This is a genomic window from Achromobacter spanius (assembly GCF_039673305.1).
In the GTDB taxonomy this organism is placed as follows: Bacteria; Pseudomonadota; Gammaproteobacteria; order Burkholderiales; family Burkholderiaceae_B; genus Achromobacter; species Achromobacter spanius_F.
This window is the reverse complement of the sequence record NZ_JBDJLJ010000038.1, coordinates 1-49,897: the sequence shown is the minus strand read 5'-3', so window position 1 is coordinate 49,897 and position 49,897 is coordinate 1. Positions and strand designations below refer to the sequence as shown.

At 66.8% G+C, this 49,897-nt stretch carries 50 protein-coding genes; 28 read left to right on the top strand and 22 right to left on the bottom strand.

Annotation, left to right across the window (positions count from 1 at the left end):
• From ABE485_RS22770 to ABE485_RS22755, 4 genes are all read left to right on the top strand, one after another.
• Window positions 1–354 (top strand): YraN family protein (locus ABE485_RS22770; protein ID WP_346517521.1); only part of this gene is annotated, 354 nt, incomplete at its 5' end.
• 94 nt (window positions 355–448) lie between these two features.
• On the top strand, window positions 449–1,042 hold the full coding sequence (locus tag ABE485_RS22765) for a phosphoheptose isomerase (protein WP_054457773.1): 594 nt from the start codon (window positions 449–451) through the stop codon (window positions 1,040–1,042).
• The gene (locus ABE485_RS22760; protein WP_346517520.1) at window positions 1,039–1,776 is read left to right on the top strand and encodes a BON domain-containing protein; all 738 of its coding nucleotides are present in this window, start codon (window positions 1,039–1,041) and stop codon (window positions 1,774–1,776) included. The genes ABE485_RS22765 and ABE485_RS22760 overlap by 4 nt, the downstream gene beginning before the upstream one ends.
• Window positions 1,773–2,267, top strand: coding sequence for a peroxiredoxin family protein (locus ABE485_RS22755; protein WP_346517519.1), 495 nt, complete (start codon window positions 1,773–1,775; stop codon window positions 2,265–2,267). Before ABE485_RS22760 ends, ABE485_RS22755 begins: the two co-directional genes overlap by 4 nt.
• Window positions 2,268–2,433: 166 nt before the next feature.
• Here ABE485_RS22755 and ABE485_RS22750 read toward each other — a convergent pair whose 3' ends face one another.
• On the bottom strand, window positions 2,434–3,222 hold the full coding sequence (locus tag ABE485_RS22750) for a MetQ/NlpA family ABC transporter substrate-binding protein (protein ID WP_346517518.1): 789 nt from the start codon (window positions 3,220–3,222) through the stop codon (window positions 2,434–2,436).
• 273 nt (window positions 3,223–3,495) lie between these two features.
• Here ABE485_RS22750 and argB point away from each other — a divergent pair, with 273 nt between their 5' ends.
• The 5 genes from argB to ABE485_RS22725 all read left to right on the top strand — a co-directional run bounded on the left by argB (window position 3,496) and on the right by ABE485_RS22725 (window position 8,658).
• Window positions 3,496–4,398 (top strand): acetylglutamate kinase, encoded by a 903-nt coding sequence (gene argB / locus ABE485_RS22745; protein WP_346517517.1) that lies wholly within the window; start codon window positions 3,496–3,498, stop codon window positions 4,396–4,398.
• A 31-nt stretch (window positions 4,399–4,429) separates the two neighbouring features.
• Window positions 4,430–5,176, top strand: coding sequence for a pyrimidine 5'-nucleotidase (locus ABE485_RS22740; RefSeq protein WP_346517516.1), 747 nt, complete (start codon window positions 4,430–4,432; stop codon window positions 5,174–5,176).
• A 50-nt stretch (window positions 5,177–5,226) separates the two neighbouring features.
• Entirely contained in the window at window positions 5,227–5,802 is a 576-nt protein-coding gene (slmA, locus tag ABE485_RS22735; RefSeq protein ID WP_346517515.1) for a nucleoid occlusion factor SlmA, read from the top strand.
• Window positions 5,803–6,102: 300 nt separating this feature from the next.
• Window positions 6,103–7,596, top strand: coding sequence for a DASS family sodium-coupled anion symporter (locus tag ABE485_RS22730; protein WP_346517514.1), 1,494 nt, complete (start codon window positions 6,103–6,105; stop codon window positions 7,594–7,596).
• 12 nt (window positions 7,597–7,608) lie between these two features.
• On the top strand, window positions 7,609–8,658 hold the full coding sequence (locus ABE485_RS22725) for an Ldh family oxidoreductase (protein ID WP_346517513.1): 1,050 nt from the start codon (window positions 7,609–7,611) through the stop codon (window positions 8,656–8,658).
• Between the two features lie 312 nt (window positions 8,659–8,970).
• Here the strand turns inward: ABE485_RS22725 and rodA are convergent, their stop codons facing one another.
• The 5 genes from rodA to ABE485_RS22700 form a co-directional block, all read right to left on the bottom strand.
• Entirely contained in the window at window positions 8,971–10,107 is a 1,137-nt protein-coding gene (gene rodA, locus ABE485_RS22720; protein ID WP_346517512.1) for a rod shape-determining protein RodA, read from the bottom strand.
• Window positions 10,104–12,032, bottom strand: coding sequence for a penicillin-binding protein 2 (mrdA, locus tag ABE485_RS22715; protein ID WP_346517511.1), 1,929 nt, complete (start codon window positions 12,030–12,032; stop codon window positions 10,104–10,106). The genes rodA and mrdA overlap by 4 nt, the downstream gene beginning before the upstream one ends.
• Window positions 12,033–12,047: 15 nt before the next feature.
• On the bottom strand, window positions 12,048–12,614 hold the full coding sequence (mreD, locus tag ABE485_RS22710) for a rod shape-determining protein MreD (protein ID WP_346517510.1): 567 nt from the start codon (window positions 12,612–12,614) through the stop codon (window positions 12,048–12,050).
• The gene (gene mreC / locus ABE485_RS22705) at window positions 12,601–13,485 is read right to left on the bottom strand and encodes a rod shape-determining protein MreC (RefSeq protein ID WP_313623599.1); all 885 of its coding nucleotides are present in this window, start codon (window positions 13,483–13,485) and stop codon (window positions 12,601–12,603) included. Before mreC ends, mreD begins: the two co-directional genes overlap by 14 nt.
• Window positions 13,486–13,569: 84 nt before the next feature.
• The gene (locus ABE485_RS22700; protein WP_006216320.1) at window positions 13,570–14,613 is read right to left on the bottom strand and encodes a rod shape-determining protein; all 1,044 of its coding nucleotides are present in this window, start codon (window positions 14,611–14,613) and stop codon (window positions 13,570–13,572) included.
• A 229-nt stretch (window positions 14,614–14,842) separates the two neighbouring features.
• On the opposite strand from ABE485_RS22700, the gene gatC reads away from it, so the two are divergent.
• From gatC to ABE485_RS22675, 5 genes are all read left to right on the top strand, one after another.
• Window positions 14,843–15,151: an Asp-tRNA(Asn)/Glu-tRNA(Gln) amidotransferase subunit GatC gene (gene gatC, locus ABE485_RS22695; RefSeq protein WP_008159730.1), complete on the top strand. Its 309-nt coding sequence runs from the start codon at window positions 14,843–14,845 to the stop codon at window positions 15,149–15,151.
• A gap of 3 nt (window positions 15,152–15,154) precedes the next feature.
• On the top strand, window positions 15,155–16,693 hold the full coding sequence (gatA, locus tag ABE485_RS22690) for an Asp-tRNA(Asn)/Glu-tRNA(Gln) amidotransferase subunit GatA (RefSeq protein ID WP_346517509.1): 1,539 nt from the start codon (window positions 15,155–15,157) through the stop codon (window positions 16,691–16,693).
• A 1-nt stretch (window position 16,694) separates the two neighbouring features.
• Entirely contained in the window at window positions 16,695–18,152 is a 1,458-nt protein-coding gene (gene gatB / locus ABE485_RS22685) for an Asp-tRNA(Asn)/Glu-tRNA(Gln) amidotransferase subunit GatB (RefSeq protein WP_346517508.1), read from the top strand.
• Between the two features lie 127 nt (window positions 18,153–18,279).
• A complete protein-coding gene (locus ABE485_RS22680; RefSeq protein ID WP_346517507.1) occupies window positions 18,280–18,531 on the top strand; it encodes a hypothetical protein in 252 nt (83 codons plus the stop codon).
• On the top strand, window positions 18,528–19,106 hold the full coding sequence (locus ABE485_RS22675; protein ID WP_346517506.1) for a type II toxin-antitoxin system VapC family toxin: 579 nt from the start codon (window positions 18,528–18,530) through the stop codon (window positions 19,104–19,106). Before ABE485_RS22680 ends, ABE485_RS22675 begins: the two co-directional genes overlap by 4 nt.
• On the opposite strand, the gene pyrE is transcribed toward ABE485_RS22675, so the two are convergent.
• Window positions 19,024–19,740 (bottom strand): orotate phosphoribosyltransferase, encoded by a 717-nt coding sequence (gene pyrE / locus ABE485_RS22670; protein WP_430795458.1) that lies wholly within the window; start codon window positions 19,738–19,740, stop codon window positions 19,024–19,026. The two genes, ABE485_RS22675 and pyrE, sit on opposite strands and share 83 nt — an antisense overlap.
• A 97-nt stretch (window positions 19,741–19,837) precedes the next feature.
• Here pyrE and ABE485_RS22665 point away from each other — a divergent pair, with 97 nt between their 5' ends.
• The gene (locus ABE485_RS22665) at window positions 19,838–20,632 is read left to right on the top strand and encodes an exodeoxyribonuclease III (RefSeq protein ID WP_346517504.1); all 795 of its coding nucleotides are present in this window, start codon (window positions 19,838–19,840) and stop codon (window positions 20,630–20,632) included.
• A 410-nt stretch (window positions 20,633–21,042) separates the two neighbouring features.
• On the top strand, window positions 21,043–22,389 hold the full coding sequence (gdhA, locus tag ABE485_RS22660) for an NADP-specific glutamate dehydrogenase (protein ID WP_346517503.1): 1,347 nt from the start codon (window positions 21,043–21,045) through the stop codon (window positions 22,387–22,389).
• 111 nt (window positions 22,390–22,500) lie between these two features.
• Here gdhA and ABE485_RS22655 read toward each other — a convergent pair whose 3' ends face one another.
• Window positions 22,501–22,992 (bottom strand): copper chaperone PCu(A)C, encoded by a 492-nt coding sequence (locus ABE485_RS22655; protein WP_346517502.1) that lies wholly within the window; start codon window positions 22,990–22,992, stop codon window positions 22,501–22,503.
• A gap of 18 nt (window positions 22,993–23,010) precedes the next feature.
• Window positions 23,011–23,910 (bottom strand): LysR family transcriptional regulator ArgP, encoded by a 900-nt coding sequence (locus tag ABE485_RS22650; protein WP_346517501.1) that lies wholly within the window; start codon window positions 23,908–23,910, stop codon window positions 23,011–23,013.
• Between the two features lie 149 nt (window positions 23,911–24,059).
• On the opposite strand from ABE485_RS22650, the gene ABE485_RS22645 reads away from it, so the two are divergent.
• From ABE485_RS22645 to ABE485_RS22615, 7 genes are all read left to right on the top strand, one after another.
• Window positions 24,060–24,692: a LysE/ArgO family amino acid transporter gene (locus ABE485_RS22645; protein ID WP_346517500.1), complete on the top strand. Its 633-nt coding sequence runs from the start codon at window positions 24,060–24,062 to the stop codon at window positions 24,690–24,692.
• Window positions 24,693–24,715: 23 nt separating this feature from the next.
• Entirely contained in the window at window positions 24,716–25,030 is a 315-nt protein-coding gene (locus ABE485_RS22640; protein ID WP_346517523.1) for an antibiotic biosynthesis monooxygenase family protein, read from the top strand.
• A gap of 51 nt (window positions 25,031–25,081) precedes the next feature.
• The gene (locus ABE485_RS22635; protein ID WP_346517499.1) at window positions 25,082–26,023 is read left to right on the top strand and encodes a LysR substrate-binding domain-containing protein; all 942 of its coding nucleotides are present in this window, start codon (window positions 25,082–25,084) and stop codon (window positions 26,021–26,023) included.
• Between the two features lie 322 nt (window positions 26,024–26,345).
• Window positions 26,346–27,509, top strand: a complete 1,164-nt coding sequence (locus tag ABE485_RS22630; protein WP_346517498.1) for an ABC transporter substrate-binding protein — start codon at window positions 26,346–26,348, stop codon at window positions 27,507–27,509.
• A gap of 142 nt (window positions 27,510–27,651) precedes the next feature.
• A complete protein-coding gene (locus ABE485_RS22625) occupies window positions 27,652–28,524 on the top strand; it encodes a branched-chain amino acid ABC transporter permease (protein ID WP_006216335.1) in 873 nt (290 codons plus the stop codon).
• A 3-nt stretch (window positions 28,525–28,527) separates the two neighbouring features.
• Window positions 28,528–30,450, top strand: coding sequence for a branched-chain amino acid ABC transporter ATP-binding protein/permease (locus tag ABE485_RS22620; protein WP_346517497.1), 1,923 nt, complete (start codon window positions 28,528–28,530; stop codon window positions 30,448–30,450).
• Window positions 30,451–30,468: 18 nt separating this feature from the next.
• Entirely contained in the window at window positions 30,469–31,191 is a 723-nt protein-coding gene (locus tag ABE485_RS22615; RefSeq protein ID WP_054430713.1) for an ABC transporter ATP-binding protein, read from the top strand.
• Between the two features lie 1,271 nt (window positions 31,192–32,462).
• On the opposite strand, the gene ABE485_RS22610 is transcribed toward ABE485_RS22615, so the two are convergent.
• From ABE485_RS22610 to ABE485_RS22585, 6 genes are all read right to left on the bottom strand, one after another.
• Entirely contained in the window at window positions 32,463–33,203 is a 741-nt protein-coding gene (locus tag ABE485_RS22610; RefSeq protein WP_346517496.1) for a lysophospholipid acyltransferase family protein, read from the bottom strand.
• Entirely contained in the window at window positions 33,200–34,489 is a 1,290-nt protein-coding gene (locus ABE485_RS22605; RefSeq protein ID WP_346517495.1) for a dihydroorotase, read from the bottom strand. The genes ABE485_RS22610 and ABE485_RS22605 overlap by 4 nt, the downstream gene beginning before the upstream one ends.
• Window positions 34,486–35,406 carry an aspartate carbamoyltransferase gene (locus ABE485_RS22600; protein ID WP_346517494.1) on the bottom strand — a complete coding sequence of 307 codons (921 nt, stop codon included), beginning with the start codon at window positions 35,404–35,406 and terminating at the stop codon, window positions 34,486–34,488. The genes ABE485_RS22605 and ABE485_RS22600 overlap by 4 nt, the downstream gene beginning before the upstream one ends.
• A gap of 21 nt (window positions 35,407–35,427) precedes the next feature.
• Window positions 35,428–35,829 carry a Holliday junction resolvase RuvX gene (ruvX, locus tag ABE485_RS22595; protein WP_346517493.1) on the bottom strand — a complete coding sequence of 134 codons (402 nt, stop codon included), beginning with the start codon at window positions 35,827–35,829 and terminating at the stop codon, window positions 35,428–35,430.
• On the bottom strand, window positions 35,822–36,409 hold the full coding sequence (locus ABE485_RS22590; protein ID WP_346517492.1) for a YqgE/AlgH family protein: 588 nt from the start codon (window positions 36,407–36,409) through the stop codon (window positions 35,822–35,824). Before ABE485_RS22590 ends, ruvX begins: the two co-directional genes overlap by 8 nt.
• 144 nt (window positions 36,410–36,553) lie before the next feature.
• Window positions 36,554–36,718, bottom strand: coding sequence for a rubredoxin (locus ABE485_RS22585; RefSeq protein ID WP_003814980.1), 165 nt, complete (start codon window positions 36,716–36,718; stop codon window positions 36,554–36,556).
• A 157-nt stretch (window positions 36,719–36,875) separates the two neighbouring features.
• On the opposite strand from ABE485_RS22585, the gene ABE485_RS22580 reads away from it, so the two are divergent.
• From ABE485_RS22580 to hemL, 3 genes are read left to right on the top strand one after another with little or no spacing between them, the layout of a single operon-like run.
• The gene (locus ABE485_RS22580) at window positions 36,876–37,685 is read left to right on the top strand and encodes a hydroxymethylpyrimidine/phosphomethylpyrimidine kinase (protein WP_430795457.1); all 810 of its coding nucleotides are present in this window, start codon (window positions 36,876–36,878) and stop codon (window positions 37,683–37,685) included.
• A complete protein-coding gene (thiE, locus tag ABE485_RS22575) occupies window positions 37,682–38,347 on the top strand; it encodes a thiamine phosphate synthase (RefSeq protein ID WP_346517491.1) in 666 nt (221 codons plus the stop codon). Before ABE485_RS22580 ends, thiE begins: the two co-directional genes overlap by 4 nt.
• A 5-nt stretch (window positions 38,348–38,352) precedes the next feature.
• On the top strand, window positions 38,353–39,630 hold the full coding sequence (hemL, locus tag ABE485_RS22570) for a glutamate-1-semialdehyde 2,1-aminomutase (protein WP_346517490.1): 1,278 nt from the start codon (window positions 38,353–38,355) through the stop codon (window positions 39,628–39,630).
• Between the two features lie 34 nt (window positions 39,631–39,664).
• Here the strand turns inward: hemL and ABE485_RS22565 are convergent, their stop codons facing one another.
• Window positions 39,665–40,423: a lytic transglycosylase domain-containing protein gene (locus ABE485_RS22565; protein WP_346517489.1), complete on the bottom strand. Its 759-nt coding sequence runs from the start codon at window positions 40,421–40,423 to the stop codon at window positions 39,665–39,667.
• Window positions 40,424–40,694: 271 nt separating this feature from the next.
• Between ABE485_RS22565 and ABE485_RS22560 the strand changes: the two genes are divergently transcribed.
• Window positions 40,695–42,473: a DUF342 domain-containing protein gene (locus ABE485_RS22560; protein WP_346517488.1), complete on the top strand. Its 1,779-nt coding sequence runs from the start codon at window positions 40,695–40,697 to the stop codon at window positions 42,471–42,473.
• 31 nt (window positions 42,474–42,504) lie between these two features.
• On the opposite strand, the gene ABE485_RS22555 is transcribed toward ABE485_RS22560, so the two are convergent.
• From ABE485_RS22555 to ABE485_RS22530, 6 genes are read right to left on the bottom strand one after another with little or no spacing between them, the layout of a single operon-like run.
• Window positions 42,505–43,323, bottom strand: a complete 819-nt coding sequence (locus ABE485_RS22555) for an SDR family oxidoreductase (protein ID WP_346517487.1) — start codon at window positions 43,321–43,323, stop codon at window positions 42,505–42,507.
• A gap of 13 nt (window positions 43,324–43,336) precedes the next feature.
• Complete coding sequence (locus tag ABE485_RS22550; protein WP_346517486.1) at window positions 43,337–43,948, bottom strand: cysteine hydrolase family protein; 612 nt, start codon at window positions 43,946–43,948, stop codon at window positions 43,337–43,339.
• Entirely contained in the window at window positions 43,945–44,478 is a 534-nt protein-coding gene (locus ABE485_RS22545) for an aromatic-ring-hydroxylating dioxygenase subunit beta (RefSeq protein ID WP_346517485.1), read from the bottom strand. The genes ABE485_RS22550 and ABE485_RS22545 overlap by 4 nt, the downstream gene beginning before the upstream one ends.
• A complete protein-coding gene (locus ABE485_RS22540) occupies window positions 44,469–45,815 on the bottom strand; it encodes an aromatic ring-hydroxylating dioxygenase subunit alpha (protein WP_346517484.1) in 1,347 nt (448 codons plus the stop codon). The genes ABE485_RS22545 and ABE485_RS22540 overlap by 10 nt, the downstream gene beginning before the upstream one ends.
• Before the next feature lie 9 nt (window positions 45,816–45,824).
• A complete protein-coding gene (locus tag ABE485_RS22535) occupies window positions 45,825–47,069 on the bottom strand; it encodes a dienelactone hydrolase family protein (RefSeq protein WP_346517483.1) in 1,245 nt (414 codons plus the stop codon).
• A gap of 33 nt (window positions 47,070–47,102) precedes the next feature.
• A complete protein-coding gene (locus tag ABE485_RS22530; RefSeq protein ID WP_346517482.1) occupies window positions 47,103–48,281 on the bottom strand; it encodes an ABC transporter substrate-binding protein in 1,179 nt (392 codons plus the stop codon).
• Between the two features lie 281 nt (window positions 48,282–48,562).
• On the opposite strand from ABE485_RS22530, the gene ABE485_RS22525 reads away from it, so the two are divergent.
• Complete coding sequence (locus tag ABE485_RS22525; protein ID WP_346517481.1) at window positions 48,563–49,543, top strand: AraC family transcriptional regulator; 981 nt, start codon at window positions 48,563–48,565, stop codon at window positions 49,541–49,543.
• Window positions 49,544–49,897 lie beyond the last annotated feature (354 nt).

Sequence of the window (49,897 nt, the reverse complement as noted above, 5' to 3'; positions counted from 1 at the left end):
CAGCGCCACGGCGACCACCACGAGGCCGCCGCGCTGCGCCTGCTGCGGGCGCAAGGCCTGGCGCTGCTGGCGCGCAACCTGTGGTGCCGCGTCGGCGAAATCGACCTGGCCATGCGCGACGGCGACGCGCTGGTCTTCATAGAAGTCCGGGCACGCGCCCGCAGCCGCTCCGGCGACGCCGCCGCCAGCATCGGCCGCCAGAAGCAGGCCCGCCTGGCCCGCGCGGCGGCACACTGGCTGCCTGAGCTGGCCAGGCGGCATTGGGGCGGCGTGTGCCCGGCCGCCCGTTTCGACGCCGTCGTCTTCGACGACGGCCAGCCGCGGTGGCTGCGCGGCGCAATCTGGCTGCCCTGACGCCGCGCCAGCCCGACCGCGGCCGGCAACGCCCCGTCCCTTGCCGTTACGCCTGGACGAAACGGCGGCCCTGCCCCGTGAGATAATCGCGCCCATGGATATGACCTCTCGTATGACGTCGCACTTTCGCGACGCCATGGCCGCCTGCGAACAAAGCATGAACGTCCTGGCCGAGCCGCTGGCAGTGGCGGTGGACGTGCTGTTCGGCGCCCTGGCGAACAACGGCAAGATTCTGGCTTGCGGCAATGGCGGCTCGGCCGCCGACGCGCAGCATTTCATCGCCGAACTGGTGGGCCGATTCGAACGCGAACGCCTGCCGCTGGCGGGCATTGCGCTCAATACCGACACTTCGATCCTCACCGCGGTCGGCAACGACTACGGCTTCGACGAAATCTTCGAACGCCAGGTCAACGCCTTCGGCCAGGCCGGCGACGTGCTCGTGGCCATCTCCACCAGCGGCAATTCGCCCAACGTGGTCCGCGCCATGGAAGCCGCCAGCGCGCGCGAAATGCACGTTCTGGCCCTGACCGGCAAGGGCGGCGGCGTCATGGGGGAACTCATTACGCCGATGGACGTCCATCTATGTGTTCCCAGCGATCGCACGATGCGCATCCAGGAAGTCCACATTCTGCTGCTGCACGCGCTGTGCGACGGCATAGACGCTCTTCTGCTTGGAGACACCGAATGATTTCTGACGTCAGACCCGCAGTCCGTCCGCTGATGCTGGCCGCCGCGCTGTCCACCGCGGCGCTCTCGCTGTCGGCCTGCGCGCCCCTGATCGTGGGCGGCGCCGCCGCCACCACGGCGGTCGTCGTGACGGACCGCCGCACGTCCGGCGTCCAGCTCGAAGACCAGAACATGGCGTTCAAGGCGCAAAGCCAGATCTCCCAGAAGCTGGGCGACACCGCCCGGGTCAACGCCATGGCCTACGGCGGCCACCTGCTGCTGACCGGCGACGTGCCCACCGAAGAAGCCAAGAGCCAGGCCACCGCCATCGCCCAGGGCGTGGAGAACGTCAAGCAGGTCATCAACCAGCTGAACGTGGGCCCCATCGCCTCATTCGGCACACGCTCCAACGACACCTGGCTGACCTCCAAGGTCAAGACCGCCCTGATCAACACCAAGTACGTGCCCTCGGGCACCATCGCCCTGACGACCGACCACAGCGTCGTCTACCTGATGGGCAAGGTCACCCAGGCCGAAGGCGAGTACGCCGCCAATGCCGCCGCGGACGTGGGCGGCGTGGCCAAGGTGGTCAAGCTCTTCGAAACCATCAGCCGCGAAGAAGCCATCCGGCTGTCGGGCAGCGGTTCCAAATCCACCACCACCGAAACCAAGGCGCCCATCGAAAGCGGCGCCGGCGCGGCTACCGATAGCGCGTCCGGCACGAGCAGCGGCGTCGAGGCGATGCCCATCAAATGAAAAAAGCCATCGTAGCCCTGGCAGTCCTCGTGGCGGTCGGCGTCGGCGCCTGGTTCGCCCTGCGCCCCGCCCAGACCGCCCCCGACGTCACCTTCACCACGCTGGAAGGCAAGACCTTCTCCATGCAGGATCTGCGCGGCAAGGTCGTGCTGGTCAAATTCTGGGCAACCAGCTGTGTCACCTGCGTCAAGCAGATGCCGGACACGATCTCGGCCTACAACGAATACGCGGGCAAGGGATACGAGGCAATCGCGGTCGCCATGAATTACGACCCGCCCAACTTCGTGCTGAACTTCGCCGAAACGCGCAAGCTGCCGTTCCCGGTGGCCCTGGACACCAAGGGCGATATCGCGCGCGCCTTCGGCGACATCCGCCTCACGCCCACGGCCTTCCTGATCGACAAGCAGGGGCACATCATCAAGCGCTACCTGGGCGAATACGACAAGGCCGAGTTCCACGCCACCGTCGAGAAGGCCCTGGCCGCCGGCTGAAGCCTCCCCGAGGCTCCCTCGAAGAAACCGCCCCCGGGCGGTTTTTTGCGCCCGATCCGGACGTCGGGCCCACCCGCAGGCCAACAAAAAACCGCCCGGTCGACGGGCGGTTCGTGGGCAGAACGGTGTGCCGGCCGCGGACGTCCGGGCCGCCCGCCCCCAGGCATCAGAAGGCGGGAACCACCGCGCCCTTGTACTTGTCCTGGATGAACTTCTTCACGTCGGGCGAGTGCAGCGCGTCGACCAGCTTCTTGATGCCCGGCGCGTCCTTGTTGTCGCTGCGGGTCACCAGCACGTTGGCGTAGGGCGAGTCGGCGCCTTCGATGAACAGGGCGTCCTTGGTCGGAACCAGGCCGGCCTCCAGCGCGTAGTTCGTGTTGATCAGCGCCAAGTCGACGTCGTCGAGCGCGCGCGGCAGCATTGCGGCTTCCAGTTCGCGGAACTTCAGTTTCTTGGGATTTTCGACCACGTCCGCGGCCGTGGCCAGGATGTTGGAGGGATCCTTCAGCTTGATCACGCCCTGCTTCTGCAGCAGGACCAGCGCGCGGCCGCCGTTGGACGGGTCGTTGGGAATGGCGACGGTGGCGCCGTCCTTGAGTTCGGACAGGCTCTTGATCTTCTTGGAGTAGCCGCCGAACGGTTCCACATGCACCAGGGCCACCGGCACCAGCGTGGCCTTGCGGTCCTTGTTGAAGGAGTCCAGATAGGGCTTGTGCTGGAAGAAATTGGCGTCCAGCTGCTTGTCCGCCAGTTGCAGGTTGGGCTGCACATAGTCGCTGAACACCTTGATGTCGAGCTCCACGCCTTCCTTGGCGAGCTTGGGCTTCACCACTTCCAGGATCTCGGCGTGCGGCACCTGCGTGGCGCCCACCACCACTTTTTCGGCATGGGCGGCGTTGGCCGCGACCAGGAGGACCGACGCCGCCAGGGCGGAACGGACGAAGTTCAAACGCATGTCTTGCCTCTTTTATAGGTGAAAATGGGGAGCGATGCCCCGCCGGTACCGACCAACCCCCTTTTGCGGGGCGCGCCGTTGCGAAAACGCCCCCAATTTACCTGAATGCCGGTTATTTGTCGGGCATATGGACATAGGTTTGAAGCATAAGAAACCTGTGGGTACTACAATCCGTCGTATGCTTGCGCTAGCGCGTCCCAAACGCGTTCTTGTGCAGGCATTTTTTTACCGCCCCTCAACTTTACTGATTACTTATTTGCCGACTTAGCTGCCATGACCGACACCCCCGACCCTGCTGCCGTTTCGTCTCCTGCTGTCAAAGCCGCTGTGCTGTCCGAAGCACTGCCGTATATCCGACGATTTCACGGCAAGACCATCGTGGTCAAGTACGGCGGCAACGCCATGACGGAAGAACGTTTGCAGCGCAGCTTCGCGCACGACGTCGTGCTGCTCAAGCTGGTGGGTCTCAATCCGGTGGTGGTTCACGGCGGCGGTCCGCAAATCGATGACGCGCTGCGCCGCATCGGCAAGCAAGGCACCTTCATCCAGGGCATGCGCGTGACCGACGCGGAAACCATGGAAGTGGTGGAATGGGTGCTGGGCGGCCAGGTCCAGCAGGACATCGTCATGATGATCAACGAGGTCGGCGGCAAGGCCGTGGGCCTGACCGGCAAGGACGGCGGACTGATCCAGGCCCAGAAGAAACTGATGGCCAACAAGGACAATCCGGCCGAACCGATCGACATCGGCTTCGTGGGCGACATCACCATGGTCGAACCGGCCGTCGTGAAGGCGCTTCAGGACGACCAGTTCATTCCCGTCATCTCGCCTATCGGCTATGGCGAAGACGGCACCGCCTACAACATCAACGCCGACGTGGTTGCCGGCAAGATGGCCGAGGTCCTGGGCGCCGAAAAGCTGCTGATGCTGACCAACACCCCGGGCGTGCTCGACAAGGGCGGCAAGCTGCTGCGCAGCCTGTCGGCCCAGACCATCGACGAACTGTTCGCGGACGGCACGATCTCCGGCGGCATGCTGCCCAAGATCTCGTCGGCGCTGGACGCCGCCAAGAACGGCGTGAATTCGGTGCACATCGTCGACGGCCGCGTGCCGCACTGCCTGCTGCTGGAAATCCTGACCGACCAGGGCGTCGGCACGATGATCAGCTCGCACTGATGACGCTTCGCCCTGCCGCGCCGCGCATCTGATGCAAGTCCATCGTCAATTGCTGCGGCCGGCGGTGCGCATGCGCCGCTCGCGCAGCGTCCCCACGGACAGTTCCCAACGCCTGTGGCTGTTCGACCTGGACAACACGCTCCACGACACGTCGCACGCCATCTTCCCCAAGATAGACCACGGCATGACCATGGCCGTGGCCGAAGCGCTCAACGTGGACGTGGATACGGCCAACCGCGTGCGTTCGCTGTACTGGAAACGCTACGGCGCCACCATGATCGGCATGGTCCGCCACCACGGCGTGGACGCCCACGAGTTCCTGCACCGCAGCCACGATTTCGATGTCGGCCCGCTGGTGCGCTCGGAAAAGGCGCTGGCCCACAAGCTGCGCCAATTGCCGGGCCGCAAGGTGCTGCTGACCAATGCGCCGCTGCATTACGCCCGCGCGGTGCTTGCGCGCCTGGGCATCCTGCGCCAGTTCGACAGCCTGTGGGCCATCGAGCACATGCGGCTGCACGGCGAATTCCGTCCCAAGCCTTCGGCCGCGCTGCTGCGCTACGTGCTGGCCCGCGAAGGCGTTCCCGCCCACCGCGCCGTGCTGGTGGAAGACACGCTGGCCAATCTGCGCGGCGCCCGCAAGGCGGGCTTGCGCACCGTTCATGTGTATCACCCCGGCACGCCCTTCGCGCGTGGACGAACGCAACGACCGGCTTACGTCGACTTGCGGGTAAACTCCGTCAGTGATTTGTTGTTACGTCGGCGCCCCCTGCGGGGCTGACGCCCGCTCCTCCCCCCTTCACCGTCATCCTGCGCAGAGCAGACCCGTCCATGGCGAGCAAACCCGGCGAGCGCAAGACCCAGATTCTGCAGACTCTGGCCGAAATGCTGGAGCAGCCGCATGCGTCCCGCATCACCACGGCAGCCCTCGCCGCGCGCCTGGAGGTCTCGGAAGCCGCCCTTTACCGGCATTTCGCGAGCAAGGCGCAGATGTTCGAAGGGTTGATCGAATTCATCGAAACCAGCATTTTCACGCTGGTGAACCAGATCGCCACCGCCGAGCCCTACGGCCTGAGCCAGGCCCACAAGACGGTCGCCATGCTGCTGACCTTCTCCGAGCGCAACAAGGGCATGACGCGCGTGCTGACGGGCGACGCGCTCGTCACGGAAGACAACCGGCTTCAAGAACGCATCAACCACATCAACGACCGGATCGAGGCGTCGCTGAAGCAATCGCTGCGCATCGCCATCACCGACGGCGGCCTGCCCCAAGAGGCCAACGTCGCCGCGCACGCCAGCCTGCTGACGCACCTGGTGCTCGGCCGCTGGCTGCGCTATGCCCAGAGCGGCTGGCGGGTTGCGCCCACGCTGCACCTGGACGAACAGCTGCGCCTGGCGCTGGGCTGAGCCGCCCATTTGCGCCGTAACACGAACGAATTAACGTCGAATTAACGTGCCAGCTGCTGCATTTGCCGGCACAATTAATTGGCTTTGAAGCAACACTCCAGGCTTGCGGCCCAAAAGGGGCGACGAGCATAATGCCCGGAGCAAGGTTTCCACAAGCACTAAGCTTCACCCCATTGACCCATATCAATACGGGTTTTCCTGAATGCCGTCACGATCATCCTGTAGCGTCGACACACCGATTTGATTGATCCCGTGCTCGCGGGCGGTGTTTCGTCAGTTTGACCTCAACCGGAGAAGGATATGGCCGCGGAAACCGCAGTCCCCGCCTCGCAAGCCCCCAAGAAAACCAAAATTCCCATCGGCCTTGTCGCCGGCATCGTCGTGATGATCGGCGTGCTGATGATGCCCCTGCCGGCGGACCTGCCGGTGGCCGGCCACCGCATGCTGGCCATCCTGGCGTTCGCCGTGGTGGTCTGGATTACCGAAGCCGTGTCCTACGAAGCCAGCGCGATCATGATCACGACGCTGATGGCCTTCCTGCTGGGCACGGCTCCGACAATCAAAGACCCCAACGTGCTCTACGGCACGTCGGCCGCCATCAGCATGGCGCTGACCGGCTTTTCGAACTCGGCGCTGGCGCTCGTCACCGGCGCCTTGTTCATTGCGGCGGCCATGACATTCACCGGGCTGGACCGGCGCATCGCGCTGGTCACGCTGTCCAAGGTCGGCACCAGCACGCGCCGCATCCTGATCGGATGTATCGCGGTGACCATCGTGCTGAGCCTGGTCGTGCCCAGCGCCACCGCGCGCAGCGCGGCCGTGGTGCCCATCATGATGGGCGTCATCGCGGCCTTCGGCGTGGACAAGCGCTCGAATATCGCGGCCGGCATCATGATCATCGTGGCCCAGGCCACCAGCATCTGGAACGTCGGCATCCAGACCGCCGCCGCGCAGAACCTGCTGACGGTCGGCTTCATGGAAAAGATGCTGGGCGAACGCGTGGCGTGGTCGGACTGGCTGATCGCCGGCGCCCCCTGGTCGCTGATCATGTCGGCCGTGCTGATCGTCATCGTGCTCAAGCTGCTGCCACCCGAAAGCAACAGCATCGCCGGCGGCAAGGAAGCCGTCGAGAAGTCGCTGCTTGAGCTGGGCCCCATGACTGGCGCGCAAAAGCGCCTGATGGCTGTCTCGATCATGCTGCTGCTGTTCTGGTCGACCGAAGGCAAGCTGCACAAGTTCGACACGACGTCGACCACCTACTTCGGCCTGGTTCTGCTGATGCTCCCGCGCTTTGGCGTGATGACATGGAAAGACGTGCAGTCGCGCATTCCATGGGGCACCGTGATCGTGTTCGGTGTGGGTATCAGCCTGGGCACCGCCCTGCTGACGACGCAGGCCGGCCAATGGCTGGGCAACCAGGTCGTGCAGCACACCGGACTTGACCACCTGGGTCCGCTGGCCATCTTCGCCATCCTGGCCGCCTTCCTCATCGTCATCCACCTGGGCTTTGCCAGCGCCACCGCGCTGACCTCGGCCATGCTGCCGATCCTGATCTCGGTGCTGGCGACGCTGCCGGGCGACTTCAGCCGCCTGGGCATGACCATGCTGCTGGGCTTCGTGGTCAGCTACGGTTTCATCCTGCCCATCAACGCGCCGCAGAACATGGTGTGCCTGGGTACGGAGACCTTCAACGCCAAGCAGTTCGCCAAGGTAGGGATCATCGTCACCATCGTAGGCTACCTGCTGATGCTGCTGATGGGCATGACCTACTGGCGCTGGCTGGGCTGGCTGTAAGGAGGCGCCGTCATGAAACTCACGATCGCCCAAGCCAACGAGTACGGCCGCCGAGTGCTGATGGCGCAAGGCGTGCCCGAAGACATCGCCCGCGACGTGGCCGAGCACCTGGTCGAATCCGACCGCGTCGGCTACACCAGTCACGGCCTGTCCATCCTGACGAACTACCGCCGCGTGCTGTCCGAGGGCCTGGCGCAAGCCGATGGCCGGCCCGAACTGGTCAACGACCGGGGTGCGATGCTGGCCTATGACGGCCATCACGGGCTGGGGCAGTACGTAGGCAAGGTCGTCATCGAAAAGGCGATCGAACGCACGCAGGAGCACGGCCAGTGCATCCTGACCTTGCGCCATAGCCACCACCTTGGCCGCATGGGCCACTTCGGCGAGATGGTGGCGGCCAAGGGCCTGATCCTGCTGGCCTTCACGAACGTGATCAACCGTTCGCCCACCGTCGCCCCATTCGGCGGCGCACAGGCGTGCCTGACCACGAACCCGCTGTGCTTCGCCGGGCCGCTGCCCGGCGGCCGCCCGCCGTTCATCGTGGACATGGCCACCAGCTCCATCGCCGTGAACAAGGCGCGGGTGCTGGCAGCCAAGGGTGAAAAGGCCCCTCCGGGATCGCTGATCGACGCCGATGGCAACCCGACCACCGACCCGGGCGCGCTGTTCACCGATCCCCCCGGCGCGCTGCTGCCGTTCGGCGGCCACAAGGGCTACGCGCTGGGACTGGTGGCCGAACTGCTGGCCGGCGTCCTGTCGGGCGGCGGCACGATCCAGCCCGAACACCCGCGCATCGGCGTGGCGACGAACAACATGTTCGCGTTGCTGCTGGATCCGCAGGTGGACTTCAATACGGATTGGCGGTCGATGGAGGTGGGCGCGTTCATCGACTACCTGCATGCATGCAAGCCGCAGCCCGGCGTCGAATCGGTGCAGTATCCAGGCGAATACGAGGCCCGGAACCGCGCGGTCAATGCGGATTCGGTCGAGTTCGACAGCCGGATCTGGGATGGGCTGACGAAGCTGGCCGCGGACCTGGGCGTGCCTGAGGCGCTGCCGTAACGGGTTTTTGCAGCGGGCCGATTGCGGGCGTCTCAATGTGTTGAGGCGCCCGCTTGTTTTTGTGGGGTGCGTTCTTGGGCTGCTATGAAGTGGGTTCTTAAGACGCCCGGTGTGGCGGGGGCCTGGGGTGGGCGGGGCTACGATTGCGGCAGGAGCATTGGCAAACCCATCTCAGCGCGTGCCGACCGGACACCCAAATGCCGACGTGCCGCCGCCCGCGACGACGGGCGGTCCACGAAGATTGGGAGAAATTACCGAAGACTGCACCTACGAAGACCAAAGGACTGGGCAGCACGGGCAAACATCAAACGACTACGTCTTCACCGACCGATGCCGGCTGATGCTCATCATGATCCCGAACGCGATCCCCATCGTGAACAGCGCCGTCCCGCCATAGCTCATGAATGGCAATGGCACCCCCACCACCGGCAGGATTCCCGTCACCATCCCCACGTTCACGAACACGTAGATGAACAGCATCATCGTCAGCGCCCCGGACAGCAGCCGCCCGAATTGCGAAGACGCCCGGGACGCGATCGTCAGCCCGCGCGCCATCATCAGGCCGTACAGCACCAGGATGGCAATGCCGCCGTACAGGCCGAACTCCTCGGCGTACACGGCAAAGATGAAGTCGGTGGTGCGTTCGGGGATGAAATCCAGGTGCGTCTGCGTGCCCTTCATGTAGCCCTTGCCGTACACGCCGCCCGAGCCCACCGCAATCATCGACTGGATCGTGTGGAACCCCTTGCCCAGCGGGTCCGAGCTGGGATTGAGCAGCGTGCAGACGCGGTGCTTTTGATAATCGTGCAGCACCACCCAGTTCACGTCCGGTTCGCACAGCTGGTCTTCGTAATAGACCAGCGTGCCGATGCCGATGATGCCCGCCAGCATGACCGGCACAAGCAGCTTGAACGACAGGCCCGCAAAATAGATCACGAAGAAGCCCGCCCCGAACACCAGCAGCGCCGTGCCCAGGTCCGGCTGCAGCACGATCAGGCCGAAGGGCGCGGCCAGCATCGCCGCCGCGGCCAGGAAGTCGCGGATGCGCACGGCGCCTTCATGGCGCTGGAAGTACCAGGCCAGCATCATCGGCACGGCGATCTTCATCATCTCGGACGGCTGGATGCGCGTCACGCCCAGGTTCAGCCAGCGGGTCGCGCCCTTGCTGGTTTCACCGAAGAATTCCACGCCCAGCAGCAGCACCACGCCGACCACATAGAACGGCAGGGCCAGCTTCATCAACAGCTTGGGCGAAATCAGCGCCATCGTCCACATCGCGAAGAACGCGATGATGAAGTTGCGCGATTGCTCCGCGAAGCGCCAGTCGGTGCCGCCCACCGCGGAATGCATGACCGTCAGGCCAAGGGCGGCGAACATCAGCAGGATGGCCAGCAGCGGCCAGTCGAATGCCGTGAACACGCGCAGCAGGATCAGGCCCAGACGCTTCATTGTTGACGCACCAGGTCGGAAGTAATGGTTTCAACGGTGGCCATGGCGTCCGCGCGCTCGGGGCGCACGATCTTGTCCTGCCGGTCCTTGGCCAGCCAATAGTCGAACACCTTGCGCGCCACCGGCGCCGCCACGCTGGCGCCCCAGCCCGCGTTCTCGACGATCAGCGACACGGCGATGCGCGGGTGCTCCAGCGGCGCAAAGCCCATGAACAACGCGTGGTCGCGCAGGCGCTCGTCGATGGCGCTGGCGCGGTAGTGGCCGCCGCGCAGGCTGAACACCTGCGCGGTGCCGGTCTTGCCGGCGGCCTGGTACGGCGTGTTGGCGAAGGCGCGCCGCGCCGTGCCGGCCCGCACCACGTCGGCCATCGCGTTCTTGATCACGTCCACGTTGGCCTGCTTGAGGGGAATGCGGTAGTCGGGTGGCGACTCGGTGGGCTTGGCCACGCCCGTGCGCGGATCGCGCACCGCGTGCACCAGGTGCGGACGACGGTACAGGCCATTGTTGGCCAGGGTGGACGTCCCCTGCGCCAGCTGCAGCAGCGTGAAGGCGTTGTAGCCCTGTCCGACCGCCACGGAAATCGTCTCGCCCGCGTACCAGCGCTGGCGCTCTTTGTCCTTGTAGGCCGAGCGCTTCCAGTCGGTGGACGGCAGCACGCCCCGCTTCTCGCCTTCCAGGTCGATGCCGGTGATCTGGCCGAAACCGAATTGCTTGGTGAAATCGTGCAGCGCGTTCACGCCGATTTCAGGGCCCAGCGAATAGAAATAGGTGTCGGACGACACCACGATGGCCTTGTGCATGTCCGTCATGCCGTAGGCCGCGCCGCCGGCGTTGCGGAATTTCTGCCCGCCGAATTCGAAGTAGCCGGGGTCCGAGACACGGTCGGTCGCGCGGCGCTTGCCCAGCTCCAGGGCGGCAAGGCCTACGAAAGGCTTGTACGTCGAGCCGATGGGATAGGTGCCGTACAGGGGACGGTTGATCAGCGGGTGGTCGGGCGACTCGTTCAGCATGCGCCAGTTGTCCACATCGATACCGTCCACGAACAGGTTCGGATCAAAAGACGGCTGCGACACGAAGGCCAGGACCTCGCCCGTGTCAGGATCGATGGCCACCAGGGCGCCGCGCTGTCCCTCGAAGGCCTCTTCGGCCACCTTCTGCAGGCCCATGTCGATGGACAGCATGATGTCCGACCCCGGAACCGGATCGATCCGGCGCAGCGTGCGCATGGGGCGTCCGCCCGCGGTCACTTCGACCTCTTCAAGGCCGGTGCGGCCGTGCAGTTGCTCTTCCCAGGTCTTTTCGATGCCTTTTTTGCCGATGACCTCGGTGCCGCGATAGTTGCCCAGCTGGCCGGCACGGTCCAGTTCTTCGATGTCGTTGTCGGCGATGCGGCCGATGTAGCCCACCACATGCGCGGCGGACACGCCCTGCGGATATTCGCGCACCCAGCGCGCGCGCAGTTCCACGCCCGGAAACTGGAAGGAGTGCGCCGCGAACCAGGCGGCCTCCGTCTCGTTCAGGTTGTTGCGCAGCTGCAGACTGGCGTAGCGGCTGGACTCGGCGGCGCGGCGCTTGAAGCGGCGCTGGTCGGCCGGGCTGATGTAGACGACCTCGGTCAGGCGCGCGAACAGCTCGCTCATGTTGCCCGCCTGGGCGGGGACGACCTCGAGCGTATAGGTGCGGTAGTTGCGGGCCAGGACCTCGCCATTGCGGTCGAGGATCTCGCCGCGGCGCGGCGGAATCGGCACCACGGCGATGCGGTTGCGGTCGGCGCGTTCGGACAGGCCTTCGTAGCGATCGACCTGCAGGTACCAGAACCGGCCCACCAGCACGCCGAAGCAGACCAGCGCAAAGGCGCCGCCCACCCAGGCGCGCAGGCGGAAGCGCTGCTTCTGCTGCTGGCCGGTTTTCTTGAATTCAAACATGACGCGACGCCGCCATCAGGCGGAGGAGGATTCGGCGTCGTCGACACCGCGTTGCGGCAGGTGCAGGACCCAGCCCGCCAGCGGCCACAGGGCGGTCGTCAGCAGCACGCTGATGCCCCAGTCCCAGCCCGGCCATTTTCCGGCCAGCCACGCATGGATGATCTGGGTGACGAAGCGGGCGATGAAGAACACAGGCAGCATGTGCATCGCCTGGCTCCAGAGATCGAACCGCTGCAGGCGCCGGTGCAGGACCACGGCGCCGTAGGCGACCAGCGTGTAGGACAGGGCATGCTCGCCGAGCAGGCCGGCGTCGTGCACGTCCATCAGCAAGCCAAAGAAAAACGCGGTGAACAGCCCCACGCGGCGCGGTTCGTGGACGCACCAGAAGGCGATGATCAGCAGCAGTACGTCGGGTGCGCCCTGCCACAGGCGCCACGGCAGCAGCGACACCAGCCACGCGAGCAGCACGGTGCCCCAGACAAAGACGCCGTGCGCGGGACCCGACAGCCTGTCGGGCTGCACGTTGCTGGGCGTGCCCAGGCGGCGCCGGGGCTGCCCGGCGGCTTGATTAGTCCGATCCACCGGAATCGACCTCCTGACGGTTGGACTCGGCGCGATCCACATCCACCTGCAGGACCAGGAAGTGGCGATAGCGTTCGGGGTGGGCCAGCGGTTCACACACGGCGCGCGCGAAACCGGATGCGGTATCGCGTTCGACCGAGGTCACTTTGGCCACGGGCAGGCCGGCGGGAAACAGGCCGCCGACGCCGCTAGTGACAATAGTATCGCCTTCCTTGATGTCGGCATTGGCCGCCAGGTAGCGGACTTCCATCTTGCCGGGCGAATTGCCGCCGAAGGCGATCAGACGCAGCCCGTTGCGCAGCAGCTGCACGGGGATGGAGACCTGTTCGTCGGTGACCAGCGCGGCCTCGGCGGTCATGGGCGTGACGCGCACGATCTGCCCGACCACGCCGCCTTCGTCGATGACCGGCATGCCGGGCGCCAGGCCCGCCTTGCTGCCCTTGTTGAAGACCAGGCGCTGGGTGAAGGCGTTGGTGGGCTCGTACATGACCTCGACCACGACGGCGGACTGCGCCACGGTGTCGGTCACGCCCAGCAGGCGGCGCAGTTGGGAGTTTTCAGCGGCCAGCTGGGCCGCATGGGACGCGACCTGGGCCAGCTCGATGCGCTGGCGCTGCAGGGCTTCGTTTTCGCTGCGGATGAGATTGGCCGCGTTGACCCATTCGTTGACCTGCTGGACGAGGTCGCGCGGGGCCATGACGGCGCGCTGGAACGGATACAGCGCCACGGAGATCGCCCGGCGCGCCGGCTCCAGCATGCGCCATTGGGAATCCATGACGATCAGGGCCAAGGCAAGGACGACCAGGACGACCAGCCGCACCTCGGCGGGTGGGCCGCGCCTGAATAGGGGGGGAGTCCCTTGTCGTTGCATGAATTTCAGCCCGGGCGCCCGCGTCCGAGGCTCCCGCAGCGGCCGGAGCCAAAAGAAAGCGGGGCTCCGGGCTGGCGGGCGGGATTAGTCGTTGATGAAGATGGCGCCCAGTTTCTCAAGGTGTTCCAGCGCCTCGCCGCAACCCCGCACGACGCAGGTCAGGGGATCGTCGGCCACCACGACCGGCAGGCCGGTTTCTTCCTGGAGCAGGCGGTCCAGGTCGCGCAGCAATGCGCCGCCGCCGGTCAGGGCGATGCCCTTGTCGGTGATGTCGGCGCCCAGTTCGGGCGGCGTCTGTTCGAGGGCGATCTTGACGGCCGAAACGATCTGGTTGAGCGGATCGGTCAGCGATTCCAGGATCTCGTTGGACGACACCGTGAAGCTGCGCGGCACGCCTTCGGCCAGATTGCGGCCCTTGACTTCGATTTCGCGGACTTCGGAACCCGGGAAGGCGGAGCCGATTTCCTTCTTGATGAGTTCGGCGGTGGGTTCGCCGATCAGCATGCCGTAGTTGCGGCGGATGTAGTTGACGATGGCCTCATCGAACTTGTCGCCGCCGACGCGCACGGAACCCTTGTAGACCATGCCGCCCAGCGAGATGACGGCCACTTCCGTGGTGCCGCCGCCGATGTCCACGACCATGGAGCCGCTGGCGTCGGATACCGCCAGGCCGGCGCCGATCGCGGCGGCCATGGGTTCTTCGATCAGGAAAACGTGGGAAGCGCCGGCGCCAAGCGCCGATTCGCGGATGGCGCGCCGTTCAACCTGGGTGGAGCCGCAGGGCACGCAGACGATGATCCGCGGGCTGGGCGCCAGCATGTTGCGGGGGTGCACCATGCGGATGAACTGCTTGAGCATCTGTTCCGTGACCGTGAAGTCGGCGATGACGCCGTCCTTCATGGGCCGGATGGCCTCGATGTTGCCGGGCACGCGGCCGAGCATCTGCTTGGCTTCGTGGCCGACGGCCTGGATGATCTTCTTGCCGTGAGGCCCGCCTTCATGACGGATTGCGACCACGGAGGGTTCGTCGAGAACGATACCCTTGCCGCGGACGTAAATCAGCGTATTGGCGGTACCGAGGTCGATCGCCATATCGCTGGAAAAATAACTGCGCAGGAATCCGAACATGGGAGCTCAGCTAAATTCTGGGGGGAATTGGGGTCATGCCGCGGGGCGTTTGGCCCGAAAAACGTCGGGTCCGCCTGTCATCACGGCGATTAAACCGTGAATCATAACTTATAATTTCCCCGGAAATAGCGCATAAATGCAGGCTATTCAAGCTTTGTAACGGGTTCGGCATGTGCATACTGCCCAGTCCCGCCCCTCGGCCTTCGCTCATCGAATTTGCAATTCCCCCATGGCGCTCAATGATAAAGATGTGGCCCGCATTGCCCGGCTGGCCAGAATCGAACTGACCCCCGACCAGCGCACCGTCGCGCAGGCCGAACTCAACGGCATCCTCCACCTCATCGAACGGCTGCAGTCCGTCGATACCCAAGGCGTGGAACCCCTGGCCCACCCCCTGTCCGCCCACGAGGACATTGTGCTGCGCCTGCGTGAAGACGCCGTGACCGAGGCCGGTTCGCAAGCCCGCCGCGAAGCGCTGCTGGCCAATGCTCCCGATGCCCAGGAAGGCCTGTTCCTGGTTCCCAAGGTCCTGGAATAAGTCATGACGAAACCTGCCCTGCACACCCAATTCGAGGGGATCGCCGCCCTGCGCGCGGCCCTCGCGCAACGCCAGGTCAGCGCCGTCGACCTGGCGCAAAGCGCCCTGGCGGCCGCCGAAGCGGCCAGCGGCCTGAACAGCTTTTTACATATTGACGCCGAATTGACCCTGGCGCAGGCGCGCGCCGCCGACGCCGCCCTGGCGGCCGGCACCGCGGGCCCGCTGGCCGGCATCCCGATCGCCCACAAGGACGCCTTCGTGACGCGCGGCTGGCGCACCACCGCGGGCAGCAAGATGCTCGAGGGCTACGTCAGCCCGTTCGACGCCACGGTCGTCGAACGCCTGGGCGCGGCCGGCGCGGTGTCGGTGGGCAAGCTGAACTGCGACGAATTCGCCATGGGGTCCGGCAACGAGAACTCCGCCTATGGCGCCGTGAAGAACCCCTGGGACCACGCCGCGGTGCCGGGCGGTTCCTCGGGCGGTTCCGCCGCCGCCGTGGCCGCCCGCCTGGTGGCCGCCACCACGGGCACCGACACCGGCGGCTCGGTGCGCCAGCCCGCCGCCCTGTGCGGCGTCAGCGGCATCAAGCCGACCTACGGCACCGTGTCGCGCTACGGCATGGTGGCCTTCGGCTCCAGCCTGGACCAGGCCGGCCCGCTGGCGCCCAGCAGCCGCGACCTGCTCGAACTGCTGGATGTCATCAGCGGCTTCGACCCGCGCGACGCCACCAGCCTGGAAAAATGCGATGGCGTGGCGAACGAGGCCGGCCGCGTGCGCCGCGACTTCGACGCCACCCAAGGACGTTTCGACGCGGCCGGCAGCCAGCCCCTGAAGGGCCTGCGCATCGGCGTGCCTGAAGAGTATTTTGGCGTCGGCCTGGCGCCGGACGTCGCCGCCGCGGTGCAGGCCGCGCTGGCGCAGTTCGAGGCCCTGGGCGCCGTACGCGTGCCGGTGTCGCTGCCGCGCACCGAACTGGCCATCCCGGCCTACTACGTCATCGCCCCCGCCGAAGCGTCCAGCAACCTGGCCCGCTACGACGGCGTGCGCTACGGCCACCGCGCCAAGCAGTACGGCGACCTGAACGAGATGATCAGCCGCTCGCGCGCCGAAGGCTTCGGCGACGAGGTCAAGCGCCGCATCCTGATCGGCACGTACGTGCTGTCGCACGGCTACTACGACGCCTACTACCTGCAGGCCCAGCGCCTGCGCCGCCTGATCGCGCAGGATTTTCAGCGCGCCTTTGCCGGCCAGTGCGACGTCATCATGGGCCCGGTCACGCCCACGGTCGCCAAGAACATCGGCGACAACCGCGACGACCCGACCGCCGACTGGCTGGCCGACGTCTACACGCTGGGCGTCAGCCTGGCGGGCCTGCCCGCCATGTCGATCCCCTGCGGCTTCGGCGGGGAAAAGCAGAATCGTCCCGTCGGCCTGCAGATCATCGGCAACTACTTCGACGAGGGCCGTCTCCTGGCCGTCGCCGACCGCTACCAACAAGTCACCGACTGGCACAAGCAATCGCCGGTAAAGCAGGACGCCTGACATGAACTGGGAAATCGTCATCGGCCTGGAAACGCATACGCAGCTTTCCACCGACTCCAAGATTTTTTCTGGCAGCAGCACGCAATTCGGCGCCGCCCCCAACACGCAGGCCAACGAGGTCGACCTGGCCCTGCCCGGCAGCCTGCCGGTCATGAACCGCGGCGCGGCTGAGCGCGCCATCCGTTTCGGCCTGGCCGTGGGCGCCACCATCGCCCCGCGCTCGGTCTTCGCGCGCAAGAACTACTTCTACCCGGACCTGCCCAAGGGCTACCAGATCAGCCAGTACGAACTGCCCGTGGTCGTGGGCGGTTCGCTGTCGTTCTTCGTGGGCGAAGAAGAAAAGACCGTCAACCTGACGCGCGCCCACCTCGAAGAAGACGCCGGCAAGTCCCTGCACGACGACTTCAACCTCGCCAATGGCGCCCCGGCCAGCGGCATCGACCTGAACCGCGCCGGCACCCCGCTGCTGGAAATCGTGACCGAACCCGAGATGCGCTCCGCCGCCGAGGCCGTGGCCTATGCGCGCGCGCTGCACAGCCTGGTCGTGTGGCTGGGCATCTGCGACGGCAACATGCAGGAAGGCTCGTTCCGCTGCGACGCCAACGTGTCGGTCCGCCCGGTGGGCCAGAAGGAATTCGGCACCCGCACCGAGATCAAGAACGTCAACTCGTTCCGTTTCCTGGAACGCGCCATCGTCTATGAAGCGCGGCGCCAGATCGAACTGATCGAGGACGGCGGCACCGTCGTCCAGGAAACCCGCCTGTACGACGCCGACCGCGACGAAACGCGCAGCATGCGCAGCAAGGAAGACGCGCACGACTACCGCTACTTCCCCGACCCCGACCTGCCCACCCTGGTGATCTCCAGCGCCTGGGTGGACGAGGTCCGCGCCGCCATGCCCGAACTGCCGGCCGCCCAGCGCGCCCGCTTCGAATCGGAATACGGCCTGCCCGCGTACGACGCCGCCCAGCTCACCGTCAGCCGCGACCTGGCCGCCTACTTCGAAGCCGTCGCGCACGCGCTGCCGGCCGGCCAGGCCAAGCTGGCCGCCAACTGGGTCATGGGCGAAGTCGCCGCCGTGCTGAACAAGGAAGAAAAGACCATCGCCGAATCGCCCGTGGCGGCGCCGGCGCTGGCCGCCCTGATCGGTCGCATCATCGACGGCACGATCTCCAACAAGATCGCGCGCGAAGTGTTCGGCGCCATGTGGGCCGGCGAAAACGGCGGCCAGGCCGACGCCATCATCGAGGCCCGCGGCCTGAAGCAGATCAGCGACACGGGCGCCATCGGCGCCATGATCGACGAGGTGCTGGCGGCCAATCCGGCCATCGTGGACGAGTACCGCGCCGGCAAGCAGAAGGCGTTCAACTCCCTGGTCGGTCAGATCATGAAGGCCGCACGCGGCAAGGCCAACCCGCAGCAGGTGAACGATCTGCTCAAGCAGAAGCTCGATAGCTGATTCACGGGCCGGTGCGCCATCGTGCGGACCGGCGCAATATCAGACTAAACCGAAGGCCGCGGCATCTTGCCGCGGCCTTTTGTTTGGCCAAGAATGGTCTGGTCGATTTCGACCTGGAGACTTGGCCATGACAGCCCCCTATCTATCCATTCCGCAGGAACAGGTCGCGGAGCGCCTGGACGAACTCATCGAAACCGCCCACAGCGGCACTCGCGTCGTCATCACCCGCGACGGCGCGGCGTATGCCCAGCTTCGGCAGGTCAATCCCCTGCTCACCGAAGAAGCGCACCGCGCACTCGAAGGACTCAAGCAGACCAAGGGCATCCCTTACGTGGACGAAGCCACCTGGTGGCGCGCGGTCAAAGGAACACACGAATGAAGCTCGTACTCGATGCGTCGGTCGCCTTGAGTTGGCTGCAATTACCCAGCCAGACGCATAGCGCTCAAGCACTCGCCATACTGGAAGACCTGACTGACGAACCGGCGCTCGTCCCATTGATCTGGGCGCTGGAAGTCGCCCAGGGTGCGCTGCGCATTGAGCGGCAGCAGCAAGCCACCCCGGGAATGCTGGCCGCGTTCTCCGCTCGATTGAAGAATACGCCCGTGACAAACGAGTCTCGTGCCACCGCGACCTGGCTGCCCCGCAGCGTATCCCTTGCCCGGCAACACGCGCTCACTGTATACGATGCGTCATACCTGGAACTCGCCCTGTGGCATGGCGCCGCCTTGGCCACTTTCGACAAGCGGCTGGCGCAGGCGGCGCTTGACTGCAACGTCGTCGTAAAGGGGCTTGCGTATCCTGCCAACAGGATCGAATCTCCTGTCGCCCGATACGGACAGCGGCCGGCAAGCACTTGCCAGCCCGGGGGTTCTACACCCCGTACTTCGTCCGGTAAGCCTGCACCGCGTCAGTGTGCTCGGCGAACGCCGCGTCGTCCTGCAGCAGCGCCATGATGTCCGCCAGCGACGCGATGGCCACCACGGGAATGCCGTAGGTCTTGGCCACGTCCTGCACGGCCGAATGCGCCGACAGCGCGTCATCGGCGCCCGCGCGCTCCATGCGGTCCATGGCGATCAGCACGGCGGCCGGCTCGGCGCCGGCGTTGCGGATGATCTCCACCGATTCGCGCACCGACGTGCCCGCCGTGATCACGTCGTCGATGATGACGACCTTGCCCTTGAGCGGCGCGCCGACCAGCGTGCCGCCTTCGCCGTGGTCTTTGGCTTCCTTGCGGTTGTACGCAAAGGGCACATCGTTGCGGCCCTGCATGTCCGGGTGGCCCGCCAGCGCCACCGCCGTGGCCGTCGCCAGCGGAATGCCCTTGTAGGCGGGCCCGAACAGCATGTCGAAGGCCACTCCGGAGTCGAGCAGCGCCTGCGCATAGAAGCCCGCCAGCTTGCCGACCGAACGGCCGCTGTTGAACAGGCCGGCATTGAAGAAATAAGGACTGATTCGACCAGACTTGACCTTGAAGCTGCCGAAACGCAGCACGCCCTCGTTCAGGGCGAAGCGGACGAAATCAAGGGCGGTGGCGGAGGATTGAGCGGCGGGCATGCAGGGGGTCCGGTAGATGGCAGATCCCGCCATTTTATCCGCTGTCGGGGCGGGTTCCGGGCCGCGACGCCGAGTCGGTTAAATTCCTGGCATTGTCCGCGCCTTGCGGCCGCACTTCAGGAGTTTCGCTTTGCTGCGCATCACGTCGATCAACCTCAATGGCATCCGGTCCGCCTTCAAAAAGGGCCTGCAACCGTGGATGGAGACCCACGCGGCCGACGTGCTGTGCCTTCAAGAAATCAAGGTATCCCACGAAGACCTGACCGACGAGCTGCGCCATCCGCCCGGCTACACCGGCCATTTCCACCATGCCGTGAAAAAGGGCTACAGCGGCGTGGGCATCTATCTGCGCGACCCCGCGGAACGGGTGAACACCGGCTTTGACTGCGAAGAGTTCGACTCGGAAGGCCGGATCATCCGCGCCGACTGGAAGGATCTGTCGGTGATCAGTGCCTACCTGCCCTCGGGCTCCAGCGGCGACGAGCGCCAGCAGGCGAAGTACCGCTTCCTGGACAGCTTCGGGCCGTGGATCGACGCGCTGATGCACGAGCACAAGACGACCGGCCGGGAATTCGTCATCTGCGGCGACTGGAACATCGCCCACAAGGAAATCGACCTGAAGAACTGGAAGGGCAACATGAAGAATTCGGGCTTCCTGCCCGAAGAGCGCGCCTGGCTGACGGACGTGTTCGACAAGCGCGGTTTCGTGGACGTGTTCCGCGCCATCGACGACCGTCCCGACCAGTACACCTGGTGGAGCAACCGTGGCCAGGCCTGGGCGAAGAACGTCGGGTGGCGCATCGACTACCAGATCGCCACGCCCGGCATCGCGGCCAAGGCCCGCAGCGTCGCCATCTACAAGGACGAACGATTCTCGGACCACGCGCCCCTGACGATCGACTACGACACGACGCTCCGGGCGTGATTTTTCTCAAATAAATAACAGGGACATATAAAGGAAATTTTCCCGGCACGAAGGCCCCAAGAGGCTTGCCGGGAATCGGATTTCCCTGGCGACGAAGGGTCACTGCCCTATGAGCGCCGCACCCCTACAATTGGGGACATATTAATTTCCCCAGGAAATTCAAGCCTTGCAAGGCTATTTGATCCTTTTCTCCACAGCCTGGCGCATTCCGCCCGATTAAACCGTCCCCATATATCAGCAAGAAAAATCCGTTTGATATCAAGGCGATGGCGCAATTTCCAACTTTGCGCAGGGCAACAATTTGCCCCTACAATTCCGCACCATCCGGGTGCAGTCATGCACCAGAACAAGTATTCAGCGCCCCAATCTGGCGCATTTCCGCACCTATTCGAAGCACCCCCGAGGAGATCATGGTGAAAGTGCAGAGTCTGGACGACTTCCTGCGTGGCGTCGCCGCGCGCGACCCGCAGCAACCCGAGTACATGCAAGCCGTCCAGGAGGTGATGCTGAGCCTGTGGCCCTTCGTCGAGAAGCACCCCCACTACGCCGAGCACGCCCTGCTAGAGCGCCTGGTCGAGCCCGAGCGCGTCATCCAGTTCCGCGTCTGCTGGACCGACGACCAGGGCCGCGCCCAGGTCAATCGCGCTTTCCGCATCCAGCACAGCTCCGCCATCGGCCCCTTCAAGGGCGGCATGCGCTTCCACCCGTCTGTGAACCTGTCGATCCTGAAGTTCCTGGCCTTCGAACAGACCCTGAAGAATTCGCTGACCACGCTGCCCATGGGCGGCGGCAAGGGCGGCTCGGACTTCGATCCCAAGGGCAAGTCCGACGCCGAAGTGATGCGCTTCTGCCAGGCCCTGATGATCGAGCTGTACCGCCACCTGGGTCCGGACACGGACGTGCCGGCCGGCGACATCGGCGTGGGCGCGCGTGAAGTCGGCTTCATGGCCGGCATGATGAAGAAGCTGTCGAACTCCACCGCCAGCGTGTTCACCGGCAAGGGCCTGACCTTCGGCGGCAGCCTGATCCGCCCCGAAGCCACCGGCTACGGCACCGTGTATTTCGCGGAAGAAATGCTCAAGCGCGTGGGCAAGTCCTTCGACGGCCTGCGCGTGTCCGTGTCGGGCTCGGGCAACGTGGCGCAGTACGCCATCGAGAAGGCCATGGCGCTGGGCGCCCGCGTGGTCACCGTGTCGGATTCGAACGGCACGGTCGTGGACGAATCCGGCTTCACCCACGAGAAGCTGGTGGCGCTGATGCACGTCAAGAACGACCTGCGCGGCCGCCTGGACACCTATGCCCGCCAGTTCGGCCTGCAATATGAAGCCGGCAAGCGCCCGTGGCACGTGCCCGTGGACGTGGCCCTGCCCTGCGCCACCCAGAACGAACTGGAACTGGCCGATGCCCAGACGCTGATCAAGAACGGCGTGCTGTGCGTGGCCGAGGGCGCCAACATGCCCGCCACGCTGGAAGCCGCCAAGGCCTTCATCGCCGCGCGCGTGCTGTACGCCCCGGGCAAGGCCAGCAACGCCGGCGGCGTGGCCGTGTCGGGCCTGGAAATGGCTCAGAACTCGGCCCGCCTGTCGTGGACCCGCGAAGAAGTGGACACCCGCCTGCACGCCATCATGCGCGACATCCACGAAAACTGCGTGCGCCACGGCCACACCGAGCGCGAATACGTGAACTACCTTGACGGGGCCAACATCGCCGGCTTCGTCAAGGTCGCCGACGCCATGCGCCAGCAAGGCCTGTACTGATCTTCGCCGCATGCCTGCGCGGCGCCGGGCAACGGCAACGCCAGCGAAAAGGCCGACTCGATGAGTCGGCCTTTTTCATGGCTGTCCGAGGTCGGCCCGGACGCCTGCAGATCAGTGCTTCATCGCGCCGTGATCGTGGCTCATGCCGGGGTTGTGCGAGGCCGGCTTGACCTTGAACTCCACCGCCACGTCGCCCGCCTTTTCGAACTTGAGCGTGGCCGGCACGGTGGCGCCATCCTTGAACGGCGCCTTCAGCTTGATGAACATGACGTGGTAGCCGCCCGGGCTGAGCTTGACCTCGGTGTCGGCGGGCAGCGCGATGCCGCCTTCGACCTGGCGCATCTTCGACACGCCGTTCTCGGTCTGCACCGTGTGCAGTTCGACGCGTTCGGCGGCGTCCGACACCACCGAAAGCAGGCGGTCCGGCGTCTTGGCGTCGTTGTCGATGTCCATATACCCGGCGCCGTTGGCCTGGCCCGGCGCGGAAGCGCGAACCCAGAGATCGTCGACTTCGACCTGGCCCACCTTGTAGTCCTTGGCCCACGCCGTACCGGCGGTGCACAGGCCCAGAGCGGCAATGGCGGCAAACTTGCGGATATTCATGGGTGTCCTCCTGAGACGTTAACGACGCCTGACCAGGCTGCGGGCGGCTGACAGAACCGAGTCGGTCAAGGCTTCCATGGCCTCGGAGTTTACCCGCCAATGCTGCCAGTAGAGCGGCACGTCCTCCCAGGCCCGGCCGCGCAGCAGCACGAGTTGACCGGCGTCAAGGTGCTCCTGCACGAGCGGCAGCGGATTCATGGTCCAGCCCAGTCCACCCAGCGTGGCCTGGACGAAGGCGCGCGTGGACGGCACCCACCACACCGGCGGTTCCCACGGCGCCGGGTCGGCGATCTTGTGCGCGAAGCGCGCCTGCAAGGCGTCCTTGCGGTTGAACACGAGCACAGGCGCCTGCGCCAGCGTCTGCGCGTTGACGCCCGCGGAAAAGTAGCGCTTGTGGAAGGCCGGCGTGCAGGTGGCGACGTAGCGCATGCTGCCGAGCGCGTGGATGCGGCAGCCCTGCACCGGATCGGCCAGCGTGGTCACGGCGCCCAGCACGGATCCATTGCGCAGCAATGCGGCCGTGTGGTCCTGGTCTTCCGAGAGCATGTCCAGCGTGGCGCGGGTGCGCGCCGAAAACTGCAGCGCCGCGTCCACGAACCAGGTCTCGAGGCTGTCGTGGTTGACGGCGATGGGGATGCTGGCGTGGGGAACGTCGTCATCGGCCACGCCCAGCCGGTTCAGCGCGTCGTGCTCCAGCAGGGCGGTCTGTTCGGCAAGCTGGACCAGCACCTGGCCGTCCGCCGTGGCTGCGGCGGGCACGGTGCGCTGGACCAGCAGCCGGCCCATGCGGTCTTCCAGCGCCTTGATCCGTTGCGACACCGCCGACGGCGTGACGCTGAGCGACAAGGCAGCCCGTTCGAAGCTGCCCTCGCGCACCACGGCCGCCAGCGCGCGGAGGTTGCCATGATCGATTTTCATATGATTAGAAATACTTAATATAGTGAAGGAAAATTAGCTGTATTTCATACACATGGCAAGGGAAAATGATGCGTTGCCGGCCGCTTCCCCCGCGCCCGGCCAGTCATCAAAGCGTCGCCACAGGCGCTGCAGTCACAGGTATCCGCATCATGTTCGCCACCTTGTCATCCCCCCTCTTCCTTACCGCCTGGGCCAGCGGCACCGCCACCGGGCTGGGCCTGTTCGCCGTGGTCGGCGCGCAAAGCGCATTCATCCTGCGCCAGGGGCTCATGCGCGCGCACCTGCTCAGCGTGGTCGCCATCTGCGCGCTGATCGACGCCGTCTTCATCTTTGCAAGCGTGTCCGGCCTGCAGGCGCTGACGTCCTGGTTCCCTTGGCTGACCACCGCCGTGCTGTGGTTCGGCGTGGCCTTCCTGACGTGGTACGCGGCGCAGTCCGCACGCCGCGCCTGGACCGCCACGGGCGGGCTGGCCGCCGCGCGCGACGTGGTGCCGTCGCGCCGCGCCGCGATGCTGGGCGCCCTGGGATTTTCGCTGCTCAACCCGCATTTCTGGCTGGACATGGTGGTGGTCGGCTCGCTCGCGCACGGCTTTGACGACGCGCGCATGGCGTTCGCGGCCGGCGCCTTCACGGCCAGCCTGCTGTGGCTGGCCGTGCTGGGCATCGGCTCGCGCCTGTTCGCGCCCTTCTTCGCCAGCGCGGCCGCATGGCGCGTCCTGGACGGCGTGATCGCGGTGGTCATGGCCGGCCTGGCGGTCAGCCTGGCGGTCAAGGGCGTCTAGAGCTTTCAACCCGGAGTCCGGCCATCTATACCTCCACCTTCATCTTCGCGAAGAAGCAGTTCGACGACGAATTCCATCGCCTGGACCAGCACATTGCGGCCGCTGCGCGGGTGATCCCGGGCTACCTGGGCGAGGAATCCTGGGAAGACCCCGCCCGGGGATTGTTCGCCAACGTCTATTACTGGGAATCTCTGGACGCCCTGGACGCGCTGATCCGGCATCCGACGCATCTGGCGGCCAAGACGGCCCAGTCGCAATGGCTGGACGGCTACCGCGTGGAGATCGCCCAAGTGCTGCGCCGGTACGGGCAGGGCCTGCCCGCCCCTTCACTTTTATAATCGGCGCTTCACCACTTTTCGTCGGGCGCACGGCCGGCCCGCCAGACGATCATGCGCGGACCCTCTCCTTCCAAAGACGTGCGCCTGCCGCCGCTCGCCGCCATCCAGGCATTCGAGGCGGCCGCCCGGTTGGGCTCTTTCGAACGCGCCAGCGAAGAACTCTTCGTCACCGCCAGCGCCATCGGCAAGCGCATCGCCGCGCTGGAAACCCTGCTCGACGTCACCCTCTTCATACGCAGCAGCCGCGGCGCCACGCTAAGCGCCGCCGGGCGCGAATATCTTGAGCAGGTGCGCACGGCGCTCGACCTGCTGTCCGACGCGACGCTGCACAAGCGCGGCGAGCCCAAGCTGGAAACGCTGCGCGTCGTCTCCACGCCCACCTTCGCCCGCCAGGTGCTCATTCCCTCCCTGCCCGGTTTCACGGCGCGCCACCCCGACGTCGAACTGGAAATCCTGCTGTCCATCCCGTACCTGGACATCATGCCGCCCAATGCCGATGTCTGGATCCGCTTCGGCAGCGGCAAGTATCCCGGCCTGCACGCGCGTCAGCTCACGCAGGACCCGGTGTTCGCCGTCTGCTCGCCCGGCTACCTGAAGGCTCGCGGCCCGATCCTGCGGCCCGAGGACCTGGCGCCGGCAGACCTGCTGCGCTGCCCCATGGAGCCGTGGCGTCCCTGGCTGGCGGCGGCGGGGCTCGACTGGCCCGAACCCTCGCGGGGCGTGTGGCTGGTCGATCTGGGCATGATGCTGGCCGCCGCGCGCGCAGGCCAGGGGGTCGCCCTCACGCGCCGTTCCCTGGCGGCCGAATGGCTCGATGAAGGCAAGCTGGTTCGATTGCTTGACGTGCAGATTTCCGGTGAATCGCAGTACTACTTGTGCACCGAAAGCTCGCGCGCACCTGGCGGCGCGGCCCAAGCGTTTTCCCTATGGCTGGTTGACGTGTGCCAACGCGCCGCCCAATGGCCATGCGGCTCGCAAGCCGATCAGGAATAAATTTCCAGTACCGAGCGGAATGAAATTCCGCACGCCGCCCGGCCGCGATGGCTAGGATGCGGCCTGCACGACTGCACGCTTGCGGCGCGCCATGCGCCGCTCACCTTGTCCCGGTCAACTCAGTCATTCAGCGCAATGACAGGAACCCCGCATCCGTACTAGGTATTTACGCGGAAAACCCCCGCCGGGTCAGATTCGCGTAAGCGATTAAGCAGACAGTCACGACACGCAACAAAGGAGAGCGCCACTACCACGACATCCCGCCGACTGGCGCCGGCACACGGCTTTCCACGCAGTTCCACCAATTACAACGGAGACATCCATGGATTTTCGTTTGAAGCTGCTCGCAGGAACCCTTGCATTTGCCGCATCGGCCGCGTCCTACGCCGCCGACCCCATCAAGATCGGCGTCGCCGGCCCCTACACCGGCGGCTCGTCCTCCATGGGCGTCAGCATGCGCGACGGCGTGCGCCTAGCCATCGAGGAAATCAATAAGAACGGCGGCGTGCTCGGCCGCCAGCTCGTCGCGGTCGAACGCGACGACGAAGCCAAGAACGAACGCGGCGTGCAGATCGCCCAGGAACTCATCAACAAGGAGCAGGTGACAGCCACCGTCGGCTACATCAACACCGGCGTGGCGCTTGCCTCGCAACGCTTCTACCAGGACGCCAAGATCCCCGTGTTCAACAACGTGGCCACGGGCAGCGTGATCACGCACCAGTTCAAGGCGCCGGAATACCCAGACAACTACGTGTTCCGCAACGCCGCGCACGACAGCATCCAGGCCCCGATGATCGTGGAAGAAGCGATTACCCGCCGCGGCTTCAAGAAGGTGGCGATCCTGGCCGACTCCACCAACTACGGCCAGCTTGGCCGCGAAGACCTGGAGAAGGCCCTGGACGCCAAGGGCATCAAGCCCGTGGCGGTCGAAAAATTCAACATCAAGGACGTCGACATGACGGCCCAGCTGCTCAAGGCCAAGGCCGCGGGCGCCGAAGCCGTGCTGACCTACGGCATCGGCCCCGAGCTGGCGCAGATCGCCAACGGCATGACCAAGCTGGGCTGGAAGGTGCCGATCATCGGCAGCTGGACGCTGTCCATGGCCAACTACATCGACAACTCCGGCGCCAACGGCGAAGGCGCGCGCATGCCGCAGACCTTCATCCAGGACCCGGACACGCCCAAGCGCAAGGCCTTCATCGACGCCTACCTGGCCAAGTTCAAGCCCAAGAACAACCGCATCGATTCGCCGGTGTCGGCGGCCCAGGGCTATGACTCGATCTTCCTGCTGGCCGCGGCCATCAAGCAGGCCAACTCCACCGACGGTCCGAAGGTGCGCGAAGCGCTGGAAAACCTGCAAGCGCCGGTCGAAGGCGTGGTGATGACCTACAACAAGCCCTTCACGCACGACAACCACGACGCGATCACCGTCAAGGAAGTGGTCATCGGCGAGGTCAAGGGCGGCCGCGTCATCAAGGCCAACTAAATCCCGACAAGCAGGAAGGCGGCGGCTGCCCGGCCGCCGCCGCCCGCGCCCCGTTCCCCGGGGCCCGGGGCATGCAGCCGCCTGAAAACAGCGTTCTGCCCAAGGGGGTTGGGACGGAACACAGCGCCTCAAGACACACACCATGATTCTTCTACAGCTCATCTATAGCGGTATCGCGCTAGGCATGATCTATGCGGTCATTGCGTTCGGATACCAGCTCACATTCGCCACGTCGGGCACCTTGAACTTCGGCCAGGGCGAAGCCCTGATGCTGGGCGCCCTCGTCGGACTCACGCTCGTCGGCCTGGGCGTCAACTACTGGGTCATGATTCCCATCGTCTGCATCTTCGGCTTCGCGCAGGGCGCGCTGGTCGAACGCGTCGGCGTCAGGCCGGCCATCAAGACGCGGTCGGAGTTCGGCTGGATCATGGCCACCATTGCGCTGGGCATCATCTTCAAGAACGTGGCCGAGAACATCTGGGGCCGCGACGACCTGCGCTTTCCCTCGCCGCTGCCCGAAGCGCCCATCCAGGTGCTGGGCGCCAACGTCCTGCCGATGGAACTGCTGGTGGTGTTCGGCGCGCTGGGCATGATGATCCTGGTGGAAATCTTCAATCGCAAATCCATCTACGGCAAGGCCTTCGTGGCCACGTCCAACGACCGCGACGCCGCGGGCCTGATGGGCATCAACACCGGCATGGTCATCACCTTCTCGTACGCGCTGTCGTCCCTGACGGCGGCCTTCGCCGGCGTGCTGGTCGCGCCCTTGACGCTGACCGGCGCCACCATGGGCGCGGTGCTGGGCCTGAAGGCTTTCGCCGTTGCGATCATCGGCGGCCTGTCCAGCGGGATGGGCGTGGTGGTGGGCGGGCTGATCCTGGGGATCGCCGAAACGACCACCGGTTTCTATCTTTCGACGGGGTACAAAGACGTGCCGGGATTGGTGTTGCTGCTGCTCGTTCTGACCTTCAAGCCCGCCGGCCTGTTCGGCAAGACCGCGATCAAGAAGGTGTAAGCGATGAAACCCCTGCACCTGCTCCTATCCATCGTGGCCGTGGCCTGCCTGGCCGCCGTGCCGCTGGGCGTGACCAACACGTATTACCTGCACCTGATTGAAACCATCATGATCTATTCGATCCTGCTGTTCGGGCTCGATATCGTGGTGGGCTACACCGGCCAGGTGTCGCTGGGCCATGCCGGCCTGTTCGGCATCGGCTCGTACGTGGCCGGCGTGCTGGTCTTCCATCTGCAGATTCCCATCTGGCTGACGCTGCCCGCCGCCATCATCATCGCCGCCGCGTTCGGCGCGGTGCTGGCCCTGCCGGCGCTGCGCGTCACGGGCCCCTACCTGGCGATGGTGACGCTGGCCTTCGGCACCATCATCCAGATCCTGATCAACGAGATGACCTTCCTGACCGAAGGGCCCCTGGGCATCAAGATCTCCAAGCCGTCCATCGCCGGGCACGTGCTCACCAAGAGCGAGTACTTCTGGCTGGTGGCCGCGCTACTGGTGATCTCGCTGATCGTGGTGCACCGGATCCTGAAATCGCACCTGGGCCGCTCGTTCGAAGCCCTGCGCGACAGCCCGATCGCCTCGGACTGCATGGGCGTGTCGGTGTACCGGCACAAGGTGATCGCCTTCGTCATCAGCGCCGGGTTCGCCGGCCTGGCGGGCGCGCTGTATTCGTACTCGGAACAGTACATTTCGCCCAACACCTACAACTTCGAACTCACCATCCTGTTCCTGCTGGCCATCATCATGGGCGGCCGCAAGAGCCGCACGGGCGCGCTGCTGGGCGCGTCGATCATCGTGCTGCTGCCCAAGATGCTGGACGATATCGGCACCTTCCGGCTGATCGCGCTTGCCGTCGCCATCCTGGTGACCGTCGGCAGCGTCGTGGCCATTTCCAAGGGCCGGACGGAGCCGCGCAAGGTCGTGGTGCCGGTCGTCGGCACCATCGTGCTGGCGGCCTTCTCGTACTGGCTGGAAGCGGTCACCGACTGGCGGCTGACCATTTTCGGCGCCATGATCCTGTTCGTCGTGTACTACCTGCCCGACGGCATCGTGGGCTTCGTGCGAAACCTGTTCTTCTCCAACCGCCGCGCCGCGCTGGCGGTCAAGAAAGACCTGGTGAAAGAGCAGGAAGCCGTGCCCGACGCCGTTGCCGGCAAGGGCGAGACCCTGCTGGCGGCCAAGAGCGTGCTGATGCAGTTCGGCGGCCTGAAGGCGCTGAACCAGGTGGACCTGACCGTCAAGCGCGGCACGATCCACGGGCTGATCGGGCCCAACGGCTCGGGCAAGAGCACGATGATGAACGTGCTGACGGGCATCTACGTGCCGACGGCCGGCGCCGTGGAGTTCTCCGGCAAGTCGCTGGTCGGCCTGGCTCCGGCGGACATCGCGGAAGCGGGCATCGCGCGCACCTTCCAGAACGTCCAGCTCTTTGGCGAGATGACCGCGCTGGAGAACGTGCTGGTGGGCCTGCATCACACCTTCACCACCGGATTGGGCGGCATCGCGCTGCGCACGCCCAAATGGAAGGCAGAGGAACAAGGCGCACGGGCCCGCGCGATGGCGCTGCTGGAATTCGTGGGCCTGGAGTCGCTGGCCAGCGAAGAGGCCCGCAACCTGCCCTACGGCAAACAGCGCCTGCTGGAGATCGCCCGCGCCCTGGCGCTGGATCCTCAGCTGCTGCTGCTGGACGAACCCGCAGCCGGCCTGACCGCGCCCGACATCGTCGAGCTGCTGGCCATCATCCGCAAGGTGCGCGACCACGGCATCACGCTGATCCTCATCGAACACCACATGGACGTGGTGATGGGAGTCTGCGACACCGTGTCGGTGCTGGACTTCGGCCAGAAGATCGCCGAGGGCCTGCCCAACGAAGTGCAAAGCAACGCCAAGGTCATCGAGGCGTATCTGGGCGGCGCGCCCGCCTGACGCCAAGGGGACAACAAGATGCTATCGATCAAGAATCTGGAAGCGGGCTACGGCAAGGTGAAGGTGCTGCACGGCATCAGCATGGAAGTGCCGAAGGCCAAGGTGGTGACGCTGATCGGCTCGAACGGCGCCGGCAAGACCACGACGATGCGGGCGCTGTCCGGCATGATCCGTCCGACCGCGGGCGAGGTCACGCTGGGCGGCAAGCGCATCGACGGGCTGGAATCCCACCGCATCGCGCGGCTGGGCCTGGCCCACTCGCCGGAAGGTCGTCGGGTGTTTCCGACGCTCTCGGTCACCGATAACCTGCTGCTGGGTGCGTTCCCGCGCCTGACCGGCAGCCGTCCCAAAGGCGACGTGCAGGCGGACCTGGGGCGGGCGATGGACCTGTTTCCGCGCCTGAAGGAACGGCGCGACCAACTCGCGGGCACATTGTCGGGCGGCGAACAGCAGATGCTGGCCATGGCGCGCGCGGTGATGCTGAATCCGGAGCTGGTGCTGCTGGACGAGCCGTCGATGGGGCTGGCGCCGATTCTCGTTGAAGAAGTGTTCCGGATCATTGCGCGGCTGAAGGACGAGGGCGTCACGATGCTGCTGGTGGAACAGTTCGCGGCGGCGGCGCTGAACGTGGCCGATTACGGGTATGTGCTGGAGAACGGGCGGATTTCCGTGCACGGGAGTGCGGAGAAGTTGAAGCATGATCCGGCTGTGGTGGCGGCTTATTTGGGCGGATCGCATTAGGATTGAATGAGCTCGTCATGCCGTTGCGAGCGGCGTGGTCGAGTTCTTCAGACGCCCGGCACGGCGGGAGCCTGGGCGGCGCTGGGCTGCGATTGCGGTCGGGTGCGTTCGCTCCGGACTACCCCGTCGTCATCTTCGTCGCGGCCTTCGGCCGCTCCTTCAGATTCCCTCGGGCTTATCGACGCCCCGCGCCGCCCAGGCTCCCGCCGCACCAGGCTTTGCTCCTGGAAACTTCACGGGCGCTGGGACGGGCGGAGTTCTTAAGGTTCTCGCCCAGTCTTGGGGAAGAAAGGAATATCTTGCGGGGCCCGCTCCCGGCCGGCCGCGCGGGCGGCCTCTGGGAGCTTACGCGGTGTCTTGCGTCGCAGAGATATCGCTTCGCGTGTGGCGGTGCTTTGTCTGGGTTCTTGCCCCGGGTTTTTGATCTGTGGAAAATCTTGCGTTGCTCGCCCCTGGTCGGCCGCGCGGGCGGCCTCGGGGGCTTTGGCGGTGTCTTTCGGTTCGCGGTGCCGCTGCGCGACTGCGAGGCATTCTGTTGGCGGGGCCCGCCTCAATACGGCCGCGCGGGCGGCCTATTGAGGCTTACGCGGCATCATGCGTCGCATGGATGACGCATCGCGCGTCGATGGTCTAGCAGCTATCAGACACTCAACGCGTGAAGTCGCTGCACCCCATCGGGCATCAACGAACTGACCGCCACAATCATCATTTCAACTCCAGTGCCGGATGGGCGGCGCGCGCGTGCGGATACGCAGTAGCAGGCTACTCGCCATCGCGCGCCGCCCATCACCGCTCCCCCCCTGCCGACAAGCGCCATCAGCACACCACTCGGCGTGTGCGCGCAAGCGCACTCCCATCGATGGCCAGATGCCCATATGCCAATTGTGGCCGCCCGCGCGGCCGCAATTCGGCGTCCGCGCAGATTCCATACCCTGACCACAGCTCTTGTAGCGCACCAGGCCAAGACATACGTAGCCCGGCGTCGCGGGCACCGTGGCTGCGAGCAACCTCGATGCGCCCGAGGGAATCTGAAGGAACGGCCGCAGGCCGTGACGAAGATGACGAGGGGGGGCCCGCCTAGGGAAGTCCGGAGCGAATGCTCCGGACCGCAATCGGAGCCCCGCGCACCCCAGGCCCCCGTCACGCCGGGCGTCTTAAGAACGCCACCCGCCTACAGAACAACAGCCAACTCGACCCGCATCAAAAAAAAGACCAAAGCCAAGACAGCAAAGCCCGCTATCTCCTGCAACTGCAACTAAGCAGATCCAATCTCAAAGCACGCCCAGAATCGCATCCCGAGCCTGATGCGACAGCTCCAGCCGCGTGGGCAGGCTGCCATCCGGATGCCGCGCCGCCAACGGCGGCAAAAACACGACCTCGACCGCCAGCCCCGTCACGCCCAGCACGCGCCACAGATTCGCAACCAGCGATTCCTCGCCCACGAACGCCGCGTAGCCGCTGCGCTTGCCGTGCTGCATGAATCGCAACGCCACCGGCTGGATCTCGACCGCGGCCGAGCGGGCCGGTTCGAACAGGCTGGCGTGGAAGGGCAGCAGCTCGAAGCCTTCGCTCGTCGTGCCCTCCGGGAACAGGCCGACCGCGTCGCCCTGCTTGAAGCGGCCTTGCATCGACTCGCCCATCGCATGGACCGCGTGACGCTGGCCGCGTTCGATGAAAAGCGTGCCGGCGCCCGCCACCAGCCAGCCGATGACGGGCCAGGCGCGGATCTCGCTCTTGGCCACGAACGACGTCGCGCGGGCCGAATTCAGCACGAAGATGTCGATCCAGGAAACGTGGTTCGCCACCAGCAGCACCGGGCCTTCCAGGCGCGGCTCACCCTTGAAGGTGACCTTCAGCCCACAGGCGGCCATCAGCCAGCGCGACCAGCGGCGGTTCAGCCGGGCGCGGGCCGTGGGCCGCATCAGGGGATAGGCCAGGCCCACGCTCAGCAGGCCGAAAATGATCAGGGGCAGGACAAGGCTCAGCCGTAGGACAAAGCGCAGCAGCTTCAAACTGGAGTCTCCCAGGCCGGTTGGCCACCGACCACGGTGGCTCGCACTCGACCGGGCAGCATCATACCTGCGAAAGGTGTACGGACGCTGCGGCTGTGCAGCGACGCGGGCATGACCATCCATTCTGCGTCCAGGTCCGCCAGGCACAGGTCCGCGGGCGCATCCACGCCCAGGTGCCCGCACGGCCCGATGTGCGGCGCGACGGCGGCCAGCACGGCCGCCGGGCCGGCAGTCACGCGCGCCAGCGCTTCGCCGACGGGCCTGCGGCTGTCGCGCGCCCACTTCAGCGCCAGCGACAGCAACAGTTCCAGTCCGGTCGCGCCGGGCGTCGACGCCGCGAACGGCTCGGCCTTGCCGCGCGCGTCGACGGGCGTGTGGTCGGAGCACAAGGCGTCCACCGTGCCGTCGGCAAGGGCCGCCTGGATGGCGTCGCGGTCGCGCTGGCCGCGCAGTGGCGGATTCAGGTGGTGGTTCGTATCGAAGAAGCCGATGTCCACGTCGGTCAGGTGCAGGCTGTTCATGGACACGTCCGCCGTGACCGGCAGGCCTTCGCGCCGGGCCGCGCGCAGCAGTTCCAGCCCCGCCGCCGTCGACAGGCGCGCCAGATGCACGCGCGCGCCCGTGGCGCGCTGCAATTCGAAGATGGTGTGGAGCGCCACGGTTTCCGCCTGCGCCGGCAGGCCTTCAAGGCCCAGCCGTTCCGCATAGGCGCCGCTGGCCGCCGAAGCGCCGCGCGCAAGCCACGGGTCTTGCGGGCGCAGCCACAGCGTGCGGCCCAGGCCGCTGGCGTAGCGCATCGCGCCCCAGAGCACGCGCGTGTCGGCAACGCCGTTTTCGCCCTGCGCGAAGGCAATGCAGCCGGCCTGCGCCAGCAGCGCCATCTCCGTCAGCGTTTCACCGGCCAGGCCCACGGTCATCGCGCCCAGCGGGTGGATTGCGCACTGCCCGGCCTGCGCGTGGCGCATCAGCGATTCCACCTTGGTGGGCTCGTCTGGCGGGCCTTCCGCGTCGGGCGGCAGCACCAGCCGGGTCACGCCGCCGGCCAGCGCCGCGCGCAATTCGGACGGCGCGAAGCCTGCATGGCCCGGCTGCGCGACACGCGCCGACAGGTCGACCAGGCCCGGCAGCACCGCCAGTCCGCCGGCATCGATGCGGCGGTCGGCCTGGAAGCCGTCGGGCGCCGCGCCGACCGCGACGACGCGGCCTTGCGCGATGTAGAGATCATGCTGGCCGTCCAGGCCGTGCGCGGGATCGATCAGCCGGCCGTTGGCGATATGCAGCCTCATGGCGCGTCTCCGGCCAGCGCGCGCAGGACGGCCGCGCGCAGGTGCTGTTCAAGGATCGCCAGACGCGCCTCGACGGGCTCCAGGCCGGCCGCGATATCGCCGTCCACTTCGACGCCGGGCGCAAGCCGGCCTGCGGGAAGCAGCATGGCGTCGGGCCTGGCGTGCGCCAGGGCTGCGGGCGTCAGTCCGTGGGTGCAGGCGTATTCGCGCGCGGAAGGAAGCTGCGCGCCGCTGATTCCTTCGACGTTCAGCGGCATCGCGATGACCACGTCCGCATCGCGCAGGCTTTCCTCTAGCGTGGCGCAGGCGCGCACGCCCAACTGAGGCAGGCCGTCGGGCAACAGCGTGCGCGGCGCCGCGACGCGGACTTCGGGCACGCCCAGCGTGGTGAGCAGGTGGATGACGGAGCGCGCAAGGCGCGAATGGCGGATGTCGCCCACCAGGGTCACGACCAGGCTGGTGAGGTCAGGCTTGGTTTCGATGATGGCCTGGACCAGCGCCAGCGCGGGCAAGGGATCGGCGTGCCGGCCATCGCCCGCATTCAGGACGCGCAGCCCCGGGGCGGCATGCGCGGCGGCGCAATGGGCCGCGCCGCTCTGTTCGTGGCGCAGCACCAGCACGCCGGGCGCCAGCGCGCCGACGGTTTCGGCGAGCGCCTCGGCGGCGCGCGCTTCCAGCGGCACCGGCAGCATCGACAGGCTGGCCGCCGCGGCGGCAAAGGCTTCGCGGGCGGCGGCGTCCGCGTCGGGCAGGCACAGGAAAACCGGCATTTCCGGCGCCGGATCAGGCTGCGGATCGCCGGCTCCCATGCTCGCGCGTGCGGCCTCGAGCAGCCGCTCGACGTGGCGCCGGGGCAGGCCTTCCGTGGTCAGCAGGTGCAGGAGTTCGCCGCGGCGATCGAGTTGCGGATTGAGCATGGGCAAGACGGGCCGCGGCCATCACGCCGCGGGCAAGGTATCCAGATAGCGTTGCAGGATGACGGCCGCCGCCATCGCGTCGTCCGCGGCATGGGTGCCGAGCAGGCGCTGGGCCTCCATGCTGGAGCCGCGTTCGTCCACCAGTTCCACCGCGACGCCGAAGCGGCCGTGCAGCTGGTTGGCGAAACGGCGGCAGCGCGCGGTGGCGGGCTGTTCGCCGCCATCGGCGTCCAGCGCCAGGCCCACGACCACGCGGTGCGGCTGCCATTCCTGGAGCAGCGCCGCGATGCGGCCGAAGCGCGCGTCGCGCACTTCGCTGAAGATGATTTCGAGGGGACGCGCCTGGCGGGTCAGCGTGTTGCCGATGGCGATGCCGATCTTCTTTTCGCCGAAATCGAAGGCAAGCAGCGTTTCTTCAGGCATGGCCCGCGTCGCCGGCCAGCATGACAGGATCGATGCCCAGCAGCTTCAAGGCCGCGGGGTAGCGTTCTTCGGGGGGCACGTCGAAAATGATGTGGTCGTCGGCGCCGACGCTGAGCCAGGCGTTCTGCCCCATCTCGCTTTCAAGCTGGCCGGCGCCCCAGCCGGCGTAGCCCAGCGTGACCAGCATGCGGGCCGGCCCGTTGCCGTCGGCCACGGCCTGCAGCACGTCGCGTGAGGTGGTCAGCGCCATGTCGCCCAGCTTGATGCTGGAGCTGTAGTCGCCCGCGGGCGCGTGCAGGACAAAGCCGCGGTCGGTCTGGACCGGGCCGCCGAAATAGACGTAGGTGTCCTTGACCGGCCCGATCTCGAGCGTCAGGTCGATGCGTTCGAACAGCGTGCCCAGCGTCAGGTCGGTGGGCCGGTTGATGACCAGGCCCAGCGCCCCGCGCTCGGTGTGCTCGCACACGTAGATGACGGATCCGGCCAGGCTTCCTTCCACCATGCCGGGCATGGCGATCAGGAACTGATTGGCGAAATTGGCCGCCTGCGTGGTGGCGTCTTCGTGAAGTTTTTCCGTCATGGCAACCCCTTCGTGGGTAGTCTGAAAGAACCGTTGGAGAGCGCGCGAACGCGATCCATCATGCCTGGCGGCAGTCCGACGGTTACGAGGATGGGGTATGCCCCCATCTTACGAGCCCTGGCGGAATAAGTCGGCGGTACGGCTTCAGATTTCCATCAGTTCAAAGTCCTCTTTGCGGGCGCCGCATTCGGGACAGACCCAGTTCGGCGGCACATCTTCCCAGCGGGTGCCAGGAGCGATGCCTTCGTCGGGCAGGCCGGCCTCTTCGTCGTAGACCCAGCCACAAATCAGACACATCCAAGTACGCATAGTTCTCTCTTACATCAATTCCCCACCGGGTTCCCCGCGGCGGGGCAAAGGTGAGGGGCTTCCATTAGAATGGGGACAATCTTACCGAAACCCAATAGGGGTTCCCCTGATTCATGCCAAATGCGTCGCGGGCAACCCTCACTCCAAGCGCAGTCAAGTGGCCCCCGTTACTCCCCCTCTCGTTTTGGTCTTCGGTCCGCTCGATCCCTCGGGGTCGGACGGCCTGCCCGCCGACGCCGTGACGTGCGCCCGCCTGGGCTGCCACGGCCTGGCTGCCGTCACGGCGCTGACCGTGCAGGACACCGCCGGCATCGAAGAAATCCATCCCGTTTCGCCTGACCTGCTGGACGACCAGGCGCGCTGCCTGCTCGAAGACATGTCCGTGCAGGCCATCAAGGTGGGCGGACTATACACCGCGGAAACGGCAAGCGTCGCCGCGCAGGTCGCCGCCGACTACAGCCAGGTGCCGCTGGTGCTGCACCTGGGCCAGCGCGCCCAGTTGCCGGCCGACGCCGCCGACGAGGACGAAGCCGACGACCTGCTGGCCGCCACCCTGGAGCTGGTGCTGCCGCAGACAGACCTGCTGGTCATCGAACACCTGCGCCTGGCGCAGTGGCACGCCGATGGCGACATCGATATCGGGGACGCACCGACGCCCATGCACGCCCTGGTGGCGGCAGGCGCCGAGTGGGTCCTGGTGCTGGGCAGCCCCCAGCGCCCCGGCCATTTCGCCAACGTGCTGCTGGGCCCGGGCGGCCAGACGCACACCTGGCCCTGGCAGGCGCCCCCCGACCGCAACGGCGATGCCGGCGGCCTGGCGGCCACCGCCATCACGGCCATGCTGGCGCGCGGGCTGGAAATGCCTGAAGCCGTGCGGCAGGGCCTGGCCCACGCCGACGCCTCGGTCGCCGCCAGCTTCCTGCCGGGCATGGGCCGGCGCATTCCCAACCGGATGCTGCCCCAATGAAGCCCCTGCGTTTTCCCTCCGGCCTGTATGGCGTCACCCCCGAATGGGACGATACCGACCGCCTGCTGCAGGCGGTGCGCGACGCCGCCGCGGGCGGCATGCGCGCGCTGCAGCTGCGCCGCAAGAACGTGCCCGACGCCGTGCGCGCCGCGCAGGCCCGCGCGCTGGCGCCGCTGTGCCGCGAGCTGGGCGTGGTCTTCCTGATCAATGACGACTGGCGCCTGGCGCTGGACGTGGGGGCCGACGGCGCCCACGTGGGCCGCGACGACGAAAGCCTGGCCCGCATCCGCACCGAGGCCGGACCGGACCTGATCCTGGGCGGCTCCAGCTACGACGACCTGAACCGCGCACGCGAACTGCTCGACGCGGGCGCCGACTACATCGCCTTCGGCGCCATGTTCGCGTCCACGGTAAAGCCGGATACGGTGCGCGCGCCGCTGTCCGTCCTGACCGAGGCCCGTCGCCTGGTCGACGACCGCGACGCGCCGCGCCCCGCCGTGGTCGCGATCGGCGGCATCACGCCGGACAACGCCCCGCTGGTGGCCCAGGCCGGCGCCGACTCCATTGCCGTCATCACCAGCCTGTTCGAGGCGCCCAGCATCCGCGCCGCCGCCGCGGCCTGCGCCGCGCCCTATTCCGCCAACCCCAACCGCAAGTCTTGAACGCCATGTCCACCAACGCTCAGCTTTTCGAACGCGCCTGCCGCAGCATCCCCGGCGGCGTGAACTCGCCCGTGCGCGCCTTCCGCTCCGTGGGCGGCACGCCGCGCTTCATCAAGCGCGCGCAGGGCCCGTACGTGTGGGACGCGCAAGACAAGCAGTACATCGACTACGTGGGCTCCTGGGGCCCCGCCATCCTGGGCCATTCGCACCCTGAAGTGGTGCGCGCGGTGCAGGAAGCCGCCGTCAACGGCCTGTCCTTCGGCGCCCCCACCGAAGCGGAGATCGAACTGGCCGAAGTGCTGATCTCGCGCCTGCCGTCGCTGGAACAGGTGCGCCTGGTCAGCTCGGGCACCGAGGCCACCATGACGGCCATCCGCCTGGCGCGCGGCGCCACCGGCCGCGCCAAGATCGTGAAGTTCGAAGGCTGCTACCACGGCCATTCCGACAGCCTGCTGGTCAAGGCCGGCTCGGGCCTGCTGACCTTCGGCAATCCCAGCTCGGCCGGCGTGCCGCCGGAATTCGTGTCGCACACGCTGACCCTGGAATACAACAACCTGGACGCCGTGCGCGAGGCCTTCGCCCAGCACGGCGCCGACATCGCCTGCATCATCGTGGAGCCGGTGGCCGGCAACATGAACCTGATCAAGCCCGCGCCGGGCTTCCTGGAAGGCCTGCGCGAGGTCTGCACGCAGCACGGCGCGCTGCTGATCTTCGACGAAGTCATGACCGGATTCCGCGTGGGCCCGCAAGGCGTGCAGGGCCTGACCGGCGTCAAGCCCGACATCACCACGCTGGCCAAGGTTATCGGCGGCGGCATGCCGGTGGGCGCCTTCGGCGGCAGCGCCGACATCATGAAGCACATCGCCCCGCTGGGCGGCGTGTACCAGGCTGGCACGCTGTCCGGCAATCCCGTGGCAGTGGCCGCGGGCCTGGCCACGCTGCGCCTGATCGCCGCGCCGGGCTTCTACGACAAGCTGTCGGCCCAGACCGCCAAGCTGGCGCAAGGGCTGCAGGAGCGCGCCCGCAAGGCCGGGCTGCCATTCTCGGCCGATTCGGTGGGCGGCATGTTCGGCATTTACTTCAGCGACACGGTCCCCGCCTCGTTCGCCCAGGTCTCGGCCTGCGACACCGCGGCGTTCAACCGCTTCTTCCACGCCATGCTGGACCACGGCGTGCATTTCGCGCCGTCCGCGTTCGAAGCGGGCTTTGTCTCGGCAACGCACGACGACGCCGTGATCCAGTCCACGCTGGACATTGCGGAGAAGGTCTTCGCCGGCCTCTGACCGGCACCCCGAAGCGGCCCGCGGGCCGCTTTTTTCATGGCGCCTTGTATTGCTCGTACAGGGCGGTTACGTTCTTCACGTAGGCCTGCGTTTCCGCGTAGGGCGGCACCGCGTCGTATTTGCGCACCGCGCCCTCGCCCGCGTTGTAGGCGGCCAGCGCCAGGTCCAGGCGGCCGGGATACCGGTCGATCAGCCGGCGCAGGTGGCGCGACCCGGCCTGCACATTCGTCGCCGGATCCACCAGCGCGCGCTCCACGTCGTCCACCGACAGCAGCGGCGCGGCCGTGGCCGGCATGAGCTGCATCAGGCCCAGCGCGCCCTTGGGCGAGCGGGCATCGCTGCGAAAGCCGGATTCGATCGCGATGATTGCCGTCAGCAGCGCCTGGTCGACGCCAGAATCCTGCGCGGCGCGGGCGATCAGGTTGTCGTGCTTGGTGGTCGGCTTGATCGCCCCCCACATCAGCGCGGAAGCGGGGGCCGCGGCGGCCCGCGACACGCGCCGCGCGCCGTCGCCGGCCTCGGGCTCACAGGCCAGGCATAGTTTGTCGGCGCCGCCGCGCACCGCGGTCCGCGCCTGCGCGCGCTTGTAGTATTTGCCGTAGCCGGTGGGCACTTTCATCGTGCGCCAGACACCGAACGGATCCTTGTAGCGGTAGGTCTCGGCGGCGTGGGCGGGCGCGGAGCTCGCCAGCGCCAGAGCGCCCGTCGCCAGGGCCGCCACCGCCGCCATCCCGCCGGCGCGCGCCAGGAGGGCGCGCATGGCCGAAAGAATGGGGGTGGGTGGTTGGGACATGGGACGGGGCTCCGGCGGCGTCCTGAGACGCGTTGGCGAGCCCCTATGCTGCTTGCGCCCATGCCGGTTTGTCTTTCCTGCCGATGCCCTAGTGCCGGTCGGCGCCCCGGTTTCACAGGGAAAAACGGGGACATAACTAAGCCATGCGGCCGATAAATTTGCCGTTACTGGCCAGTAACCCCCGACGCTGCTTAGAATATGACGTAATATTTCGTTCAATTACTAAATGATTGAACCTGGCCGACTCGTGCCGGGCAGGAGAGAGGGTGAAATGGGCGCAGAAAACATGCTCCAGTTGCTGCTGGACGCCGAGACCAACGTCCTGACTGCGGTCTACACGCCGCCGCCCCGGCCCGCTCCCGCCGGCGCCGGGCCGGACGAGTCGGCCGTGCCAGGCGTAGCGCCCGCCCCCGCCGCCTCGTCAACGGATACCCAGGCGGACGAAAGCGCGGGCGACATTGCCGTCGAAACCGATGAGTCCGAGATCGCCGATGCCCCCGTGGTCAACACCGACCTGCCCAGCTGGGACACGCTGGTTGCCGCGGCGGCCGCGCAGGGCTGGGCCGCCGAGGCGCTCGACAGCCACGCCATCCTGGCCTTCATCGATCTGTGCCGCACCGCCGCCGAGCCCGTGCAGAGCCCGGTCGGCAAAGTGGTGGACGGCGCCTTCGAGATCGAACTGAACGCGACCCGCATGGCCGCGACGCTGACGCTGCACCCGCCCAAGGGCGGCAAGCCCGTCTCGCTGGAAGCGGTGCGCCAGGCCTTGGCGGACCAGGGCATCGTCCATGGCGTGCTGGACACGGCGCTGGCCGAAGCCGTCGCGCTGGGCCGCGCCGAGACCATCCTGGCCGCCCAGGGCACGCCGCCCACCCGCGGCACGCCGACCCGCTTCGAAAGCCTGCTGGACCGCCTGAAGCCCCGCGCCGAAGACATCGACGAACTGGCCCAGGTGGACTACCGCGACCTCGGCAGCCTGCTCCTGGTGTCGCCCGGCACGCCGCTCATGCGCCGGATCCCGCCGCTGCCCGGCGTGGACGGCACCAACGTCCTGGGCGAGGCCGTGCTGCCCGACGAACTGCCCGACACGCCCTTCTCCAAGGAACTGTCCGGCGTCGCCGTCGACCCCGAGGATCCGCTGCTGCTGCGCGCGGCCATTGCCGGCACGCCCACGCTGATCACGCACGGCGTGCAGGTGAACCCGATGGTCGAGGTGGACGCCGTCAACCTGTCCACCGGCAACATCACGTTCGAGGGTTCGCTGCAGGTGCGCGGCGACATCAGCGCCACCATGGAAGTGCGCGTGACCGGCGACGTGGTCGTCAACGGCACCATCGAGGCCGCGCTGGTGGAAGCCGGCGGCAGCGTCACCGTCAAGGGCGGCATCATCGGCATGGCCGAAACGCTGCACGATGCCTCCGCCGCCAACCGGACCGCCCACATCGTCTGTGGCGGCGCGCTGCGCGCGAAGTTCATCGAGAACGCCGTGATCAGCGCGGGCCAGGACATCGACGTCGAGCGCGAAATCCGGCAAAGCAGCATTGCCGCCGGCGGCAGCGTCAATGTCGGTCCGCCCAACACCCAGCAAAGCGCCATCACGGGCGGCGAAACCCGCGCCCTGCTGGCGGTTCGCGCCGGCACCATCGGCTCGCCCTCGGGCATCCCGACGCTGGTGCAGGCCGGCCTGGACCCGCACGCCGACATCAAGCGCACGGCCCTGACGCGCAAGCGCCTGAAGATGAACGAGGAAAAGGCGAAGCTGGAACAGTTGCTGATGTTCCTGCAGGCCAACCCGCAGCGGGCCACCGGCGACGTCGTCGAGCGCGCGCGCAACACGCACGCCAAGCTGATCGGCGACCTGGCCGCGCTGGAGGAAGAGGAAGCCCAGCTCGTGCGCGACCTGCTGCCCCAGCAGAACGCCACCATCGCCGCCACCCGGCGCTTCTGCAGCGGCGCGACGATCCAACTCGGCAACAAGATGCAGGAGTTCCTGGAAGACCAGGTGGGCGGCAAGGCCGGCCTGGAAGAAGGCGAGATCGTCATCCGCTAGGGGTCGCGCCGCGCCGGTCTTCCCGCAAGCGTCAGGCGCCGTCGCCGGGCGCCAGTTCCTTGAACCAGGCGCGCGGTGAAATGCCGCGGTCCGGTCCCAGGACCGAGAATCCGCCATCCACCGGGATATCCACGCCCGTCATCCACGACGCCACGTCCGAGCACGCAAAGCACACGGCGGCGGCGATCTCGTCGCCCGAGCCGACCCGGCCCAGCGGATGGAAATGCGCGCCCACCGCGTCGGCCGCCTGGCGCGAACCGCCCGACAGCTGCTCGACCGACGGCGACCAGGTCCACGCCGGCGACACCGCCAGGACGCGCACCCCCGCGGGCGCCAGCTCCACCGCGAAGTTCTTGGTGATCTGCAGCAATGCGGCCTTGGACGCCGGGTACAGCGCCCGCCCTGCCGCGCCGAACTTGCCGCCCGTGCTGCCCATGTTCACCACGACGCCGCCGCGCGGCAGATGCGGCGCCGCAAGCTGCGTGAAGATCGCGGCCGACACCAGGTTGGTGTCCAGCGTGCGGTGCCATTCGTCGCGGGTCGAGGCCAGGCCACGGTCCGCGTACTGGCAGGCGTTGTTGACCAGGAAGTCCAGCCGCCCGAAGCGCGCGAGCGCGGCGTCGATGGCTGCCTGGATCTGGCTGTCCTGGCCGATGTCCGTTTCGCAATACAGCGCACGCGCGCCCAGCGCCTGCGCCAGTGACTGGCCGGCGTCGGCGTTGCGGCCGATCAGCACGACGCTGGCGCCGGCTGCGGCGAATCCCCGCGCGATATCGGCGCCCAGCCCCTGGGTGCTGCCGGTGACGATGGCGGTCTTGCCCGCCAGGCCGGGAAAGCCTGTGAAATCCATGAATGCTCCTTGATCAGTCCGGCGCGGCGGCCCAGCGCATGGCCTGCGCCACCGAGCCCGTTTGGGCGATCAGCCGCATGCTGGCCAGCGACGCCTCGTGCACCGCCGGCTCGGCAGAGGCGCAGGCATCCTGCGCCACCATCACCGAAAAGCCGATGTCGGCGGCATGGCGGACCGTGCCTTCCACCACCGAATGCGTGGCCACGCCCGCCACCACCAGCCGCCGCGCGCCCAGCAGCCGCAAGGTCTCTTCCAGCGGCGTGCCATAGAAAGCGCTGATGCGCGTGTGCTTGACGATGAATTCGCGCGAACTGCCGGCCAACGGCTGCAGGCCGTCGTAGAACGCGCTGCCCCACTGCCCTTCCGGCACCGCGCCTATCGTGGCCACGTTGCGGAAGATGGCGCAGTTGGGCAGCAGGTCCGCGTAATCGGGCCGGAACGCGATGCGCACATGCACGATGGGCAACGCCTGGGCGCGCGCGCCCTCCAGCAGCGCCGCGGCGTTGTCCAGCAGGCGCTGGCGCGCCCCGCTGTCGGCATCCAGCCCGACACGGATCTTGCCTTCCGGATGCAGCACATCATTCTGATAGTGCAGCGCCAGCACCGCGACGTCCGCGTCCTTCACACGAACACCTCGAAGGCATCGTGCACATCGTCGCAATTGACCAGGTCCACCCGCTTCATGCGGATGCGCCAGCCATCGCCCTCGGCGGCCAGTTTGTGGGTATAGCGCCCCGCCAGCTGGCGCGGCTGGCGCTTGCGCCACTCCGTCATCTGGAAGACGGAATGCACCACCAGGTTGCCGCCCGCGTCCACGCCTTCGACCTGGACGCCGCCCACCAGCCGCACGGTGTGCGTGGGCGGCTGCTGCGACCAGTTGCGCGGATGCTCCAGGCGCCGGATGCGCACGTCGCGCAGCATGCGGTCTTCCCAGAACAGCGAGATGTGATCGTAAGGGCTTTGCTGGCCGGGCTTGCGCGGCATCCAGTACATGCCGTCGCCGGTCCAGAGCGCCTGCCAGTCGCCGTAGCGCCGCTCGTCCAGTAGCCGCGCCTCGCGGTACAGGAACTGCGCGATGCGGTGGTAGGCGTCGGCGGGCACGTCGGCCGGCGAGAGGTCGGCCGTGCCGACGTCGAAATCCAGATCTAGCAACATGCGCCGTCTCCCTTGGCCGTTTTTTCCGCGGCGGCGGGACCGGCCTCCATGTATTCCTTCCAGGCGCGGAACTGATTGCGCATGGGCAGTTCGCTGGTGCCGTTCACGGACACCATGCCTTCGGCGTCGCTGCGGTCGCTGCCGTGGTAGCGGTGCATGCTGACCCAGTCGCCGCCCCGCGTGGCGTTGCCTTCCTGGCAGCGGTTGTAGAGTTCGATGTCGTCCGGCATGACGTTGGACGACGGCGAATTGATGACGTTGGCGTACAGCATGGCGCGCTTGAACACCCCGTCCGGCGCCCCCTTGCAGCGGAATGTCTGGATCTCAATCAGCGTCCGGTCCACCGCGACCGGGCGGATCACCCGGAACTGCTGGAACACGGTATGGGGAGAACCGCTGCCGTAGATGACGGTGTTGTGGCGGTTCATGCCCAGGATCTCGCGCGCGCGATCCTCGCCGTAGGCGGCGGTCAGCGATTCGAAGTGCGCGCGCGACACGGGATCGCGTTCCGCGGCGCCCGGGTTGAAGATGCCTTCCATGTAGCCGTGGCCGTTGTCGTAGGCCCGCAGTTCCAGCTTTTCCCAGAATTCGTAGGGCTCGCCGTTGCCGTCCATGATGTGCAGCTCGAGCGGCATTTCGCCCATTTCCTTGGCCTCGTCGCGCGCGGCAGCATACGAAGACTCATGGGTGACGCGGGCGTGCATGGTGTCGTGCAGGTTCTCGTAGAACACCTTCCAGTTGGACTTCTGCATCACGCGGAAAATGCCGCCCGCCACCTCGACCTCGCCCACTGGCGACCGGTCGCAGAGATTGTCGATGGACGAGCGCACGCCGCCCAGGAAGTCTTCCAGCGCCTGGCCGTCCCGGGATTGGCTGGCGAACACGAAGCCCCGGTAGCTGTCCACGCGCGGCAGGCGGCGCATCGAAAACGACGGGTCCGCGGGATCGTACGACGTGCCTTCCAGGCCCTGCTTGAGCGGCACGCCCAGGTGGCTGCCGTCCAGCTTGAAGGTCCATGCATGGTAGGGGCAGCGGAAGAACTTGCCGACGCAGCCCTCGCCATCGGCCACCACCTTCGCGCCCTTGTGCGGGCAGCGGTTGTACAGCACGTGCACGCGGCCGTCGGCGGCGCGCACCATCAGCACGTCCTGGTCGCCCAGGCGCGTGGTGTGGTAGTCGCCGGTCTTGGGCACCTGGCTTTCGTGACCCACGTAGATCCAGGCGCGCCCGTAGATGCGCTGCATCTCCAGGTCGAAGATGGCCGGATCGGTGTACAGGTCCCGGTGCACGCTGTCGCCGCGCACCAGGGACGCAAGTTGCTCATCGGTATAAGGCATGTCGTCTCCCTACTTGTTCTCGCTGTCCTTCCAGCGCGCCATCAGCGTGTTGGAAGGCAGGGTCTCGTCCAGCAGCTTGGCCGCGGTCTCGCGGCCGGCGGTGGGCAGGCCCTTCGGATCCAGCAGGCCCACCTGCACCAGCACGCTGGCCTGGTCCCAGTAGATGTGCTCGTGGTAGAGCTTGTCGCCGCGGAATTTCACGATGGCCACCAGCGGAATCTCCACGTACTTGCCCGTGGGCGCCACGCCCGGCAGCATCCAGTCGATTTCCGTGGTGTGGGTGAAGCAGAACAACAGCTCATCGACGATCTGCGTCGCGCCCACCGTGCGCGACAGGGGCACGAGCCGGGTATCCGGCGGATTGCTGTTGACGAAGTGATGCTGGTAGAAGCGCGAAAGCTCCTCGTGGCCCACTCCACCCGTCATGGTCGGGATATGGTTGACGTAGGGCTCGGCCACCATCGTGGCCATCGTCGCGGCCACGTCGCGCGTGCCGAATTCGTATTCGCAGTGCTTGTCCCACAGGTACGAATAGTCGAATTCCGGGCCGATCGCGCGCTGCAGCGCCGCCATGCTGCGCTGATGCGCCATCAGCGCGGATGGCTTATCGTAGTGATCGCCGCCCGTGCGCGCGAAGGCGTGGTCCATGCCGGGGTAAACGTACAGTTCCACGCCCGGCTTGCCGCCCAGCGCTTCCAGGATGCGCTGGCGCGCCTCGGGCGGACAGAAGCCGTCCTGCTCGGCAATGTGCAGCACCAGCCGCCCGCGCAGGCTGGAGGCTTCTTCGAGGCTGTCCTCGATGCCGACGCCGTAGTAGCCCACCGCCACGTCCGCGTCCGTGCGGCAGGCGGCCAGGTAGGCCAGCTTGCCGCCCAGGCAATAACCCAGCACGCCCGCCCCGCCCTCCTGTTCGGGCAGGGCGCGCAGCGCGGCCAGCGTCGACGCGATGTCCTTCACGCCCAGGTCCACGTCGAACCCCTTGTAGAGTTCAAAGGCACGCGGCATGTCGGCGGGGCCGTCCGTGAGCTGGATGCCGGGCTGCTGGCGCCAGAACAGGTCCGGCGCCAGGACCACATACCCTTCCTCGGCCAGCAGCTGCGCCGCGCGGCGCATGAAGTCGTTGATGCCGAAGATCTCCTGGCACAGCACCAGGCCCGGGCCGCGGCCCGAGGCCGGCACCGCCAGATAGGCGCCGAAGGACTTGCCATCGTGCGAGGCGATCGTCACCTCGCGCGTCGTAATGCTCTGAGTCATGCGTATCTCCTGAATTGCGGGAATCCGGCGGCCCTACTTCATCTGGCAGGCGGCGGCGAACGGATCCTGGTACTGGGTCAGCACCGTGCCCGTCAGCTTGTTGGCCAGCTTGCCCCCCGCGCCCGCCTCGACGACACGCAGGTAGTAGTTCTGGACCGGATACTGGTTGCGATTGAATTTGAAGTCGCCGCGCACGGACTTGAAGTCGGCACGCCGCAAGGCCGGACGCAGGGCGTCGGCATCGAGCTTGCCGCCCGTCTGGCGCACCGCGCTGTCCAGCAGCATCGCGGCGTCGTAGCCCTGCGACGCATACAGCGTCGGGCTGCGGTTGTAGGTTTTCTTGAAGTCCTCGACGAACTTGCGGTTGGCGGGGTTGTCCAGATCGGCGGCCCACTGCGAGGTGTTGCGCAGGCCCTGGATGGGCGCGCCCACCGCCGCAATGGTGTCCTCGTCGCCCGAAAAGCCCGGCGCCAGCAGCGCGATGTCCTTGGACAGGCCCGCACCGTTGAACTGCTTGATGAAGTTCACGCCCATGCCGCCCGGCAGGAAGAAAAACACCGCATCCGGCTTGCTGGCCCGCAGCCGCGTGATCTCCACGCCGTAATCCAGTTGGCCGAGCTGGGTGTAGATCTCTTCCGACAGCCCGCCCTTGTACAGGCGCTTGAACCCATTGAGCGACTCGCGGCCGCCCGGATAGTCCGGCGCGATCAGCGCCACGCTCTTGAAGCCCTGGTTCGCGGCGTACTTGCCCATGGCGGCGGGGATGTCCTCGTTCTGCCAGGCCACCGCGAAGAAATTGGGATTACAGCCGGCGCCGGCATAGTTTTCCGGCCCCGTGTTGGTGCTGAGATAAATCGTGCCCGATTGCAGGATGGCGGGCATCACAGGCAGCAGCACATTGGAAAACACGATGCCGGTCATCACGTCCACGCGGTCGCGCTTGAGCAGGCGCTCGACCGCCTGGCGTCCGGTATCCGCCTTTTGCTGGTCGTCGGCGACCACCACTTCGGCCGGCACCCCGCCCAGCTTGCCGCCCGTGTGCTGCAGCGCCAGATTGAATCCGTCGCGGATCTCGTTGCCCAGCGCCGCGCCCGGCCCGGACAGCGTGGTGAGCAGGCCCACCTTGACCTTGTCCGCGGCCGACGCACCGGTCGCGGCCGTCAGGCAAAACAGCGCCGCCAGCGCGCGCCGGCTCCAGGAAATTCGATTCATGTGCCACCCCGTTTTCGCCGCCAGCCGCGCTGGCGGAAAGCTGACAGAACCCGTCTGCCGTCGGTACACGCATGCCGCCGATCCAAGTCGCCCAGCTTACGCGCCGCGGCGTACTCCCTCCAACAGGCGCGTACAGCGCCTGCAGGCAAGATTAGGCCGCCGGCCTTTCCGGCTCTATCCGAATACCGCCACGCTTATCCGGGATTCACTTAATTCCCAATGCGGCCCATTTAAATTAGGCTGCCTGCTGATACGGGATCGGTCCCGTCCCGGAGGCATCCATGCACGGCTGGTCCCGACTCGAGCTGGCGCCCTTGCTCAAACGGCGCGTATTCAGCTCCACGCAACAGGATGAGACCCGCGCGCGCGTGTCCGAAGCCCTGAAGGAACACCGCCTGACCTGGAAAGGCGGCCGCGTGGACGCCGAACTGAACCGGGGCCGATTCGGCTCGCTGACGGTCTGTACGTTGCGCTACGGCGCCGAAGTCCACATCGAACCCGACCGCCTCCAGGATTTCATGCTGGTGCAGGTCCCCCTGCGCGGCCGCGCCCGCATCGAATGCGGCGACGAAGGCGTCAACGCCGACCCCGACTGCGCCGCCGTCATCGCCCCCAACCGCCGCCTGCGGCTGCACTGGGAAGCGGGCTGCGAACAGCTGCTGCTGAAGATCCCGCGCGGCAAGCTGGAAGCCATGGGCCAGCGCGCCTTCGGCGAGGCCGCCTCCCGCCCCCTGGACTTCAGCCCCGCGCTGCGACTGGACACGCCCATCGGCGCCGCCTGGCGCAGCATGATGGCCAGCCTGATCCATCTGCTCCCCACCCTGGACGACGGCGCCCGCCGCCCGCCCGCCGCCTGGCTCGAGCACCTGGAAGACACGCTGGTCCTGCACCTGCTCTACAACCAGCCCAACACCTGGCAAACCCACGCCGGCGACGCCGTGCCGCGCCGCCTGAGCATCGCCGAGTCCTACATGCGCGAACGCCTGGGCGCCCCCCTGACCCTGAACGACATCGCCCGCCACGCCGGCGCCAGCGCCACCGCCCTGACCCGCCTGTTCCAGGAACACCGGGACACCACCCCGATGAACGCGCTGCGCGCCTTCAGGCTGGATGCGGCAAGGAACAGGCTGAAAACGGACATGGAAGCCAGCGTCACGGAAGTCGCGCTGAGCGTGGGCTTCGGGCATCTGGGCCGCTTTTCCGAGTACTACCGGGAACGGTTCGGGGAATTGCCCAGGGAGACACGGCGCGTGGGCGGGTGATTCCTGCGGTGCGGCATTGGGGGGGTGGGCATCGCATGCGCGACGGTGTCTGACGCCCGTCCAGGCCTATGCGCAATGCGCGGCGTCTCATACGGGTGTCAGACACCTGCACCCAACGTCCCGACGCAAGACACCGCGTAAGCCCCACGAGGCCGCCCGCGCGGCCGGCATGGGGCGGGCCCCGCAAGATCCACCACCAGACCCCAATGGTTGCCAAGAACCTCAAGAACCCATCCGCCCCCGCAATGCGCAAGCCCGAACGGTCAGAGCCTGGCGTGGCGGGGGCCTGGGGTGCGCGGGGCGTGTAGATGCGCCCGAGGGAATCTGAAGGAACGGCCGCAGGCCGTGACGAAG

Excerpts from the sequence above, each read along its gene's own strand:
- ABE485_RS22765 (WP_054457773.1), top strand. The coding sequence starts at position 449 with ATGGATATGACCTCTCGTATGACGTCGCACTTTCGCGACGCCATGGCC.
- gatB (WP_346517508.1), top strand. The coding sequence starts at position 16,695 with ATGAACTGGGAAATCGTCATCGGCCTGGAAACGCATACGCAGCTTTCC.
- gatC (WP_008159730.1), top strand. The coding sequence starts at position 14,843 with ATGGCGCTCAATGATAAAGATGTGGCCCGCATTGCCCGGCTGGCCAGA.
- ABE485_RS22615 (WP_054430713.1), top strand. The coding sequence starts at position 30,469 with ATGCTATCGATCAAGAATCTGGAAGCGGGCTACGGCAAGGTGAAGGTG.
- gdhA (WP_346517503.1), top strand. The coding sequence starts at position 21,043 with ATGGTGAAAGTGCAGAGTCTGGACGACTTCCTGCGTGGCGTCGCCGCG.
- ABE485_RS22730 (WP_346517514.1), top strand. The coding sequence starts at position 6,103 with ATGGCCGCGGAAACCGCAGTCCCCGCCTCGCAAGCCCCCAAGAAAACC.
- argB (WP_346517517.1), top strand. The coding sequence starts at position 3,496 with ATGACCGACACCCCCGACCCTGCTGCCGTTTCGTCTCCTGCTGTCAAA.
- ABE485_RS22680 (WP_346517507.1), top strand. The coding sequence starts at position 18,280 with ATGACAGCCCCCTATCTATCCATTCCGCAGGAACAGGTCGCGGAGCGC.
- ABE485_RS22625 (WP_006216335.1), top strand. The coding sequence starts at position 27,652 with ATGATTCTTCTACAGCTCATCTATAGCGGTATCGCGCTAGGCATGATC.
- ABE485_RS22530 (WP_346517482.1), bottom strand. The coding sequence starts at position 48,281 with ATGAATCGAATTTCCTGGAGCCGGCGCGCGCTGGCGGCGCTGTTTTGC.
- ABE485_RS22755 (WP_346517519.1), top strand. The coding sequence starts at position 1,773 with ATGAAAAAAGCCATCGTAGCCCTGGCAGTCCTCGTGGCGGTCGGCGTC.
- rodA (WP_346517512.1), bottom strand. The coding sequence starts at position 10,107 with ATGAAGCGTCTGGGCCTGATCCTGCTGCGCGTGTTCACGGCATTCGAC.
- gatA (WP_346517509.1), top strand. The coding sequence starts at position 15,155 with ATGACGAAACCTGCCCTGCACACCCAATTCGAGGGGATCGCCGCCCTG.
- ABE485_RS22675 (WP_346517506.1), top strand. The coding sequence starts at position 18,528 with ATGAAGCTCGTACTCGATGCGTCGGTCGCCTTGAGTTGGCTGCAATTA.
- ABE485_RS22635 (WP_346517499.1), top strand. The coding sequence starts at position 25,082 with ATGCGCGGACCCTCTCCTTCCAAAGACGTGCGCCTGCCGCCGCTCGCC.
- ABE485_RS22535 (WP_346517483.1), bottom strand. The coding sequence starts at position 47,069 with ATGACTCAGAGCATTACGACGCGCGAGGTGACGATCGCCTCGCACGAT.
- thiE (WP_346517491.1), top strand. The coding sequence starts at position 37,682 with ATGAAGCCCCTGCGTTTTCCCTCCGGCCTGTATGGCGTCACCCCCGAA.
- ABE485_RS22725 (WP_346517513.1), top strand. The coding sequence starts at position 7,609 with ATGAAACTCACGATCGCCCAAGCCAACGAGTACGGCCGCCGAGTGCTG.
- ABE485_RS22630 (WP_346517498.1), top strand. The coding sequence starts at position 26,346 with ATGGATTTTCGTTTGAAGCTGCTCGCAGGAACCCTTGCATTTGCCGCA.
- hemL (WP_346517490.1), top strand. The coding sequence starts at position 38,353 with ATGTCCACCAACGCTCAGCTTTTCGAACGCGCCTGCCGCAGCATCCCC.
- ABE485_RS22700 (WP_006216320.1), bottom strand. The coding sequence starts at position 14,613 with ATGTTCGGATTCCTGCGCAGTTATTTTTCCAGCGATATGGCGATCGAC.
- ABE485_RS22560 (WP_346517488.1), top strand. The coding sequence starts at position 40,695 with ATGGGCGCAGAAAACATGCTCCAGTTGCTGCTGGACGCCGAGACCAAC.
- ABE485_RS22650 (WP_346517501.1), bottom strand. The coding sequence starts at position 23,910 with ATGAAAATCGATCATGGCAACCTCCGCGCGCTGGCGGCCGTGGTGCGC.
- ABE485_RS22565 (WP_346517489.1), bottom strand. The coding sequence starts at position 40,423 with ATGTCCCAACCACCCACCCCCATTCTTTCGGCCATGCGCGCCCTCCTG.
- ABE485_RS22740 (WP_346517516.1), top strand. The coding sequence starts at position 4,430 with ATGCAAGTCCATCGTCAATTGCTGCGGCCGGCGGTGCGCATGCGCCGC.
- slmA (WP_346517515.1), top strand. The coding sequence starts at position 5,227 with ATGGCGAGCAAACCCGGCGAGCGCAAGACCCAGATTCTGCAGACTCTG.
- ABE485_RS22590 (WP_346517492.1), bottom strand. The coding sequence starts at position 36,409 with ATGACGGAAAAACTTCACGAAGACGCCACCACGCAGGCGGCCAATTTC.
- ABE485_RS22555 (WP_346517487.1), bottom strand. The coding sequence starts at position 43,323 with ATGGATTTCACAGGCTTTCCCGGCCTGGCGGGCAAGACCGCCATCGTC.
- ABE485_RS22540 (WP_346517484.1), bottom strand. The coding sequence starts at position 45,815 with ATGCCTTATACCGATGAGCAACTTGCGTCCCTGGTGCGCGGCGACAGC.
- mrdA (WP_346517511.1), bottom strand. The coding sequence starts at position 12,032 with ATGTTTGAATTCAAGAAAACCGGCCAGCAGCAGAAGCAGCGCTTCCGC.
- ABE485_RS22750 (WP_346517518.1), bottom strand. The coding sequence starts at position 3,222 with ATGCGTTTGAACTTCGTCCGTTCCGCCCTGGCGGCGTCGGTCCTCCTG.
- ABE485_RS22600 (WP_346517494.1), bottom strand. The coding sequence starts at position 35,406 with ATGCTCAATCCGCAACTCGATCGCCGCGGCGAACTCCTGCACCTGCTG.
- ABE485_RS22545 (WP_346517485.1), bottom strand. The coding sequence starts at position 44,478 with ATGTTGCTAGATCTGGATTTCGACGTCGGCACGGCCGACCTCTCGCCG.
- ABE485_RS22605 (WP_346517495.1), bottom strand. The coding sequence starts at position 34,489 with ATGAGGCTGCATATCGCCAACGGCCGGCTGATCGATCCCGCGCACGGC.
- ABE485_RS22620 (WP_346517497.1), top strand. The coding sequence starts at position 28,528 with ATGAAACCCCTGCACCTGCTCCTATCCATCGTGGCCGTGGCCTGCCTG.
- ABE485_RS22655 (WP_346517502.1), bottom strand. The coding sequence starts at position 22,992 with ATGAATATCCGCAAGTTTGCCGCCATTGCCGCTCTGGGCCTGTGCACC.
- pyrE (WP_430795458.1), bottom strand. The coding sequence starts at position 19,740 with ATGGCGGGATCTGCCATCTACCGGACCCCCTGCATGCCCGCCGCTCAA.
- ABE485_RS22760 (WP_346517520.1), top strand. The coding sequence starts at position 1,039 with ATGATTTCTGACGTCAGACCCGCAGTCCGTCCGCTGATGCTGGCCGCC.
- ruvX (WP_346517493.1), bottom strand. The coding sequence starts at position 35,829 with ATGCCTGAAGAAACGCTGCTTGCCTTCGATTTCGGCGAAAAGAAGATC.
- ABE485_RS22585 (WP_003814980.1), bottom strand. The coding sequence starts at position 36,718 with ATGCGTACTTGGATGTGTCTGATTTGTGGCTGGGTCTACGACGAAGAG.
- mreC (WP_313623599.1), bottom strand. The coding sequence starts at position 13,485 with ATGCAACGACAAGGGACTCCCCCCCTATTCAGGCGCGGCCCACCCGCC.
- ABE485_RS22525 (WP_346517481.1), top strand. The coding sequence starts at position 48,563 with ATGCACGGCTGGTCCCGACTCGAGCTGGCGCCCTTGCTCAAACGGCGC.
- ABE485_RS22645 (WP_346517500.1), top strand. The coding sequence starts at position 24,060 with ATGTTCGCCACCTTGTCATCCCCCCTCTTCCTTACCGCCTGGGCCAGC.